This window comes from Pseudoalteromonas sp. SG44-8, assembly GCF_014164125.1.
Taxonomy (GTDB): Bacteria; Pseudomonadota; Gammaproteobacteria; order Enterobacterales; family Alteromonadaceae; genus Pseudoalteromonas; species Pseudoalteromonas rhizosphaerae.
In genome coordinates, this window is the sequence record NZ_JACJEQ010000009.1 from 115,344 (window position 1) to 173,014 (window position 57,671).

The window sequence follows — 57,671 nt, forward strand, 5'->3', positions numbered from 1 at the left end:
CTGTGGCAAGACCTACTTCACCATAACGGCCTAAACCATAGTTGTTGCTAACAACCAGCGGTTGTTCTAGTGAAACCAGCATGCCTTCATAAGCTTCTAAATCGGTTACATTATTAACAGGGAGAGTGATACTTGTTGCTGTTGGCGTTAAGCCTGTAGCACATACTTCCACTTGACTAACATCACCAATTTGGGTGGCATTAAAGTATTCTGCGACACTGCCTTTAACTCGCACGTGATCACCAACATTGACATCGGTATTAGCAAAATAAACAAAGATACCTTCAGAAGTAAGTGGGTTTGTATCAATATCTGCATCAAGTGATGTAATAAAGAAGCCACTTAATTGCTCACTACCTTGAAAATCAGCAGTTACTACGCCTTCCAGCTCAATTTCTGTGTTTAATAGAGGGCTATCACCACCTTCACCTTGTACTGCGCTGATAAGTATTTTAGCTGCGCCGCATTCTAATGGAATAACTGGTTCTGGATCTGGGGTTGGCTCAGTACTCTCACCATGAAAACCGAGCCCTGAAAAGTCATCTTTATCAAATTGTAGCCATTGTTCACTTGGATCAAATGACGCAGTAGCATCGCTGCGACCTGCAGTAATACTTAGCTTGCGACGTAAGCTTTTGTCCTTGGTGCTAACACCTCCGGCTGACCATTCGCTACCAGGGTCAACGCCTAACTGACCAAAGCTATCAACAATAGTGCCGTCTTTCGTAAGTACCAATGCATCATCACCATTGAAATAAGTAACGGTTGCTTCAATATCAGCTTTAGCTTTAAGCTCGTCTACAGAGCCTGCATTTACGATTACATAGGTGCCATTGGCGGCTAAGCTACCGGATAGAGCAAGTGTATTATTTGGAGCTGTCAGGTCGCCATTGCCATTGGCGAAAAGTGAGATGTTATAGCCATCAAGCGATAGTGTTTCGCCAGAGGTATTAAAAAGCTCAATTGCTTTATTGTTACTACCACCTTCAACATATTCTGAAATTATTAAATTAGCAGAAGCTGGTGCACTGAGGCTTGCAATTACAAGCGCCAATGGCGTTATTTTTGTTTTGAACATTATTATTTTTTCCCGTGTATTGTGTCCCGAGTGGGACAAACAGTTTAAGGAAAATTTATGACAAAGAAAATACAAAATGTTAATAATATGGAAATAAAAAGGGCGCAGAATCGCCCTTTTCTAAATTAAAAATGTATAAGGCTTACCTTTTTAGCAGTTGTGCAGCCTGCTTTGCAAAATAGGTAAGAATACCGTCAGCGCCAGCACGTTTGAAAGCAAGCAAGGACTCCATAATTGTGGCTTCTTCAGCAAGCCAGCCATTATCAATCGCCGCTTTATGCATCGCGTACTCGCCACTCACTTGATAAGCAAACGTCGGCACACCAAATTCATCTTTAACTCGGCGTACGATATCTAAATAAGGCATACCGGGTTTCACCATCACCATGTCAGCACCTTCTTGTAAATCCAGCGCTACTTCACGAATGGCTTCATCGGAATTAGCTGGGTCCATTTGGTAGGTTTTTTTGTCCGCACCTTTTAAGTTACCAGCCGAACCGACTGCATCACGAAATGGTCCATAGTAACTTGAGGCATATTTAGCTGAATAAGCCATAATGCGTGTATGAATATGGCCTTCGGCCTCTAGCGCTTCACGGATCGCGCCAATGCGGCCATCCATCATATCTGAAGGGGCAACAATATCTGCACCCGCTTGTGCATGAGATATCGCTTGTTTAACTAATATTTCTGTCGTGATGTCGTTAATTACATAGCCATCATCGTCGATAATTCCGTCTTGCCCATGCACTGTAAAGGGATCAAGTGCTACATCGGTGATTACCCCTAATTCTGGATAGGCTTCTTTGAGTGCGCGTACAGTGCGTTGTGCCAGTGCATCATCATTGTAAGCTTCTTCAGCAAGCAATGATTTTTTGTCCGCAGGGGTGACCGGAAAAATAGCGATTGCAGGAATACCTAATTCAACCAACTCTTTTGCTTCAATCAGCAGTAAGTCAATCGATAAGCGCTCTATGCCTGGCATCGATGCAATGGCTTCTCGGCGATTGTTACCTTCAAGCACAAATACTGGGTAAATTAAGTCATTCACACTGAGTTGATTTTCAGCCATCAAGCGGCGAGAGAAATCATTGCGGCGCATTCTGCGCATGCGAGTATAAGGGAAAAGGTCGAGACCTGATTGGGCCATTATTTGCTCCTAGTCTAAAATTGGAAAACTAACTACACGATTACGCCCACTTTGCTTGGCATGATAAAGTGCTTTGTCGGCGCAGTCGGTGAATAATCCCGGATTGTGAATGTCTTCAGCGATGGCGCTATATACACCAGCACTAATAGTAAACTTTATCTCATTGTTTGCTACTGTAATTGTCGCATCCATGATTGCTTGGCGGATTTGCTCCGCTATTTCTACAGCACCACCGAGGGCGGTATTTGGGAGTAAGATAACAAACTCTTCGCCACCATAACGGGCTACTTCGTCAAGTGGGCGTTTTAAATGGCTTTTTATAATGTCAGCCACAGCACGAATAGTTTGGTCGCCAATTAAGTGCCCATAGGTGTCGTTAATGCTCTTAAAGTGGTCTATGTCGAGCATTATCACGCTTAAAGATGTTTGCTCCCGACGAGAGCGACGCAAGTCCATTACTAGCTTTTTATCGAAATAGCGGCGATTTTTTATTTGTGTTAATGGATCTTCCATATTGATTTGTTCAAGTGCGCGATTCTTTTCTTCAAGCTCACGCAGAGTGACCTGAAGTTCAAACGTTCGCTCTTCTATATTTGCTTCTAAATCTAACCTAGCTTGTTCTTGCAGCTCTAAACGTTCTTGTAAGATGGCATCTTGTGCTTCACTTTGGGCTATTTTACTCTGCTGTGCAGTAACTTGGGCATCGCGTTCGATTAAAAAGTGTTTGATGGTAGCAAAGCTTAAACTGAGTGAGCAGATTAAAAAGCTAAAAAATACAAACGGTAAACCACGCGCATTAAAATCATAGAAATTAAACACAACAATAATCATGTAAAGCTGTGCGGAAAAAAACATCAACGCTCCACATAGCAGCGCACATAGTGGCTGTGTTCGCTGTTGCTTAATATCGATCCCTAACGCCGCTATGTGTAATAACATCACTAGCGCGGGCAAGAGTAGACTGTAATAAAGCATGATATTTGTTGGTAATAACCAAATAAAAAATAGGCTGATAAAAAGTAACCAGTTACTCAATCTATGTAAGGGTTGCAGCCACATTTTCGTGGACAGTCGTAATTGTTCAAATAATAGTTTGAATAAGCAAGTGGTTAATATCAACATGCTTGGAACTGCAAGCTGCTGCAGACTAGGCAAAGACGGGTGAAAATAGCGATAGCCAAAGCCATATAAGTAAATCAGTAATAACCATAAAGTCATTAAAATAGTGCCACAGAGTGCAAAGTAGCGCTTTCGTGAAAAACCAAACATAACCAAGCAAGTGATCGCTAAAGATAAAATAAACCCGACTAGCAAGCCATACATTAAATTAAACTTACTTTTATATTTTAAATATTCATCATATTGCCAAAGACTTAACGGCACTCTGACACCATCTAGACTTTTAATATGAAGTAGTAATGTTGAGTTACTTTTCGGTGGGAGTGTTAGCTTTACTAATAATGATTCTGTTTTAATTTGTCGGTTATTGAGTGGTAATGCATCACCAATTTCTTTAAACAATAATCTGTTTTGCTTAAAGTAATGGTATACAGCCACTTTATCTAATAACGGATTATCAATGGACAGTAAAATTTGTAGATCTGAATCCTCAGCGTTGACCAGTTGTAGGCGCAGCCATACGGCTTGATTGGTTAGTCCTAAATTGAGCGATTGCTCAGGAAGTTGTTGCCATTGCTGAGTAGGGGCTAGCTTAGCTTGCTCTATTGTTAAAGGTTGTTGAGAATATTCAAAAGGAATATTTAATATATGTTCAAAATGCTTATCTAAGGTGATCTGCGTTGCATTGGCTGAGAATGAAATAAGTACAAAGCTATAAAGCAGCAACCAAACACGCTTCATTATCAGCCCTTGTGGTTGAATAACTGTTGGAAGTTAAGTGTAGTTTGCTTTGCAACAGTTGCAAACTCTAGACCTTTTAAGGACGCAATTGTTTGGCATATATGTGGTAAATAGCTTGGTTCATTGCTATGCGATTTTGGTTTTGGAGTTAACGAGCGTGGGATCAAAAACGGCGCATCTGTTTCAATTAATAGACGCTCTAATGGCAGCATAGGCACCAGTTGTTGTAGTGATTTACCACGACGTTCGTCACAGACCCAACCAGTAATACCAATGTATAAACCGAGTGATAAGTATTGCTCTAAGGCGTGTTGATCACCGGTAAAACAATGTAATACTCCTCGCACTGAATACTGTTGCAGTATCGCCAGCATATCTTCGCTCGCATCTCGCTCATGTAAATATACCGGAAGATTTAACTCTACCGCTAAAGCGAGTTGTCGGTGTAACACAGAACGTTGAGTTTCACGAGGCGAAAAGTCGCGGTTGTAATCTAACCCGCATTCACCAATTGCTACAATCTCAGGATTTGCAGCAAGAGCGGACAATTGTATTTCTAGTTTTTCATCGGCTGATTTTGCGTCATGGGGGTGAACACCGGCGGTAGCAAGTAGGTGGTACTGTTGTGCTAAGTGAAGAGCTTGCTGGCTGGAGTTTATATCGCAACCAATTAACAGCATCTGGCTAACATTTTGCGCTTTTGCACGAGTAATGATAGCCGAATGTTGAGCATCAAATTGATGATTGGTAAGATTTACGCCAGCATCAATAAGTGATGTGGTCATTAATTAGTGCGCTTAACGCGGATTGAGCGATTCTGACCTGCTTTTTTCAATAAAAATGAGTTGAACATACCGCGCTCAATAATTACAGTATCATCTTGGTCGATACGCAAGCTATCTGAGCCAATTTGGCGCCATTGTTGGCCGTTATTTAAACTAATTATTAACTCACCGTAAGGTGCTTCTTTTACGTTAGTCACGACGGCAGTAATTTCATTGTCGTTTTCTTTTACTAGTTCTTTATGCTCTAAGCCAAAATCTTCATTTTTAACTTTAACTATTTGCTTACTAGCAACAGCTACATCGGCTGTTGCGGTGACTGAACTTGCAGGTGGAGTTAAGGTTTTTGTTGTTTCTGGTTTAGTTAATGACTTGCCTGCCATGGTATTGTCGTAACAAAGCAAGCGATTGAAGTCATTTTCAATAAATGTACAGGCTTGTAAAGCTTTTAAGTTAACTTCATTGGCATGAACAGTTGGAATGCTTAACAAGGCAAGTATTGGTAAAAGTTGTTTTTTCATTTATTCCTCTGATTCATCTTGTTGAGGTTTAGCCTTATAAAAGGATGCTAAGATTAAACCCAATTCAAATAACAGCAGCATTGGAAATGCTAATAAAGATTGTGATAGCACATCAGGTGGCGTTAAAAACATTGCTACAACAAAAACCCCGACTACAATATAAGGGCGTTTCTCTTTTAAACTTTGTGTTGTGGTAGCGCCACTAAAACATAACAGCATAATAGCTACCGGAATCTCAAAAGCGACCCCAAAGGCAAAAAAGAGCTTCAATGCAAAACTTAAGTAGCTACTAATGTCTGGTGCCAAGGTCATCATTTCTGGACCAACGCTAGTAAAAAAGCCAAGAATAATGGGCAGCACTACAAAGTAACAAAATGCGATACCACTATAAAAAAGAATAATGCTTGATGCCAAAACAGGCATTAACATACGTTTTTCATGTTGGTATAACCCTGGCGCAATAAAGCCCCAGATTTGGTGTAAAATTAACGGAAACGCTGCAAATAAAGCGACAAATAAGGTTAACTTAAACGGCGCAAAAAACGGTGCAGTTACATCTGTAGCGATCATGGTTGCTGTACTTGGTAAGTGCGCAACTAATGGAGCCGCTACAAAACCGTAAATATCGTTTGCAAAGTAAACCAGCGCAATAAAAAATACTAATATGGCTAATAAGGCTTTCATGAGCCTATTTCGCAATTCAATTAAATGACTTACAAAGCCTGATTTAACTTGTTCAGTCATAATTTAACTCGTTACCGATATATAGACCATAGCTAACAAAAATAATTTCATTTTTGTTCATCAACATTCACTTTATCTGCTTGCTCAGGAGGATTTCTTTTATAACTATGGGTGACCGAGTCCGCAGCCTTTTGCAATTCGCTGACTGAATCTTTTATTGCAGGACTTAAGTCCTGCATGCCTTGTTGTTCGGCTTTTTTTAAATTTTGGTGTAACTCATGCACTCTTAATTCTTCATTAACTTCAGCCTTAACCGAATTAGCCAGCGATTTTATAGTTTTTATCCAACGGCTAACAGTACGAATAGCAACTGGCAACCGCTCAGGGCCAAGTACCACTAAGCCGACGATTAACACCACAACAAGTTCCCACATACCCATGCTAATTAAGCCTTATGGTCTTCTTTACTTTTATCAACAGACTCTTTGTTTTGTATTGGGTTATTTGCTTGTTCAATTGGTTCTGCTGGTTTATTTTGCTCATCTTCAGAGACTGCTTTTTTAAACCCTTTTACAGCGTTACCTAAATCACCGCCAATACCACGCAATTTTTTCGTACCAAAAAGTAACACTATGATTGCCAAAACAATTAACAATTGCCAAATACTAATGCCGCCAAAACCCATGATGTTCTCCACTTAATTAAATACTGTGAATTAAAATTATTGTACTGATTATACTCACCGAGCACTAAATAGCACTTAGTTTATGCAGCGCTGCGCCAAGCAAGTATAAAGCCGCTTAAAGAGCATATCGCAGCAATACCTGCAGCGACAAGGTCATGCTGCAAATAACATAACCCTGATACTATCATTGCTGAGCCAGCAAAAAGACCAAGTAATAATGGCTTGTGCGATGGCTGTGGCAGTGGTGCAGGACTGTTGCGCTGTTGTTTTAAGTTGTGATAGATCAAATCAGGTAACTCAGGCATTTTTTCTGCCCAAAATGGCAAGTTTGCGTATACCTGTTTCAATACCGACCAAGGACCAACCTGTTGCTTTACCCAGTCTTCTAAAAAGGGTTTAGCTGTTTTCCATAAATCTAATTGTGGATATAGCTGACGCCCAAGGCCTTCAACATACAACAAGGTTTTTTGTAGTAGAACTAATTGGGGTTGAACTTGCATATTAAAGCGACGAGCGGTATTAAATAGATTAACTAAGACGTGGCCAAATGAAATCTCTGCTAATGGCTTATTAAAAATCGGTTCACAGACAGTGCGAATGGCAAACTCAAATTCTTCCACGCTGGTGTCTTTAGGTACCCAGCCAGAATCGACATGTAATTGTGCGACTTGACGATAATCGCGATTAAAAAAGGCAATAAAGTTTTCGGCTAAGTAACGTTTGTCTTCTTTGTTTAGCGTGCCCACGATGCCACAATCGATACCGATAAATTTGGGGTTTTCAGGGCTTTCATAGGATACAAATACATTACCAGGGTGCATATCAGCATGAAAAAAACTATCACGGAACACTTGGGTGAAAAACACCTCCACACCGCGTTCAGCCAGTAGTTTCATATTGGTGTTTTGCGCAACTAATGCCTCAGTATCAGACACTGGAATGCCGTAAATTCGCTCCATGACTAGTACATTTACGCGACTATAGTCACTGTAAACATAGGGAATATAAAGCGAATCAGAACCTTCAAAATTACGCTTTAATTGAATGGCGTTTGCGCCTTCACGCATCAGATCAAGTTCATCAAGTAAGGTTTTCTTATACTCTTTGACTACTTCAACAGGGCGTAACCTTTTCGCTTCATTGATTAACTTGGCCACTATTTTAGAAAATTGTTCCATTAATGCTAAATCAGCGTCAATTTGTTCTCTGATATCAGGGCGAATGACTTTGATAACCACCTTTTGTGGTTGATTATGCTCATCCACTAAAGTGGCTGTATGTACTTGGGCAATGGATGCTGAAGCTAAAGGGGTTTGCTCAAAATCACTAAAGTATTCACTGATATCATCGATTTCGAGTGCATTTTCAATTAGTTGTTGTGCTAACACACCATCAAATGGCTGTACTTGATCTTGCAGCAAGGCTAGCTCTAAAGCGATATCTAGTGGTAATAAATCGCGCCGAGTAGATAACATTTGGCCAAATTTGATCCATACTGGCCCCAATTGTTGTAATGCTAAACGCAGTCTTAACCCTGCTGGTTTTTCTGGGTGCTTATTGGTTAGCCAAAATAGACATGCACGGCCAACTTTGCCATACCAAGGTATTTTTTGTGATGGGATCAGTTCATCCAAACCATAGCTAAGGAGGGTTTTTGTGATGTTATAAAGCCGAGCAGCTGACACAGATAATCCTTACTGATTCATTTTGCTTGAAGTAGTTGGTTGATACGTAACTCAAGTTGCGCAACATGTGCTTTGAGTTGACGCGTGTGTTGCTTAAATTGCTCAAGCTCTAAAGGATGAATGGTCACTTTGAGCTCGTCTTGGCATAAAGTAGTTAGCGTTGTAGAGAGTTTCTTGTTGGCTTTTTGACTTTGCTGTTGAGTTTGTTTAACTAACTGCCATAGTTGCTGTGCCGCTGCGTCACCAAGATAATCAGATAAGTGTTCAGGCCAATCGATATTAAGCGCAGCGAAAGCATTACTAAACCCTTGTGCAATATTTAGATCACCTTGCAAATCGAGTTTATCTTGGCGGATTAACTGAGTCAGCATTGCAGGGTTTTTAAGTGCCATTAAAGTATTAATATCGGCGCTTATCATGCAGTCATATTGCGTTTCGGTAGTGTTGTATAAATGCAGTTGTTGGCCAGTAAACACCACTAAAAACTGCTGTTGCCAATCGCGTATATCAATTAATAAACGTTGTTGGGATATTGACGACAGTCTATCGCTAAGAGTGGGATCGAGTTTAAGCGCCGTATTTAAAACCCTTTCGACGAGTGCGACCATGAAATTATTTAACATACAATACCTTAGCAATAAACTTTACTAGCTAGTGTGACGCTTAATATTTAAAGCCACGATGTAATGCTACAATACCACCGGTGAGATTTTGATAGGTGGTTTGCTCAAATCCAGCCTCGTTCATCATTGCTTTTAGTGTTTCTTGATCTGGGTGCATACGAATTGATTCAGCTAAATATTTGTATGATTCACCGTCGTTAGCAACTAACTCACCCATTTTAGGTAGTAAGTTAAATGAGTAAAAATCATAGGCTTTACTTAATACTTGATGCTCTGGTTTGGAGAACTCCAATACCAGCAGACGACCACCAGGCTTTAAGATTCGGTACATCGAGCGAAGTGCTTTATTTTGATCTGTAACATTACGTAAACCAAAGGCAATGGTAATTAAATCAAAACTATTATCAGGGAAAGGCAGTGCTTCAGCATTCATTTGTACGTAGTCAATATTACCGACAAGACCTAGGTTATGTAGCTTTTCGCGCCCGACTTTAAGCATTGATGAGTTAATATCACCTAATACTACTTGCCCAGTATCACCAACTAGTTGACTAAACTTTGCCGTTAAGTCGCCGGTGCCACCGGCTAAATCCAGCACATGATGGCCTTTACGCACACCTGAACTAGCAATGGTTTGACGTTTCCATAAACGATGAATACCAAACGACATGAGATCATTCATTACGTCATATTTAGTAGCAACGGAATGAAATACATCGGCAACCATAGAAGCTTTTTCGGTTTCGGCAACGGTTTTATAACCAAAATGCGTGGTCTTTTCAGGATTCTCGTTCATGATTAATCTCTATCGTGGTAATAAAGACTAGTGTACTTGATTGTTACGCCATGGTGCAATTTGAATCTGGGGAAAATTGCTTGTGGATCAAGCTTTATGAGTTACGGCTCACTGTCCGGCAATAAAGCTGCTTTGGCCAAGCGATCTGGCTTTATGTGCTGCATTGGAGGCTTTACGGGCAAGATTATTAAAATCTTTTTCGTCTAAGTGCTTGGCAATCCCTAATGAAAGGTTGATTGCTGGAAGTTTAATACCGTTTTTAGAACTAACGAAACGTAATTTTTCGACTCCATTACGGACTTTTTCAGCAATTACATTCGCAGTTTCAGGGTCGATATCAGCCAGTAATACAGTAAAAGCATCTTTGCCTGTTCGCCCTGGTAGGCCACTTTCAAATACATATTTTTGAATTTGTTTAGCTACCTTGCTTAAAATTACTTCACCAATGATATCGCCGTAGTTATCAATAAAGTGATCTAGGTTATCTATTTGAATGGCAATCGCGCACACAGATTTTTTTTGGTCTAACCATAATTGTGTTTGCTGGTTTAAATAATGACGTTTAAAAAGGCCTGTTTGTTGATCGGTGATGTGTTGTTTGCGTAATTGTACGAGTTGTTGTTGAGTTTTTTCTTGTCGTCGCTTTGCTTTGATCAGCTCTTGTTTAAATTGTTTATGTTGAGTGAGCAAGTGAGCAGTTTGCTTATTTAATGTCTCAAGTGCGAGGCGAGTTTGGGCAATATTATTTTCATCTAAAGAATGTACACAGTCGCTGACTTGACTTGCAAAGCGGATAATATCTTTTTCGGTTGAGTGCGCGCTACGTGATAATGAATTAATAATACCATCAACATTACGAACCATATTGGTTTCAGCTTTATGGGCTTGATCCATGTAATCGAAATAAAGTTGTTCTACATAAACACAGTCAATTTCTTGGCCTTGGGCAATTGCACGATCGATAGTGGTATTTAAATCAGAATTAACTTGGCTAACGTAGGTGTAGACAACGTGATAATTAAGAGGAGTCGGTGGTAATATATGATGTTCTAAAAAGATACATACCTTGGTCATTTTTTCTTGAGCAATAGCCATGGAATCATGGAACATCATTGTATACACCAATTAAATACACGTAACAGCGAAATTAAATAACTCTCTCCGTGAGGTCTTGACGCAATCCTAGCGTATGGGATTGCCTTACATTAATCTGTATCGGGGATATTTAAAAGCAAAAATATGTAATTTGATAGCGAAATTTCTATTTTTATCGCTCAATAGCTGGTTTTCTCGACAATCTTATTAAGCAATAAAAAGTGCTGATTAACTACTAGTCAATAGTCGCGGTTAATTTAACCTTGTATTTATTGCCCTTGGTCGCATTTTTTTGGTTATTGTAGCAGTCTAGGTTAGGTTAACCCTCACGTTTTCAGTAGCAGATCCCTATTATTATGAAAAAATCACCTTCATCGGTTATGCGTCATTCTCTGTTAAGCATCGCCTTGGCATGTACATTAAGTGCTTGCCAAATGACCACCGTAGATAGCGATCAACAATTTACGCAGGTTGCGCAATCAATTGTTGATTATCGTAAAAGTATTAGCACGTATAGCAACCCCGAGGGTGTTGATGGTTATTTGTTAACTAATTTATCTGCTGAGTTTCTTGAAAAGAAATATCAACATAACACTGAATTATTAGCGCAGTTAGATGCAATAGATAAAGATAAACTCAGTGATGAAAACCGTATTAATCTCACTATAATTCGTGGACAAGTACAAAATAGTATCGATGAATATGTATTTAACAGCCACTACATGCCGCTTACTTCTGAATATGGCTTTCACTCTAGTTTATCTTTTATGGTGTCGAGTTCAGATTATAAAAAATTAGCTGATTACCAGCTTTATTTGCAACGTTTGCAGCAAGTTCCTCGATTTTTTCAGCAAAACATCAGCTGGATGCGCAAAGGTTTAGAAGTTGGTTTAACGCAACCGAAAGCGGTGCTTGTGGGTTATCAAGACTCTATCAGTGCATATATTGTTGATGACGCTACTGAGTCTGAGTTTTATAAACCATTTTTAAATAATACCGCTGGTTTGAGTGATGGTGAGTTTTTTGCTTTACAACAACAAGCAAAGAAAATTATTAAAGAGCAAGTGATTACTGCTTATCAAGATTATTTAACATTTTTTAATGAAGAGTATCAGCCAGGTGCGCGTACTGAAATTGGTATCTCTGCAACACCTAATGGTGCTGCGTTTTATGCCAATCGCGCCAAGTATTATACCACCACAGATATGACGCCAAAAGAAATCCATGAACTGGGGTTAAAAGAAGTGGCACGTATTCGTGCTGAAATGGATAAGATTATTGAGCAAGTTGGTTTTAAAGGCACGTTTGCTGAATTTGTGCACTTTTTACGTACTGATCCGCAATTTTATGCTAAAACACCGGAAGAGTTATTAAAAGAAGCATCGTACATAGCTAAAAAGATGGATGCACAATTACCTAAGCTATTTCATACCTTACCACGGATGCCTTATGGTGTTGCGCCGGTGCCAGCAAGCATAGCGCCTAAGTACACGACTGGCCGTTATTCTGGTTCGAGTCGTGATGATCAAGCGGGTTATTACTGGGTAAACACTTATGCACTTGATAAGCGCCCTTTATACGTATTAGAAGCTCTCACTTTTCATGAGGCTGTACCAGGGCATCATTTACAGATCTCCCTTAATGCTGAATTAGAAAACTTACCAAGCTATCGTCAGAATGCATACTTATCGGCATTTGGTGAAGGGTGGGGGTTATATTCTGAGTATTTAGGAATTGAAGCGGGTTTTTACCAAGACCCATACAGTAACTTTGGCCGTTTAACTTATGAAATGTGGCGAGCAGCTCGTTTAGTGGTTGATACTGGCATGCATATGTATGGCTGGAGCCGAGATCGCGCGATGAAGTTTATGAGTGAAAATACGGCATTGTCACTACATAACGTGAAAACCGAAACTGATCGTTATATTTCATGGCCAGCACAAGCACTATCATACAAAATTGGTGAGCTGACTATTAAGCGCTTACGTAAAGAAACCGAGCAAGCGCTTGGTCAAGATTTTGATGTACGTGAGTTTCACCATCAAATACTTCGCCACGGTTCTGTGCCAATGTCAGTATTAGAAGATCAAATCCATCAATATATTGAAACCGAGCTAGAAAAGCGCGGCTAAATTACAACGTTCAATTTATCTCGGTTCGTGCTGATTAGCGTGTAACCGAGCTTTCCTTACAAAACATTTGCTTGAAACTTGTTCTGCTTATATTCTCAAAGCTGGAAAAACAACCAGCAAGGGGCGCTGCATGAGTAATTTAATAGTTTTTAGCATTGATGTGTTTGCCAGCTTATTTATAGTGGTATTTGGGTGTTTAGTTTTAGTTGTTATTTATTTTTATATCAGTGATGTAACTCAATCTAAACAAGCGATTAGACGTAATTATCCGGTAATAGGTCGGTTTAGATACTTTTTTGAGCGCCAAGGTGAGTTTTTTCGTCAATACTTTTTCGCTATGGATCGCGAAGAAATGCCATTTAATCGCGCCGATCGTAGTTGGGTTTATAAAGCGGCTAAAAATGTTGATCGTACCACCGCCTTTGGCTCAACTCAGAGCCTAGAAGTTACCGGGACCGTGATGTTTATGAACTGCGCGTTTCCTACCTTGGACGAAGAAGCGCTTGAACCTAGTGCAGTTACGTTAGGGCCGCATTGTCGAAATCCTTATATTACTAAATCGCTATTCAATATTTCAGGTATGAGTTTTGGTGCGTTATCAAAACCTGCTGTACGTGCGTTATCGCAAGGTGCCAAACTCGCTGGTTGTTGGATGAACACTGGTGAAGGTGGTTTAAGCCCTTATCACTTAGAAGGAGGTGCCGACATTGTGTTTCAAATTGGCACAGCTAAATATGGTGTGCGCGATGAACAAGGTAAATTAAGTCATGAGAAGCTCAAGCAAATAGCTGCGCATGAACAAGTAAAAATGTTTGAAATTAAAATGAGCCAAGGTGCGAAGCCTGGTAAAGGCGGTATGTTGCCAGGCAAAAAAGTGACTGCTGAAATTGCGGCTATTCGTGGTATCCCAGAAGGTCACGATTCAATTAGCCCAAATGGTCATCCTGAAGTTAAAAACCCTGCAGATTTACTTGATATGATTGCCTCGGTGCGCGAAACGACTGGCAAGCCAACCGGCTTTAAAGCGGTTATTGGCGCTTATGCATGGCTGGAAACCTTGTTTGCTGAGATCAATCATCGTGGTATTGAATCTGCGCCCGATTTTATTACTATCGATAGTGCTGATGGCGGTACCGGTGCTGCACCACAACCGCTGATGGATTCGGTGGGTTTACCACTGAAAGAAAGTTTACCTTTGGTTGTTAATATGCTCGAAAAGCATGGCCTGCGAGAGCGAATTAAAGTTATTGCGTCAGGCAAACTGATTGTGCCGTCTAAGGTTGCATGGGCGCTCGCGCTGGGCGCAGACTTTGTTGTATCGGCACGTGGTCATATGTTTGCTTTGGGTTGTATTCAAGCGCTGCAATGTAATAAAGACACTTGCCCAACAGGGATAACCACACACAACGAGCGGTTGCAACGTGGCTTAGATGTCGCCGATAAAGCGCAGCGCGTAGCAAACTACAATAAGTACATTCATTATGGTGCGGGTTTAATTGCTCACTCATGCGGGGTATTTAGTGCCCGTGAACTTGGCCGCCAGCATGTGCGCGTTGTGCAAGAAAATGGTTTATCAGAGCCGCTTGATAAAATGTATGAAAATTACCAGTAATTTAAAAGACTAGGTAATAGAAGCTAGGTCCCGCCCAAATAGGTTGATAAAAGGCACTAAATAAAGTGCCTTTTGCTATTTTTATAAATTTAATTTAGTTGGCTTATCAATAAAGAGAAAAACTCTTCTTTGTTATTGCAAGTGTGGGCGTTGAGTACTAACTGCTCACCCAGCGCTAAAGTGTGGCGTTGTACGTCTAAACGCGCCTGCGCATCTTCAATGCCATCAATGTCAGCAACGTGTGCTAAGCCGATAGTGCGGCGTATCAGTTCTGTCCCACAGTAACCAATCGCGTCTTGTAATACTTGTTGCATAAAATACTCGCCATAACCAGCGGCTTTTAAATTGTTATCTGTGGTTTGCTCTGCAATAAATGTCAGCCACTGTTGTTCAAACAAAGAATAACTCTCTTGCAGGCAAGTCAGTAAATGGGTGTGATAGTTACGGCGTGTAACAAATTCACTAATACGAGCATTTTGCGCGCAGTAGTTTAATAATAAATTGCCGATAAATGAGCCGATATCAAAGCCAACTGGGCCAAAAAAGCCAAATTCAGGGTCGATCATCTTAGTGGTTTTTTGATCGACAAAAATACTGCCGCTATGCATATCACCATGTAATAGCGTCTGCGGGCATGATAAAAACTTAGCTTTTAGTTTTGCGATCGCTAAATGTAATGCGGTGTTATTTTGTAGTTTATTGACTGTACTTTGCAACTCGCTTGGGTAGTTATTACGCTCATGTTCACGCAAGATATCGTTGAAAAACAAATCTTCAGTAATTTGGCACAACTCTGGATTAGTAAACTGACTGACTTTGGCTTTTTTATCTTGCGCGGTTAGGTAAAAGTCTGAGTTATAAAAACCAGTATGGCTTAAGTAGTGAGCCACATGTTGACCTAATAGCGGAAATTGCTCTGCGTTTATTTGTGCGCTACGCAAAATTTGTAAGTGACCAAGATCTTCTAAAATGGTCAGTGCTTGCTCTGGATTATGATGCAATACTTTTGCTGTGTAGTCAGGGCTTAATGCGCCGTGATTGAGTAAAACCTCAGCTTCAATGCGTGCTCGGTCAAGCGTTAATGGCCATGACTCACCCACACAGCGCGCATAAGGTAAGGCTTGCTTTAAAATAACGCTATTACTTTGCTCGTCGCTTATTCTAAAAACGAGATTTAAATTGCCATCTCCAAACTCATACGCCGATAACGTTTGGTCAGGATCAAACAAATCATACCCATCTTTAGTTACAAGATTTTTAATATAATCAATCGCATGCTGTGCATTAAAGGCAACGTATTCGGCCATCGGCGTACTCTCAGAAAATGATAAACAATAGCATTCTATACCTTCAACCGTTTAGATGTCTACACTTCTGGGTTGTGCGTTTTAAAAACTACTGTAAAATAACCTCAGCCTAACGATTATTCAGGATCAATCATGCAAGACCTCATAGCGAGCAGTTTAAAATATCAAAACAATACACTAAGCGTGTTAGACCAATACCTACTGCCGCATCAGCAGGTATGGCACGAATGTGATGATGTAGCCAGTATGAGGGATTTAATTCTAAGCTTAAAAATACGCGGCGCACCGCTGATTGGTTTAGGAGCAAGTTTGCTAGTTGCCCATTTGGCAGAGCAAGGCACAGCTAAAGTAGCATTAGCGCAGGCGATTGATGATTTAGAAGCCACTCGGCCAACTGCGGTTAATTTAATGCATTGTATGGCAAAGTTACGTATTGCATTACAACAAGATGATTATGTAACGGCAATTGTAAGCGCCGCTGTAACATTGTTTAATGAAGATATCGCCTTGTGTGAAAGCATGGCAAATCATGGAGTTGCATTGGTTAACCGCGGCGATAATATTCTCACACATTGTAATACTGGTGCCTTAGCAACCGCAGGTATTGGTACTGCTCTTGGTGTTATTTATAAAGCGCAGCAACGTCATGGCGATATTCATGTATGGGTGGATGAAACGCGGCCATTATTGCAAGGCGGGCGTTTAACCGCGTTTGAACTTGAGCGCTGGCAAGTACCTTACACCTTAATTTGCGATAATATGGCAGCGAGTTTAATGGCTGCAGGCAAGGTTGATAAAATTTTTGTCGGTGCAGATCGTATTGCTGCAAATGGTGACTTTGCTAATAAAGTGGGCACTTATAACTTAGCAGTACTGGCGCATTTTCATAACATCCCATTTTATGTCGTAGCGCCGCTAACAACCCTCGATGTAAACACAGCATGCGGTGCAGACATTGAAATAGAACAACGTAACAGCGCAGAAGTGCGCGGTGTAAGCGGAAGCTTTGGTGAAGCGCTATGGGCACCTACAAATGCTAACGTATATAATCCCGCATTTGATGTAACCCCCGCTAAGCTTATTACCGGCTGGGTACTCGATACTGGCGTGTATGACCAACAACAAGTGTTAGTTGGTGAATTAAAAAGGCTGGTTTAACAGCCTTTTGCCACATACACCCATGCATTAATGCCGCTGCTAAATGACTCTTCAATACGGATGTAGTCATTAACTTCGTAGCTATCCGCGTTAGCAAGTTCCTCTAAGGTGATAGTAAAAATAGTGCCAGTTACTGTATCTGTTGGCAGGCCTGTTTTAATTAATGCTGGATGAAAACGCTGGCCGCTGCTTTTCAGCACGGCGGCGTCGGTGATCTCAACTTCGCCTACTACGTAACCTTGTAGTGTATCGGCTTGGCCTTCGAGCAAGCGGCCAAAGGTATCAAGCTGTACTTGCTCTAATTGCAGTGTGCCGTATGAAAACAACTTTTCCATTTAAACTCCATTATTAACAGATATTTAGTCCAATAAAGGAAACTGCTTAGCAATCTCAGATTCGGTGCTTTGTGCCACCCAGCCTTCGGTATTATTGAATAAACGGATCGCAGTAAATTCAGGATCGCTGCCCATATCAAACCAATGGGGAGTAAGCTCTGGTACTGAAATTAAATCACCCTGCTTGCAAAGTACTTGGTAAACCTTGTCGTTAATATGCAGGCAAAATAATCCTTGGCCTTTTACAAAAAAGCGTACTTCGTCTTCACTATGGGTGTGCTCAAATAAAAACTTAGCACGTAATTCTGCAGCGTTCGGATTGCCTTTTGCCAGCGAAATAACATCTACAGTTTGATAACCACCTTGTTGCTTTAAGCTTTCAATATCAGCGTTATAGGCGGAAATAATAGCTTCATGGCTAGTATCAGCAGTAATCATTTTTGTTGCTTGCCACTGCTCAAATCGTACATTTACTTTATTAAGCTCGGTGGCAATTTGTGCTGTATCTTGAGTGTTTAATAAAGCATTATTGCCGTTACAGTCAGCAAAAATAGTCAGTTGGCTCATGCTAAATGCTCCACAGTGAATTGGCTAAAATCGTTAATATAGTTATGCGCAGGCGAGCTTGCTTGACCATCACGGATCAGGTGCAAGGTTTTTAAACCTGCGGCTTTGGCGGCATCAAGCTCGGCTGCCACATCACTTAAAAATAACACTTCATTAGCGGCAAAAGGTAGTTGCTCAATAATATTGTGATATGAACGTTGCTCTTGTTTAGCGCCGACTTGAGTATCAAAATAATCAGTAAATAAGGAGCGAATATCACCAAAGTCAGAGTAGTTAAAAATTAAATGCTGTGCTTTTACTGACCCTGATGAATACACATACAACTGCTGGCCGGCTTGTTGCTGTGCAACTAAAAAGTGGTAGGCATCTGGGTATAAATGGCCGGTAAAATCGCCATTTTCATAGCCAGTTTGCCAAATCAAACCTTGTAACTGTTTTAATGGAGTGATTTTTTTATCGTCACGGATCCATTCAAGTAAAGTGTTAATTACGACATCAATACTGGCATCTGGCTGTTCAATAACCGCTTTTACGGCATAAATTTGTTCAGCTACAGCGCTTTGCTCTTGATGAGTTTTTACAAATTCGGGGAGCTGCTTTGCGGCATATGGAAATAGTACGTCTTTAACAAACGAAATACGGGTAATAGTGCCTTCAATATCGGTCAGCAGTGCTTTGATCATGATTCTAATCCTACTAATTTTAAGCGTTCTATCTCACATGCAAATAAAAACTCAAGGCCTTCTAATTGACGGCGTACTTCACTAATAGTGCGACCCACTACATACAAACCGTGGCCGCGAATAAGCACGCCGTGCTCAATAGGCGTGTGTAAGTGGTGATCGCTCACTAATAAACTCAAGCGATCAATATCTTGGTCGTTATCAAAGATTGGAATACTCAAGGTGTCTAAATGTGAAGTAATGCCGGTTAGTGACTTTTGCATTTCGTAGCCGTGTAAGTCTAGGCTGTGACCTTTAATAACCCGAGATAATACCGTCGCAGCAACCGAATGAGTGTGCAATACATAATTAGCAGCAGGAATAAGTTTATACATGCACAAATGCAATTCGGTTTCAGCTGAGGGTTTGGCGGCGCTAGCGCTACGATTACCGACATGATCCAGTTCAATAAAGGTATGCGACCCTAATTGACCTTTGTCAAAACCGCTGGCAGTAACCACAAAACCGGTGTTAGTTCGCGCTGAAAAATTACCACCCGTAGCTGGCACCCAACCACGTTGACTGATCCACTTTCCTGCTTCTATAAGTTCTGAAATAGCGGTATTGTTATGCATACATTCCTCATACTTTTTTAGACGGCTATACATCTGTTAACAGCAATGATAGCATCGCTTTGGGCGCAAAACCATCATTAAGGGTAACCAGTGTTTGAAAGTAAATTGCCAAATTTAGGCACCAGTATTTTTAGTCAAATGACTGCTTTAGCAAATCAATTCGAAGCGATTAATTTATCGCAGGGGTTTCCTGAGTTTGATGCGCCTGAGCTACTTAAAAAACAGCTTAATCATTATGTGCTTGAAGGAGTTAATCAATATTCACCTTCATCTGGTGTGCCGCGCCTGCAGCAACAAATTGCCCAGTTAGCAAAACGAAAATATGCAGCTGAAATAGATGCCGCGCAGCAAGTAACGGTAACCTCTGGCGCGACCGAGGCCTTGTTTGTTGCCATTCAGGCGCTGGTGCGCGAAGGTGATGAAGTCATTGTGTTTGACCCCGCTTATGATTCATACCAGCCAGCGATTGAATTGGCCGGTGGTAAGTCAGTCAATATTGCTCTGCATGCTCCGAGTTATGCAATTGACTGGCAAACGGTGGCTGCGGCTATCAATAGCAAAACGCGGGCTATTATAATCAACACCCCACATAACCCAAGTGGTAAAACGTTAAAACAGCACGATATTAATGCTCTAAAAGCCTTAGTAATTAAGCATGACTTATACCTGATAAGTGATGAAGTATACGAGCATATTACTTTTGATCAGCAACCGCATTTAAGTGTGCTGCGTGATAACGAATTGTTTGCTCGCAGCTTTGTGATCTCAAGCTTTGGCAAGACTTTTCATAGCACAGGCTGGAAAATGGGTTACTGCATCGCACCCGCTGCACTTGCGGTCGAGTTTCGTAAAATTCACCAATATGTGACTTTTTCAAGCTTTACGCCGGCACAACATGCATTAGCCGATATGTTAGAACAGCAAGGTGAGCATGTGGATGAGCTCAGTGAGTTTTATCAACAAAAGCGTGATGTACTTAGTAAAGCACTAAAAGATAGCCGCTTTACCATTTTACCAAGTGAAGGCACCTACTTTTTACTGCTTGATTACAGCGATGTATCGGATTTAAATGACGTAGAATTTTGCCAGTGGTTAGTAGAACAAGCAGGCGTTGCAGCCATTCCACTAAGCGTGTTTTATCAGCAACCAAGCAACGATAAAGTTATTCGCTTATGCTTTGCCAAAAATGACGCCACGCTATTACAAGCCGCGGAGATTTTATGTCAACTTTAACTATAGCACTGATACAAACATCGCTTAATTGGTTAGATAAAGACGCCAACTTGGCACACTTTGGCAATAAAATAGCTGATATAGATAAATCAGTAGAGCTTATTTTATTGCCAGAAACCTTTGCCACCGGCTTTGCTATTAACCTTGATTGCGCAGAGCCGGATCATCAGTTAAAGCAAGGCAAAGTGCTTGATTGGATGATCGCGTCGGCAAAATCAAGCAATGCGGTAATTGCAGGCTCGGTATTGGTAACTCAAGGCGATAAAAAAGCTAATCGCTTTTATTGGGCATGGCCCAATGGCGAAGTGAAATATTACGACAAACGGCATTTATTTTGTTTGGGCAAAGAGGGCGATTTTGTAACCGCAGGGCAGCAACGTGAAGTGTTCACCCTTAATGGCTTTAGAATTCTACCGCAAGTTTGTTACGACTTACGTTTTCCGGTCTTTCAGCGCAATCGCAATGACTACGATGTGATGGTTAATGTCGCCAACTGGCCTGCTGCAAGGCGCAAAGTATGGGACACCTTACTAATGGCGCGGGCGATGGAAAACCAGTGTTATGTGATTGGCGTTAATCGTATTGGTGATGATGCTAATGGCGTCGCGCACAATGGCGGCACGGCAGTGTATGACTTTAAAGGTGATACGTTAGCAGCCGCTACTGATAACAAAGATGATGTTGTTATTATCACTTTGGACAAACAGCCGCTTGAGCTCTTTAAGCAAAGTTTCCCAGCGCATTTAGATGCCGATGGGTTTAGTTTGGGTTATTAAGATAAAGAGACTGTTTAGCCTCTTTACCCGTTTTACGCAGAAGCATTGTAGGTGAGTTTGATCGCAGCGAAACCCGACAACATACAACAAAAAAATAATCTACAGGCTTGTATCAATACAAGGCCGTTTATCTGCGATGAATTTTTACCTGCTCACCCAATCGTTACGAGAGAATACCTAGGCTAGGTTAAAGTATTGATTTAATAGGTAGCAACCTATTGCATTACTATGATGTAACAGTTAGTTATCCGGTTTTTTATCTGCATTGTGATTATATGGTTGGCACAATATCTGAATTTCGTGATGCCCATCATATAATTTAAATAACTCATTGCCCCCAGTTTTGTTAAAAAATTGAGATAGGGTTATTTTGTCCTGCTCATACTCCATTAGTAACCAAAAGCCGTAAAAACCTTTAAACCAAAAATAATAGAATATCGCTGCGAAAAAAAATACTAGATAGGCTGCTTTACCTACTTTCTTTTTATATTTTAAACAACTAAGGAACAACCAAATACAACTCAACATTGCTAAAATTAAGAATGCTGAAAAAGGAGTAATAACTACTTCAATGTTGTCCCAGCGAGAGCTTAGACAAGAAGCATGTCGGTCTGAAACTATTGTGTAAATTAAAGTGATTTTGAAAAGGAAGTACAATAATACAGTTGTAAAAACTGCATATAAAATACCACTTTCTTTGTCCTCACTGTTATTCAACTTGTAGCCTTAGAAAATATTTTGGTGTTTTTAAAAAGAAAAGTCAGAACGATTTTTGAATTTGGTTTAAGAGCTGACTTATGTGTTCTATTTGATATTACATTACACAACTTAGCGGAAGGGATCTAGAGTTTAGTTTTCTGGCCGCACTGCGTGCGTTTAACTTTGTTCCAGACAAAGTTTGGTCGAACCCTAGTCGAGGGTTCTCACCCGCCTTCATTGGTGTAAAGGTTACGGACATAAAACAATAGGCTTTTCATTCTGAAATTTGTGTCAAACGTGGGGATGGGCTTGCTTACGTCCATGTAACTAATCGCTTCGCGACGCTTGCAGCGGCCTAAAATGTTCCTGACATTTTATCGAACCCTGGTCGAGGGTTCTCACCCGCCTTCTGCCATTTTTAACAACAAAAAAAGCCCCACAATAAATTGCGGGGCTTTTTTCGTTATTAAATGGCGGAGAAGGAGGGATTCGAACCCTCGATAGAGCTACAAACCCTATACTCCCTTAGCAGGGGAGCGCCTTCGGCCACTCGGCCACCTCTCCGGCGCATAAATTGTCATTTTGATAATCGAGTGAACCACCAAAACGTAATAATGGTGGAGAGATAGGGATTTGAACCCTAGAGGGGCTATAAACCCCTGCCGGTTTTCAAGACCGGTGCATTCGACCACTCTGCCATCTCTCCGTTGGGAAAGAATAATACGCAGGTGATTGGGGTGTGTAAATAGGAAAAAGATCGTTTGCTGTTTTTTTGTTCTAAAAAAGAGGTTTTTTTATAAAAAAGGAGTTTTTAGGGAGTTTAAAGAAGGGGTTGCAGCAAACGAGGGAGCTAAATAAGTAGTTTCATTTAGTGGTTGGGTGTTTGCTGCACCGCTAAAGTAATCATGGTTGGGTGATTACTTGTATTGAACTGCGCCGCCAAGAGCTAGCTTTTTGCCGAAACGGTTAAGTCTGGCAAGCATTTTTGCTTTGCGGTTGGTCGGTTTTACTGCAACATGGGTAGCTACATTTTCGTTTAATGTATTTACTGGGTTCATTACTTTGCTCCGGGTTATGTCTGTTTTGACAACACGGCTATTCTGAGCTTTTTTTGCACAAAAATAAAACGATAAAAATTAGGGTGGTCGGATAGAAATAACTAATCCGAATTGTTTTTATTAAGGTATGATTCAGATAGTAAGTACTGAGTATTATGCATGGTTATGAAATTTAAAGTCGCCTAAATCACTTGTTTAAAAGCAATATTACACTGCCGCTGATATTTTAATGCATTAGATAATAAATAAAGTGACTAATTATTCAGATTAATTTATTTTTTGAAAATGTCTATTTCCCTACTTTTGAATAGGCTGGTATCCAGATGCTAATAATTATTAAACCAAGTACGCAAAAAAAACATAAAAAAAATTGCACTTGGTTATTAGAGCAGTGTCAAAAACGTCAAATTAGTTACACTGTTTTTTACACCACAGGACATTTTACCAATGATTGCCAAAAAATAACGGTTTTGGCTCAGTCACAAAAGCGCGTTGTTGTGCTCGGTGGTGATGGCAGCCTGCATTTGGCTGTAAACGCATTGATGGGATTGAGTTGCTCGTTGGCGTTATTGCCTCAGGGGACGGGTAATGATTTTGCACGCGGCTTTGGCTGTTCAAACTCAGCTTGGCGTAATGCTATTTTTAGTGAGCATCAAGTAAAAATCGATATTGGCCAAATAAATAGCCGTTACTTTATTAATATTGCGGGGGTTGGCTTTGATGCGCATGTAGTACAGGCATTGCAAACCAAGCCTGCATTATCCGCTTTAAGTTATAGTTTAGCTGGCTTTAAGTGTTTATTCGTTTATCAGCCTTCTCGCTTGGCTGGGAGTTTTGCAGGGCAGCAATGCGAATATGGTAATTTGATTACTGTATTTGCAAATCATCATTATTTTGGTGGGGGGTTGATGATAGCGCCAAAAGCACAATTGAATAGTGGCTATTTAGAGTGCTATCGCGTGCCTACGCGTGGTTTGTTAGGTAACCTCTACAGTTTTGTGCGCTTATTGCTACGTAAGCACCACGGTATGAAAGAGCTCAACTACCAGCGCTTAGAAATTGCTTATATAAATACGCCTGATTTACCAATCGAAGCAGATGGTGAGTTGGTAGGCGTTACCCCAGCGGTGGTGACTATTCATCCGCTCGCGTTGCGTTTTTGTATGCCGCAATGTTAAATGACGAGTAATATGTTAGTAATAAAAAAGCGCCTAACAAGTAGGCGCTTTTGGCGTTAGTTGCGTATATACGCATTCTAACTGGGGATGGAGCGTTTATTAGCAAATGATGCTTTATTAGACTCAATAAACGCTTTAATTCTTTTTGTTGGAGTCAGTACAATAGCATTACCAAGCAGTACTAAACTAAAGCCGATAAACGTATTGGCTTGCCAACTAAAACCTTCAAATAATGTACTTAAAGTCACTGCAACTAATGGAAATAACACAATCACATAGCTGGCACGTTCTGGGCCGATATTTTTTAGTAGTGCAAAGTAACATGCAAATGCAATAACCGTCCCAAACACCGATAAATAAACTAATGAATACCAGTAGCTTGCTGGGGCCGACAGGCTAAAATCGGCACCGCTGATGATTACATATACAAATAAACCAATAGCGCTGTATAACATGCCCCATGCATTGCCCTGCATGACGCCAATACGTTGTTGAGAGTTACGTACGCTGATCATATTCCCTAATGAAGCCACAAAGGTGCCAGCTAAGGCAAGTAGCAAACCGACCAACGCCCCATTACTCAAGTCGAACTGCTGTAATTGTGGCCAAAACAGACTGATGATGCCCAATACCCCTATCAATGCACCCGTATAAATACGTTTAGCGATGGGTTTACCAAAAAATAATCGGGTATTTACAATGTTCATTAATAACAACATTGAAAAGGCGATTGATGCCATGGCTGACGTTAAATAATGTTGTGCCCAGTAAAGTACTAAGTAATTAAGGCCAAAGTTACACAGTGCTAGTAATACGAAAAAGCCATGATCGCGACGACTATAATTCATCGGTAATTTTTTAATATTCACCCATACCCACATTAGAATTGCAGCCAAACTAAAGCGATAAAATAGTGAAACTTCAACGGCGATATCGCCAAGTTGAAATTCGATTGCGAGCCAGGTAGAGCCCCAAATTAAAACGGTTAGTGCATAAAGCACGATACTTTTCATGGCCTTGGTCCATTATGTCGATTAAGTGTTTATTTTAAGATACTTCTGTATACTTAACATACACAGAAAACTATAAATGCAACATATACAGATTGTACGGCTTTAAGGTGTCTACTATGTCGCTGGTGATCAGCAAAACCAACCATGACTTTTTATATCAGCAAGTAATGCAGCTGGTGCGTGAGCTGAGTGAGCAGGGGACACTATTACCAGGCGAAAAACTCCCCTCATTACGTAAAATGGCCACTAAGCTGAATGTCAGTATTCCGACGGTGAAATTGGCTTACCAATCACTTGAGGCACAAGGTTTGGTTGAAGCACGAGAAAAGTCAGGCTATTTTTTAAAAACGGCACATACCCAGTTAGCGCGGCCAAAGCGGGTTAAACTCAATCGTGAGCCAGTTTCGGTCAACATGCAGGTATTAATTGAGCAAGTGTATGATGCAATTCATCAAGCCGATGTCGTACCGTTTGGCATTGCTAATCCTGTTGCTGCCGCTCCAACTGATAAAATGCTAAGTCGTACGATGCGCCGGGTTATGTCGATTGCCGGCAGTCGCGCCATAAATTATGGTGCGATGGATGGTTTTGCACCATTGAAAAAGCAGTTAATCCATCGTTATTTAGATTTTGGCATTGGTGTTGACTCGCAAGAACTTGTGATCACCAACGGTGCTCAAGAAGCACTGGCGATCGCGCTAAAATGTGTCACTAAAGTAGGTGATGTGGTGGCGATCGAGTCACCTTGTTATTTTGGTATCATTGAATTGATCGAAAGCCTGGGCCTCAAGGCGCTCGAGATCCCGCTGTGTCCTGATGATGGGATCTGGCTTGATGATCTGAGCCAGGCTTTACATGATCACGATATTAAAGCCTGTGTGTTCTCTACTTCGATCAATAATCCTGTGGGTAGTTTTATGCCTGATCATAAGCGTAAACAATTAGTAGAGTTATTGGAATCTCAAGATGTGGTGCTAATTGAAGATGATGTGTATGGTGATTTACATTTTACCCCGCAGCGCGGTACACCCGCTCAGGCTTACTCAACAAAAGGGTTGGTATTAACCTGTGCATCGTTTTCTAAAACTGCGGCGCCGAGTTATCGTGTTGGCTGGTTGATTGCCGGAAAGTTTGCTGCCAAAGCGCGTCGCTATAAGCGTGCATTGAGTTGTTCTACTTCATTGATCAATCAATGGACGTTATATGAATTTATAGTTAGTGGTGATTATGATCGTAATATAAAACTACTGCGACAGCGTCTACGTTCTAATAAAGAACGAATGATCTGGTGTTTACAACAGGCCTTTCCGAGTACCGCTAGGATCAGCGATCCGCAAGGCGGATGTGTGATCTGGATTGATTTAGGTGCGGCTTACGATAGTGTAAAACTATTTCAACTGGCATTAGAAAGTGGCATTAGCATTACTCCTGGCTATATTTTTTCAGCCACTAATAAATATCGCAGTTGTATTCGATTAAGTTATGGTTTGCCATGGGGTGAAAAAATTGAACAAGCTATTATAAAGCTAGGTGAGTTAGTGCATTTAGCGAAGAAATAGCATGGCATAAAAAAGCAGCACCTTTAAAAAAGAGTGCTGCTAAAGGGATATCAAACTTTTAGCGTTTAGAACCTGAGTTCAAGTTAGTTATTTTGTTTATAACTAAATAATTGGTAGTCTTTCAATTCTGGAACTAGTTTAACTAATTGTTGCTCTTGATCAGCAATGGTTGAAAAATTACCGCACAGTGCATCAGCGCGTTTTTCAAGTTGGTTAGCTTGTTGCTCAACTTTGGCTTCAATTTCAGCTCCCATATTTTCCATGCGTTGTTCAAAGGCTTGCATATCGCCACCAGAGCCCATTAGTTCTGAACCTACAGCCATTAAAATACTACCCATCGATTGCATCATCGCAGCTTGTACAGCGCTTTCTATTTGCTCATCAAATTGGCTTTCAAAGTTTTCGCCAAATTGGCTAAAGCTTTGTTGGCCCATTACAAAAGCGCCTTGTTGGTAAAAGGTGTTTTGTACTTCTACCTGAATATCAGCCATTAATTCATTAATGCTATCTAGGCCATCGATATTAAAGGCATTGGCGACTTCTTCAATGGCGACCCCGGCAATTTTAACGCCTTCAAGAGCAATGTTCGCGACTTCTGGTAATTGGCTACGCAGACTGTCTGAATAATTACTGATAGCTTGGTGTTGTTGACTGTTGAGTGTCAAAGTTTGGCCATCAATCATTAACTCGCCACTATTTATAAAAGTCATAGTGTGGTTATCAGCTGTAAAAATTTCTAATTCATTTGGCTTAATACGCACATCATTTTTAAATTCAACGTCACATGTGTCGCCGCTAAAAGAAATATTCGTCTCATTGTCATTGTGTGCCATTGCCCCTGTGGCAATGAATAAAGAACTTATTAATAGTAATTTTTTCATTTTTATTTCCTGCTAATTTGTTGATTATGACCAGTACGCATTTAACGTATTTAATACATATCAAGTTTAGTGCCAACAATTATTAGTAAATAAAAACAAAGGGTTAATTGTTTTTTACTATTTTTAAATTGTATTAGGAGGTTATAAAAAAGCCATTTTTTAGTCATTTTGACTAATTTACATTGATACATAAAATATACTTATCGTTTCGATAAAAAACTCTCACTTTCCAGAACTCAAATTTAGCGCTATTTATTCACAATATCGACATAACACTATTTTAGAATCGCGTTATGGCTTTATTTTGGTGCTTTTTCATACGGTGAAATAGTGCTGAACATTTTTAATTTACCAATGATAGTGATAAAAATCCTTAATTGGTCTCAAACACTTTATGGAGTGGGTTGTGGGTAAGACATTTAGTTACGATGCGCTAGATGACGATTTTGTTGAAGACGAGTACGAAATGGTCGGGCGTAATCAACACGACAAGAATAAGCAAAAGGTTAAGAAAAAGTTGGAAGACTACCTTGAGCAAAAACGCTTGCGTAAAAACTTGGGCGATGATGACTTAGATGAGTATTTAAACGACTAAGAGATAATTTAAATAAAGAGGCAATTTGCCTCTTTATTGCTTTTAGAGTTTAGATATTACTGCTTTTAAGGGCTTTGATAATAGCACCTTCGATTTGCTGCGGTTTGGTAAATGGTGCAAAGCGTTTAATTGCCTCGCCGTCACGGCCAACTAAAAACTTAGTAAAATTCCATTTTATTTTGCGGGTTAAAAATCCAGGTAATGCTGATTTTAAATGCCTGAATACAGGGTGGGCGTTTTCGCCATTAACATCAATTTTACTCATCATCACAAAATCAACACCGTAGTTAATCAAACAACCTTGCGCTATTTCTTTTGCGCCGCCAGGCTCTTGTTTGCCGAATTGATTGCACGGAAAACCAATAATTACTAACCCTTGATCAGCGTATTTTGCATGTAATTGTTGTAAACCTTCGTACTGTGGAGTGAAGCCACATTTACTGGCAGTGTTGACAATTAACACAACTTTGCCTGCGAAATCTGAAAAATCAATGCTTTGGCCTTGCAAATTGCTGGCTGAAAGTTGATAGAAGTCGTTCATGTTGCTCTCTAGTTATTGTTGTTTGTTAAATTCTATCCTGAGTTGTGATAGACATACAGCTTAAATTATCATCACATTGCATATACCATTTTATTTTAACTTGCATGATTAAAGCTTTTGAGTAAATGTTCAATCAATAATCGCACTCTGTATGGCATTAAATCTTTACGTGGATACACTAACCAAGAGGCATTGTCTGTTACCTGAAACTCATCAAGTAAGGTAATTAGTTGCCCGTTTTCAATATACTTATCAACAATATCAGTGGCTAAATGGGCAATGCCTAAGCCTGCTAATGTCGCAGATAATAGTGCGCGCGGATGGTTACTGCGCCAGTTGCCGGCAACTTTTACCTCTTTAATATCGCCGGCAAAATTAAATCGCCAACGTTTCCCCATGGCAATTAAGCAATTATGAGCGGTTAATTGTTGAGGCGTAGTTGGGGTTGGGTGATGTGCTAAATATTCTGGACTGGCAACGAGAGTCATGATTCGCGGGCTAAGTGGTCGTGCAATTAAGTTAGAGTCTTGCATGCGGCCAAAACGGATCGCTAAATCAAAACCTTCTTCAACTAAGTCGACATTACGATTGTTGAAGTCCATATCTACTTCAACCTCAGGGTAGCGTTTTACAAACTCAACAATTTTAGGTGCTACATGACATGCAACAAATTCACCAGCACCAGAAATTCTAATGACCCCTTTGGGTTTACGTTGCTCACCTTGCAGTTGATTATTAGCATCAATTAGCTCTTGTTTAATTGCTTTGAGCTTTACGGCATATTCGCGGCCGGCATCGGTGAGGCTTATTTTTCGGGTGGTACGTTGAAATAGCAATGAGCCTAAGCGGTTTTCAAGTTGCTGTACTTGGCGGCTGATATGGGAAGTTGATACTTCCATGACTTTGGCTGCTTTGGTAAAGCTGCCATGTTCAACCACATGTAAAAATTCATCAAGGCCATGCCACATAATTTAGTTCTCAAATATTAAGTAATTATAGTTTATACCATCTATTGTTGCAGCTGTGCAAAAGTGATTCTCTGAGCTTAGTCTTTAAATTAATGCTTAAATCCCTACAATTAGGTGGTCAGCAAATTTTAGCTCACACTAAATAATGAGCACCTCAAAGCAATGGAGCAAGCATGTTAAATTTCAGTTTTGCAAACCCAACCAAGATTCATTTTGGCGAACAGCAAATTGCCTTAATCAAAAATGAGATCCCGGCAGACGCAAAGGTACTTGTTACTTATGGCGGTGGCAGTATTAAAAGTAATGGTATTTATGATCAGGTGGCTGCGGCGTTAAGCGAACACACTTGGTTTGAATTTGCCGGTATTGAACCTAACCCAAGTTACCAAACATGTATGAAAGCCGTTGCTTTGGTTAAAGAAAAGCAAGTTGATTATATTCTTGCTGTAGGCGGTGGTTCGGTAATTGATGGTAGTAAATTTATTGCCGCAGCAGCTAATTATGACGGCGAGCCATGGGATATTCTAGCTAAAGGCGGTGAGGTAAAATCAGCAATAGCATTAGGTGTTGTATTGACTTTGCCAGCAACGGGTTCTGAATCAAATTCTTTTAGTGTGGTTTCAAACCTTGATAGCCACGATAAACTGCCTTTTGCGAGTCCATTAGTACAGCCACAATTTGCAGTACTCGACCCTGCGGTGACTTACTCATTACCAAAACGTCAAGTGGCAAACGGTATTGTTGATGCGTTTGTACATACCATGGAACAATACTTGACCTATGACGTAGGTGCAAAACTTCAAGATCGTTTCGCTGAAGGTATTTTAATGACCTTACTTGAAGAAGGACCGAAAGCGTTCAGTGAGCCAGATAATTACCAAGTACGCGCTAACATTATGTGGTCAGCAACCATGGCATTGAATGGTTTAATTGGTGCTGGTGTGCCACAAGATTGGTCAACGCATATGTTAGGCCATGAGATGACAGCGGTTTATGGTCTTGATCACGCACAAACCTTGGCAATTGTACTACCGCGCATGATGGCGGAGCAAAAAGACACTAAGCGCGGTAAAATCTTACAATACGCAGAGCGTGTTTTAGGCCTTGATATTAGCGATGAAGATACGGCTATTGAGCAAGCGATTGCAGCAACAGAAGCGTTTTTTCATAGTGTTAATATGCCAACGCGTTTAAGTGATTATAACTTAGGTGAAGAAGTCGCAGACAAAATTGTTGCGCAACTAGATCGCCATGGGATGACGGCACTCGGTGAGCGAGAGCAAGTCACGCTTGATAAGAGTCGTGCAATTTTATTAGCCAGCGTTTAAGGCTACTTTTAGCGCATTACAAATGCGCTAATTTAAGATCAAAAATAAACCCATACCAACCAGTGTTGTGTAGTAAATGTTATGCGTTTTATATGCGACAATAATAGCTGCTATTGCCGCACTGAGGTATGGGTTTTGCCAATCTAAATTTATCCCCTCGTCTGTTACAAACACAATAGGTACCCAAATCGCGGTAAGTACCGCCGGTGCGCTAAAACTTAAAAACTGCTGCATTTTCGGGCCAACTTTAAATGGTAGGTCACGATGTAAAAATAAGTAACGGGTAAAAAAGGTAATACATGCCATAAGTAAAATAGTTGTTATCATCAATTATGCTCCAATTTACCTTGGATACGGCTAATAAGGTAACCGATAGTCATCGCCGATAGTGCCGCAGCTACTAACCATAATTCAAACCCCTGGCTTTTTAAAACGGTAGCCACAACACCAGCGCTTACAACCGTTGCCAATGTAGCTAGATTTTTAATACCAGGAATTACTAATGCAATAAAAGTTGCAGCAATAGCAAAGTCTAAGCCTAAATTAGTGAGATCAGGTAGCAGACTGCCCGCTACGATGCCAATTAATGTCCACAAGTTCCAAGTAATATAAAAGCTAAAGCCGGCACTGAGCGCGTAGATCAAGCGAGTTTTAGTTCGATAAGCTTTGCGATGATGGGAAAACGCAAACAGCTCATCAGTGAGTACAAAGCTTACCGGTAAGCGCCAGCGTAGCGACTGATCAATCACTTTATGACGCACCGCTAAGCCGTATAAAAAGTGCCGTGAGCTAATTATGAAGGTGGTGAATAAAATAGTTAATAAAGGCGTATTGCCAGCCATTAGCTCTATAGCGACTAGTTGGGCGGAACCGGCAAACACTAATAATGACATGGCTTGGGTTTCAAATGCGCTAAAGCCATTTTGAATTGCCAGTGAACCACATAAAATCCCCCAAGGGATCACTGCTAAACACAGTGGTAGCATATCTAAAAAGCCTTTTAGGAGTGCGCGTTTGGTGCTAAGTGTCATTAATATTATTCATTACGGTAATTAATGCCCTTAGTCTGCCATAGATCAATTAACCCTGAACAGCAAAGATGCTAAATTAACAAAAGTTTGAAATAATAAGCTTTTACGCAAAAGAGGTTAAGCATGCATAAAATTAAAGTATGGGATGGGTTTATTCGCAGTTTCCATTGGTTGTTAGTTATTGCAATTGCGGCGCTGTATTTTAGTGCTGAAGAAGGCATGATGGAATTACACTTTGTGGCTGGCTTTTTCACCTTAGCGCTACTAGTAACACGTCTTATTTGGGGCTTGATTGGTAGCAAAACAGCTAAGTTAAGTGCATTGTTTCATTCACCTAGCGCAGCACTAAAATCATTTAAACAAACAGATAATAAACCAGGCCATGGCGCAGCGGGCAGCTACATGGTGTTGGCATTTTTTATTTTATTACTGGCGCAGTTAGTAAGCGGCTTAATGACCACCGATGACATTTTGACAGATGGCCCATTAGTGCAGTATGTATCAAGTAATGTAGTTGAATGGGCCGGCTGGGTGCATCATAAGAACTTTGATTTATTGTTGTACGCGATTATTCTCCATATTGTGGCAATTGTAATTTATCGCATGAAAGGTAAAAATTTAGTCAAAGCAATGGTTACGGGCTATGCCGCTGAAAAAAATAATGATAGTAATGAAGAGCTAACAAAATCACCGTGGACTGCGATAATTATTCTTGTCGTTGTATTTGCGGCATTACTGATGACATGGGGCGCAGAGCCTGTGGCTTACTTGTTTAGTTAAACTGTTTAACAGATCAAAAACGGCGCTAATTTAGCGCCGTTTTAGTTTTAAGATGATCGCATTAAAGATTAGTCTTTAAATGATGTGTGGCAATCTTTACAGCCTTTAGCCCATGGGCCAAATGCTTTAGCAATTACTTTTTTATCGCCTGTTTGCGCGGCAACGGCTAGTTCGTCAGCATATTGTTGAAATGCTGCTGCTTTTTTCATAAAGGTTTCGTTATCGCTCCAAATAGCAGGTAATGCAGATGTGTCACCTTTATCACTGCCTGCAACGAATGCTTCCCATGGCATTTTTGATAATGCAGCAGCATTATTTGCACGATGCTTAAACTGTTCTGCGTCAAAAGGTACTTTGCCTTTTAGCATGTCACCCATATCACCAATTTGGACACGGATCATTGAAAATGCCGCTTGGCGGTACTCAATGGCGTCACTAGGCTCTTCAAATACAGAGTTTGCTGTTGCACCAAATGTTAGTGCACAAAGTGTTGCACCTAAAAATAATTGCTTTAACTTCATTCCTTTTGCCCCTTATATGTAATTCATTGCTTGTACAGTTGCTGTTGTATATCAGCAAGTCAGATTATTCAAGTATATTGCGGTTAAACTGAACTGTTATTGAATTATAAAACTAAGATTGTATCTTAATTATTGATATCAATATCAGCAAAGATCATTCCTCTGCGCATACTACGAGTAGCTAAAAACACCTCACCCAGTAAAGACATAAATGCACAAATAAGTAGTGCCATTGCGCCAACAAAACAACTGCCGATGGAAACACCTAAATTAACTGATTGAATATGAGACAAAAATAACAGCATGACCACGGCGCAAACAAGTACCGCACTTAATACACTTAAACTAAAGGCAATATGGATACAGCGAGAGCGTTTCAGCAGTGCTCGTAGCTCGGTTGTTAGCGATGAATTAAATTCTTCATCGGTACTTACCTTTAATTTTCGTTCAAGTTGACGAGCACGGTCGGTAATTCGAGCTAAGCGATTAGATAAAACCCCCAGCGTAGCAGCAATACCAGTAATTAAAAAAACTGGCGCAACGGCTGTTTGGATTACTTTTGCCATTGTTAGAATATTTATAACATCAGAGTTCATTGCTTTCCTTTTAGGTACATTGGTAGATTTTAATTATTCCGTTTACAAAGATTTACATTTATTTTTTTGATTGTTTTTTTATTTAAAACAGTCACTTAGTGTTAATTTGTTAATTTTCACATTGCTTTTTGTAATTTACATGTAATCGAATTGTTGTCATTTTGGGTGTTGAAGTTCTATATTAGTCTCGCACTTAATTTATGATCATCAATAAGTACAATAATACATAACATATCCCAGGGGAAATCATGTCTAAGAATCTAATAAAAAGAACGGCGGTTGCAACCGCTGTAACAAGCATCTTAGTTGCAGGTGCTGTAAATGCAAATACTATAAATAACAGCGCACTTAAGAATACTAGCTACACACCAGTATCACAGACCGATATTGTTAATAAAAATCAACCTTCAGCATACCTTGTTGTTTTAAAGGCAAAAACAGCAGCTGATATGATGGAGCAAGGCGCCTATAATGTTTCTGATGCTCGTCAAAGTTATGACCAAGTAGCAACGTTACAAAGCCAAGTTCAAGATAAGTTATTTACTCTTGATAGTAATGTAAAAGTACTTGGTTCTACTAAAATTTTGGCACCGACGTTAATTGTTCAAGCAAGTCAAGGTGCGCTAGATCGAATTGCAAAAGACTCACGCGTAGAGCGTGTTTTACCTATGTTTGATTACGACCTTCATGTTGCAGCAACCGCTGACTACATCAAAGCGTCGCCATTAGTAGTAAATGGTACAGTTACAGGTGCAACGCAAACTGTTGCAGTATTAGATACGGGTATTGATTATACTCACAAAATTTTTGGTGGTGAAGGAACCGTTGAAGCTTATGAGGCAGCTCAAGCAGATCCTACCACAGTAAATTGGCCACAAGGCCAAGTTATGGGTGGTTATGACTTCATACGTAATGATGCTGATCCAATTGAAAATGATCCAGCCGCTCCTACAGAAGAAGATGCACCAACAAGCCATGGTACATCTGTATCTCACTCAGTAACAGGTATTGCACCAGCGGTGGAGCTATACGTGTATTCAGTGTGTGGCGGCGGTTGTCCAAGTGCAGCACAGGTTTCGGCATTAGAAGCCGCTATGGATCCAAATGGTGATGGTGATTCAGAAGATCGTGTTGATGTAATCAATATGTCTTTAGGTGGAGAGTTTGGTGACACATACATCGGTGGCGGTGCGCAGTTCTTAATTCAAAAAGCGGTTGAGGCTGGTGTAAACGTTGTTATTTCTGCTGGTAATGATGGCGATAACCCATTCCGTATTGGTGGCCCTTCTACAACTCCTAACGCATTATCTGTTGGCGCGATGACGCATCCTACAAATGATGTTGGCGTTGCAACAGGCACAATTGAAGGCGCAGAGACCACAATTCAGCCGTCAGGTTTTGGTCCACAAACTGCGTTTGTAATGACAGATGCCGATGCTGAAGTTGTTTACCCTGAAGAAAACCAAAATGGCTGCGAGGCATTCTCTGCTGAAACTGACTTTACTGGTAAAGCGGTAATTATTGACCGTGGTGCATGTAATTTCACGGCAAAAGTATTAAATGCTCAAGACCGTGGTGCTAAGTTTGTATTTATAGCAAACAATACTGATGATGGCACGCCTGCTCCAATGGGTGGCTTTGATGCTGCAGTAACAATTCCTAATGTTGGCATTAACTTTGCTGCAGGTGCAGCAATGAAAGCTGCTTTAGCGGCCGGTGAAATGCCAACATATACCATAACGATTGAGCGTAAAGTGACTGCGGGTGCAGTTGCATCATTCTCATCTCGTGGTCCATCAATGGATGGTTTATTAAAACCTGAAATTACAGCGCCAGGTACTGATATTATGGTAGCGGCAACTGGTACACAAGATCAGCTAGCTCCAGCAACAGGTACTTCGTTCTCAGGTCCGATTACTGCCGGTGCTGTTGCATTAGTTCGTGAAGCGCATCCAGAGCGTAATGCGTTTGAAATAAAAGCGACAATCATGAATGCGGCTGATTTAAACGTAACCGTAGATCCTATTAGTATTAACCCAGATTCACCACTTGCACCAATTAGTTTAATCGGTGCAGGCTTAGTGGATGTTGAAAAGGCGGTTAATTTACCTGTCGCAGCATGGGTTGAAGATGATGAGTATGAAACTAAACAGGCTGCGTTATCATTCGGTTTAGAACGCATGACAGAAACAACCAGCTTTACAAAAACAGTGACGCTGAAAAACTTCTCTGATGCAGACAAAACATATGACCTTCGTATTGAAGAGCGTTATATGAATGATGTGGATACAGGTGCTGTTAGCTTTGATATTCCACGTAGTGTAACTGTTGCGGCAAATACGGTAACAACATTCGAAGTAACCATGACAGTTGATCCATCTAAACTTCATGAGTGGACATTAGAAAACCCATTTAGCCAAGATGATCTAGCTGCTCGTAGTCCGTCACTGACAATGGCTGAATTTGATGGCGCATTGGTATTTGATGATACTTCAACAGCCGATACGGATCACGACTTACACATTGTTTATCATGCATTACCTAAGGCCGGTGCTGAGTTAGAATTCTCTTTTGAAGATATCGATGGTTCTACGCAGTTAGTTGTTGAGAACGTTGGTGCGCTGGCTGTAGAGCCAACATCTGAGCAGGTCGTTGCATCTAGCCCTGAAAATGCTGAGATAGATTTTGACATTCTTAGCACTACATTTGCTGCTTATGCATCTGAAACATGTGATTCTGGAGTGTTTATTACCTCTTCAATTCAATTACGAGATGAAATTACCCATATGCGTCAAGTCGGTGTTCGTATGAATCTCGATATTGATAATGACGGTGTTTATGATCACTTTATGATGAATCTTAATGATGTTGGCCGTGATGCTGCAATACCTGGACGCAGCCGTACATTAATTGGTGAAATCGATGCGGCGGGTGAGGATGTATGGCAATGGGGTACACCTATGTATCATGCTGCTGGCGAAGATACAGTGACCTTCTCTGGATGTAGTAATCTGTTAGGATTAGATGCAAACATGCTGGGAGGAACAATTAATATTGCAGCTTCAGTTGGTTACCCAAGTTATCAGGCTGGTGTATTCTTCGAAACAGATAGTGCAGCTGGTTCTACTGTGTTTACAGCGAACCCTGCAGTAACAATGTATGCGACTGATAGCGTAGATAATGCAATCACTAAACTAGAGCCAGGTCAAAAAGCTGTTGTTAAATCTAGCGGTGCGTTTGCTCTTACATCACCTGCAGGAACGAAAGTTTATTTATCTGCGCCACGAGATATTCCTGGTGCACCTAAAGTACCTAACTTAGTAATTGAAGATTTTGCAATCGACGAAACAATGCTTACTGGTTTAACCATTGGCACAATCAAACTCGATGCTGAGGCAGCACTTGATATTGCTTATTTTGAAACTTTGAGTATGTCTGCTCCGGGTCTTATTGTTGATGCTGATACTGGTGATATCATTGTTGATAACACTGATTTAATTGACTCAGAAGCTGGTCTTAAAGAAATTACAATCACAGTAAAAGCTGTTGACGTTATTGGTACTGAGTCTGCACCAGTAACATTTACAGTAACAATCAATAACGTAGCTGATGAACTTCCGGTTGTTGCTGAAGGTCAAAAATTCAACGTGATTGAATCTGCAGCTGAAGGTACTGTTATTGGTAAACTAGCAGCGGAGCTTTTCGAAAGTTCAGCAACGATGATTGTTTCAGGCAGTGTTAAAGGTTCTGACGTAATTGCAATTAATGAAATGGGTGAATTAGTCGTTACTGGTAGCCTAAATCATTATGCAATGCCAACACTTGAGTTAGAAGTTACGCTAACTGATGATAGCGGTTTAGAGTCTGCACCTGTTACTGTAATGCTTAACGTGGAAATTGATCCTAATTCACATGCACCGATGATTGAGATGAATCAACGTTTCAGAATTGATGAAAATGTTGCTTTAGGAACAACTATTGGTACTCTTGCATTCTCTGACCCTGATTCTGATGTGTCACCAGTTGAACGCTTTATTGTATCAGGTAGCCATTTAGTTTCAGTAAATCCAGATGGAACAATTGTTACTGCTGGCGAAATTGATTACGAATTTGACCGTGAAATCGTATTCAGTGTTCAAGCTGAAGATAGCAAAGGTTATGTGTCTAAAGCCGTGAGTGTTGTTGTTGGTGTTAACAATCTACGTGCGAACGATGATGACGACAATGACAACTCTGGTTCTCTAGCATGGTTAACGCTGCTTGTAGCACCGTTTGCATTTATGCGTCGCCGTAAACAAAAGTAGTAATATAGCCTCTAAAGGCATATAGCTTTAGTTAAAATACCGCCATTGGGCGGTATTTTTTTTGTTTTAAATTTATTGTGATTACCTAAAACGGTTACACTTTTTGTTTCAATGTTGTTTTTTTGTTTCTTGCTGGTGTAGTATTCGGGACTTAATGTTTCTTTTTGGGGACATTTAATAACAATAATCTCATCAGAGGAATTTATGTCTAACAAGTTAATAACAAAAACAGCCTTATCAATTGCAGTATCATCAGCGCTAATGGCGGCATCGGTAAATGCACAAACAGTGCAAACAGCACACAGTATTACCGCTCTCAATAATTTCTCTACAGCTACATTTAATGAAACCGAAGTTAAAGAACAGTTACCATCAGCTCATATGATTGTGCTAAGAGCGACAACCGCCGCCGATCTAATGGCGCAAGGTATTTATCAAATAGGTGACAGCCGTGCAACCATTGCACAAATTGAGCAAGTGCAAAGTGAAGTGACAATTGAACTAAGTAGTCTAGATTTTGGTACAAAAGTAATCGGCCAAACTAAAGTGCTGGCGCCTACTTTGATTGTACAAGCAAGCCCTGAGGCGTTAGAAAAAATTGCCCGTGACTACCGAGTTGAGAAAGTGCTGCCAATGTATGATTATGAATTACATGTCGCCGCATCTGCAGATTATTTAAAAGCTTCACCATTGGTTGCAAATGGGGTTGTAACAGGTAAAGGTCAAACGGTAGCGGTACTGGATACAGGTGTTGACTACACGCACAACGTTTTTGGTGGTGCGGGTACCGTAGAGGCGTATGACGCAGCTCAAGCTGATCCTACTTCTGTAGCTTGGCCGCAAGGCATCGTACATGGTGGCTACGACTTTATTCGTGACGATGCTGATCCAATTGAACATGATCCTGTAGTCGTGATCCCCGATGTTGATGAACCGACCAGTCATGGTACGTCTGTTTCTCACTCTGTTACTGGAATTGCTCCTGAAGTAGAGTTATATGTGTACTCAGTGTGTGGTGGTGGTTGTCCAAGTGCAGCACAAGCATCAGCATTAGAAGCGGCAATGGATCCTAATGGTGATGGCGATATCTCTGACCGCGTAGATGTTATTAATATGTCTTTAGGTGGCGAGTTTGGTGGCACTGAAACTGACGGAGGTACTCAATACTTAATTCAAAAAGCGGTTGATTTAGGTGTAAATGTTGTTATCTCAGCAGGCAATGATGGCGATCATCCTTTTCGTATTGGGGGACCAAGTACCACGCCAAACGCACTTGCAGTTGGTGCGATGACGCATCCAACATTAGATATTGGGATTGCTTCAGGTACCGTACTTGGAGAAGAGGTTGTTTTTCAAGTTTCAGGTTTTGGTCCGCAAACCGCATTTGCTATGGCAGATACCGATGCTGAACTTGTTTACCCAACCGCAAATCAAAATGGCTGTGAAGTATTTTCAGAAGACACCGATTTTAATAATAAAGCGGTGCTTATAGATCGTGGTGTATGTAATTTCACGAAAAAAGTACTGCATGCACAGCAGCGCGGCGCATCGTTTGTATTTATTGCAAATAACGAAGATGACGGTACTCCTGCTTCAATGGGTGGATTTGATGCCACGGTTACTATCCCAAATATTGGCATTACTTATGCTGCCGGGGCAGCGATAAAAGCGGAGCTTAAAGCATCAGGCAAAGCTGCATATAGCTTAGTTGTTGAGCGTAAAGTAACATCAGGTGCTGTGGCAACCTTTTCATCGCGCGGTCCATCAATGGATGGTTTATTAAAACCTGAAATCACAGCGCCAGGTACAAGCATTATGGTTGCAGCAACTGGTACGCAAGATCAACTAGCTCCAGCCTCAGGTACATCCTTTTCAGGACCGATTACTGCCGGTGCGGTTGCGTTAGTACGCGCAGCACACCCACAGCGTAATGCCTTTGAAATTAAAGCAACATTAATGAATACGGCAGATCTAAATGTGACTAATGAGCCGCTTAGCACAAATCCAGATTCTGAATTAGCACCAATTAGTATGATTGGTGCTGGTTTAGTTAACGTTGAAAAAGCGGTTAATCTGCCTGTTGTAGCATGGGTTGATAATACCGAGTTTAAAACTAAACAAGCGGCATTATCGTTTGGCTTAGAAAACTTTACTGGCGTTAGGTCAATCAGCAAAACAGTCACCGTGAAAAATTTCTCGACACAAGAAAAAACCTACAAATTACGGACTGAAGCACGTTACGCAAATGATAAAAACAGTGGCGCAATCAGTTGGGATATTCCAGCCAGCGTAACAATTCCCGCAGGTCAAACTACAGAGTTTGATGTAACGCTAACTGTTGATCCCAGTAAATTGCATCAGTGGAAACTGGAAAACCCATTTGATGCCGAATCGGTAGCTGCACGAAGCGCCGCATTAACGCTCGCAGAGTTTGACGGCGCCTTAGTGTTTGACGATGTGGATGACACTGATTCAGATTATGCGCTACATGTTGTTTACCATGCGCTACCAAAAGCGGCTAGTGAATTAAGTATTGCTCCTGAAGTGGTTGGTAATGAGATGCAACTTATCGTTGAGAATACTGGGGCAACAACAGTTTCAACAATGACAGAAAATATTGTTGCAACTGGTAAAGTTAAGTCAGCAGCAGAGGCACCGTTCAATATTCTTGCAACTACATTCAATGCAATAGCAGCTGAAGGATGTGAATCTGGTGTATTAGTTACAGCATCGATTCAGTTACGTGATGAGATCACTCATGTATTCCAAGCAGGTTATCGTTTAGATATAGACACCAACAACGATGGTGCCTATGACTTCCTTATGCAGAACTACAATGACCGAGGTCGTAAAACGACTTCGCCAGGGCGTTCACGTACTGTTATTGGTACTATCGATGACGCTGGCGCAGAAACGCTTCGGTTTTTGACACCGTTATATCAATCAGCCGGTGCAGATACTATTACCTTCTCGGTATGTAGCAGCACACTTGGGTTAACACGTGATAATTTAGGTGATCCGTTAAATATTAAGGCATCTGTAGGCTATCCATCTTATGGTGGCGGCGTGTACTTTGAAACAGATAGTCTAGTTGGCGCTACGACCTTTAGTTCTTCAGCGTCAGTGAGTTTAACTGCGGTGGATGGCAGTGATACAGTCGTAAATCAACTTGCGCCAGGTGAAAAAGCGATTGTGAATGCTAGTGCGCCATTTGCTTTTACAGCATCGTCATTACAAGATGTACTGAAACTAGTGACTGCTGAAGACTTAGTGTTACCAAAAACGCAGGCTCCTAAGCTTGCAAATGCATCATTTGATGTTGTTGAAAATGCGGAAAACGGCCATCTCGTTGGCACCTTGAGTGTTGTGGAATCAGATAGAGATTTAGCGATTGCTGAGTTTTATGTGCAATCGCAAACTCATCAAGGCTTTAGTGTTGATAATAAAGGGCAAATTCTTGTATCAAACAGCGAGTTAGTTGATTTTGAAGTTGGTAAGCACATCGCTGAACTAGTCGTTGTTGCCATCGATACTTTGGGAAATACATCAGAGCCAGCTGTTATTACTATTAACATTACCAATGTTGCAGATGAAGCGAGCGAAGTAACCCCAATTATAAATTCTGGCCAAGTATTCTCTGTTGCAGAAAACACCCCAGTAGCTACCGCATTTGCTCAATTAGCTTTCACAGATCCAGATAACAGTTCAATCACTATGTTTACTGTAGCGGGAAGTGATGCAATTACGATTGATAATACGGGGATGCTAACCGTTGCTCAACTACTTAATTTTGAAGAGCAAAGTACTATTACGTTAGAGATAGTCGCAATTGATGAAGATGGTCATCAGTCAGCTGCTGAAATTGTGACGATTAACGTGTTAAATGTCGCTGATGAAGGAGCAGAAGTTGCGCCAATTATCGAAGCTGGGCAAACTTTTAAAGTGCAAGAAAATGCCGTGGTAGGCACTGTGATTGGTCAAATACGTGCTATTGATCCAGATACAGCAGTAACACCAATTGTAAGCTACACAGTTGCAGGTCATAACGGTATTGCAATTGATGAACTTGGCCAAATCACAGTGGCGGGTGACGTTGATTATGATGCAACACCTGAGATAAAGCTGATGGTTAGCGCAACGGATAGTGCTGGTAATCAATCTGCACCAGTTGAAGTAACAATCACTGTAGCGCAAGACGCACTAGAAAACACGCCATTTATTGTTGATAATCAACGCTTTAGTGTTGATGAAAATACAGCGCTTGGCACAGTGATTGGTAAACTTAACTTTAGTGATCCAGATGCTGATGTAAGTCCTGTTACTAAGTTTATTGTGTCAGGCACTGACTTAGTCATTGTTAATGCTGCGGGTGAAATTGTTGTTGCAGGTAGTATTGATTATGAATATGAGCGTAACTTTACATTTAGTGTTATCGCTGTTGATAGTGCGGGTAATAACTCTAAAGCTGTTGCTGTTGAAGTACGAGTAAAGAATATTGTGGGCAAAGATGACGATAATAATGACGGTGACAGCGGTTCACTAGCATGGTTAACATTGCTTATTGCACCATTTGCATTTATGCGCCGCCGTAAATAAAAGTAATTGTTTAGTTAGTCATTTTAATTATCAGTGACTAACTAGCAAAGTTAATCAAACAAAGGGAGCTTAGGCTCCCTTTTTACATTGCTTTACAAACTAATATAGGTAATCAACAGCTAGTTAGATATATTGCTAGTAGTGGAATAATAATAACTCTAGGGAATACTATGAAAACACGTCAATCATTTGCGTTAGCGGCTTTGTCGTTAGCTATTTTAGCGGGCTGTAATAAAGCCCCAGAACAAAATAATATAAAATCCGAGGCTGTACAGAGTGAAGCTGCAGTGGTTAATGTAACTGCACCGGTAGCCAATAAGATCCCTTTCGAAATGACTATTCATGGTGATACGCGCACCGATAATTACTATTGGATGCGTGACGATGAACGAAAAGATGCAGCTGTCATAGCACACCTTAATGCAGAAAATACCTATACTGATGCGATGCTAAAGCATACTAAAGCTTTACAAACTACTTTGTTTGAAGAGTTAAAAGGGCGCATTCAAAAAGATGATGACTCCGTGCCAACTAAAAGTGGCGATTATTATTATTCATCGCAAACGCGAGGGGATAATGAATACCCGACTTATGTTCGCAGTAGCGATGATAAGGGCACTGATCAACACGTTATATTAGATGTAAATGAGTTGGCAAAAGGCCATGACTATTTCGCGGCAACAGGTTTATCTGTCAGCCCAAATGGTCACTTATTAGCATATGGTGAAGACACGGTAAGTCGACGAATCTACTCTATTTTAGTGAAAGATTTAAAGACCGGTAAATTACTAGAAGATAAGCTCGAAGGGACAGATGGTGATATCGTCTGGGCGAATGATAATAAAACTTTTTATTACATTAAAAAAGACTTACAGACATTGCTAGGTTATCAGGTTTATCGCCATACCTTAGGTACGTCACAAGCACAAGATGAGTTAGTGTACGAAGAGACTAACACAAGTTATTACACTGGCCTTGGTAAGAGTAAAGACAAACAAGAAATTTATATTTGGCATGGCAGTACTAACGCTTCAGGTGTGTCGGTAATTGATGCTAATGACGTCAAGGCACAGCCAAAGCGCTTAATTGAACGTGAAGAAAACCTAGAATATGATATTGCTAAACTCGGTGATACTTATTACATAGTCACTAACCTTAACGCAGTAAACTTTCAGCTAATGACGGTGGATAAAGATAAAGCGCACGACAAAGCGAATTGGCAAACACTGATCGCCGCGCGTGATGATATTAAGCTTGAAGGCATCGATTTGTTCATTGACCATTTAGTGTATAAAGAGCGTGAAATGGGGCAATCTCGTTTAACGATACGCAACTTAAAGTCGGGTGATGAACAGCAGCTGAGCTTTAATGACAGCAGTTATATGGTCAGTACATATGGTAATAATGAATTAGATAGCGAAAGCTTACGAGTATATTATGCCAGTATGACGACGCCTGGTTCATCGTATGATATCGATTTGAATAGCACAACGAAAACACTGTTAAAACAGCAACAAGTGATCGGTGATTTTAATGCCGATAATTATGCATCGGAGCGACTATTTATTACTGCGCGAGATGGCGTAAAAGTACCGGTGAGTTTAGTTTATCGCAAAGATAAATTCAAAAAAGATGGCACTAATCCATTGTTACAATATGGCTATGGGTCGTATGGGGCAACCATGGATCCAAGTTTTTCTAGTAGCCGTTTGAGTTTACTTGATCGAGGCTTTGTATTTGCTATCGCGCATATTCGTGGCTCGCAGATGCTCGGTCGTCCTTGGTATGAAGATGGCAAGCTACTCAATAAAAAGAATACTTTTAATGACTTTGTTGATGTAACCAAAGGCTTAGTTACCCAGCAGTATGGTGCGCAAGATAAAATATTCGCGATGGGCGGCAGTGCGGGCGGCTTATTAATGGGCGCCGTGGCAAACCAAGCACCAGAGCTTTATCAGGGGATGGTTGCGGCTGTGCCATTTGTTGATGTAGTGACCACTATGTTAGATGCGAGCTTACCATTAACGACCAACGAGTACGGCGAGTGGGGCAACCCAGATGACAAACTATATTATGATTATATGCTGTCTTACTCACCGTACGATCAAGTGAGTAAACAAGCGTATCCAAATATGTTGGTCACCACAGGTTTGCATGATTCTCAAGTGCAATATTTTGAACCAGCAAAATGGGTTGCAAAATTACGTGAGTTTAAAACCGATGATAATAAATTACTGTTTAAAATTGATATGGAAGCAGGCCATGGTGGCGCATCTGGGCGTTTTAAAAGCCTTCAAGATACAGCTCTAAATTATGCATTTATCTTAGATTTAGCTGGTATTAAAAAGTAATAACTGATTTTAGTGTTTTACAATTAAGGCGTGACTTAGGTTACGCCTTAATTTTTTGTCTAAATTAAGTGTTGTGGTTTTGCACACTTGCTCGAGCTTAGCAGTATCGACGACGCTGATTAAAATCTAGACATTAAGACTGAAAAAGGTCAGCATATAGGTATTAACGAAATAAGGAGATGGTAATGGAAGATAATCAACAGGTTGAACCAGTTATAACGAGTAAAGATGAGCGTATGTGGGCGATGTTATGTCATTTAAGCGCATTAGCCGGATTTATTATACCTATGGGTAGTATCATCGGTCCGCTGATTGTCTGGTTAATAAAAAAAGACGAAATGCCATTAGTGGCTGAACATGGGCGTAAATCGCTTAACTTTCAAATCACTATGTTCATAGCATATATAGTGTGTTTGATTTTGATGTTTGCAGTTATCGGGGTAATTCTATTACCTATAGTCGCTATTTTCTCGTTTATTATGGTGGTGATTGGCGCAATCAAAACTAATGACGGTAAAGAGTTTAACTACCCATTTAGCTTACAATTGATAAAATAAACTACTCTTCATTTTTATCAAACCCAGCAAATGCTGGGTTTTTTATATGTATTAATAAAGGCTTAGATGGCTTATTTAACTCTGTTCTTTACTGCGTTTATTTCGGCAACATTATTGCCAAGCTCATCAGAAGTGGTACTCACAGCAATGGTGACCAAAGGAGAATATTTACTTTGGTTGTTATGGCTCAGTGCCACAGTTGGTAACGTACTAGGTAGTTGCGTTAATTACTGGTTAGGCACGCAAGTCATACGTTTTAAGGATCGGAAATGGTTTCCCGTGTCACAGGCAAGTATCGATAAGGCTGCAGAGCGCTTTGAAAAGTATGGTGTTTATAGCCTGTTGTTGGCATGGCTACCAATTATTGGTGATCCGCTAACAGTTGTAGGAGGCATTTTTAAAGTGCGCTGGTGGACATTTTTATGGCTGGTTACCCTTGGCAAAGGCGCACGTTACTTGCTTGTACTAGCCTTTGCCGTTGGGCTGGATAAGTTGCTTTAAGCTTTACTCCAATCGAGTGTTAGCGATACTGAATCTGCAAAACGCAAAGCGTGAGGTTTATCAACTCGCACTTTTGCATAATTCACGCTGCTATGGCTATGGCAAACACTGAGTATTTCTGCCACTAGTTTTTCAAGCAATAAAAAGTGACCTTGCTCAACAATACTAATCACTTCTTTGGTGATCACTTTATAATTAAGTGCTTGTTCAACTTGATCCGTTTCACAGGCTTGCTCAGCAGGATAGTGAATTTCTAAATTGATCACTACATCCTGCTTTTTCTCACGTTCATCGGGATTAAAGCCAATAAAAGTGCGCAGCCGTAAGTTAGTTACATGGATAATTGCATTGGCCATAGGATTAGCCTTTTACAAGTTGTAAAAACTCATTGCGGGTTTTTGGATCGGCTCTGAAGTTACCTAGCATTACCGACGTACGCATACTTGAGTTTTGTTTTTCAACCCCACGCATCATCATACACATATGTTTTGCTTCCACTATTACACCAACGCCTTTAGCACCGGTGACTTCTTCAACCGCTTTAGCGATTTGATGAGTCAGTTGTTCTTGAATTTGAAAGCGGCGTGCAAACATATCAACAATACGCGCAAATTTCGATAAACCCAGCACTTTGCCGTTAGGAATATAAGCAATATGACAGCGCCCTACAAATGGTAATAAATGATGTTCACACATCGAATAAAGCTCTATATCTTGAATTAAAACCATGTCATCTGCATCAGAAGTAAATACCGCATTATTGGTAATTTCTTCTAATGTTTGACGATAGCCTTTGGTCAAATATTCCATCGCTTTGGCGGCGCGTTTTGGCGTGTCTAATAGGCCTTCACGTTGTGGATCTTCACCTACAGCAGTAATAATTTCGTGGTAACTATTTTTTAATTGATCGTGCATAAATTTCTCGATTAATCCGTTATTTTAAATGTCTGCCACCATCTACGGGTAAAGAACGTCCCGTGATGTAATGGCTGCTAAGCAATAAATCGACGCTGTTTATAATTTCGCGACAACCGGGCTCGATGCCCATTAATGATTTTTTAAGGGTTTTTTCTCGGTACTCATCGCTATCGTGATCATTAAAAATAATTAATGAAGGGGCGATAGCGTTCACTTTAATATTCGGGGCAAACTTAGCTGCAAATGATTTTGTCATATTTTCTAAGGCGGCTTTACTTGCGGCATATGCGATATGCTTTGGACTTCCTTTTTCAACAACATAATCAGTTAAATGAATGATATCAGCAGGGTGTTGCTGCTGTTGCTGAAAATTTAACAGTAACTCGCTAAGCGCTAAGTTAATTAAGTAAGGTGCTTTTGCATGGATCCGCATCATGTTATCAAATAGCGTACTGCTATCTGGATTATTCGCTTCGCAGTCCCAACTCGATGCATTGTGGATCACCGCCTTTAAGCTATTTGTGTGCAGCTTTAATTGACTGACAAACTCATTAATGCCGTTGTCAGTGCTAAAGTCTGCGTAAACACATACAGCACCATGGTCAGATAATTCATCAATAGCGGGATGGCGAGTTCGGTAAGTAACGATAATAGCTTGCCCTTGGGCTATAAAATGTTTTGCCAGTGCTAAACCAATACGTTGGCCGGCACCTGTTATTAAAATGGGCGATGTCATAACTAAATACAAATCCTTAGGTTTTTTTAATGCGATGAGCTTGATTACCATGTGTTTACTAACAACTATAAACTAAATTACAGAACTATTTCATCTTTACTGCAAAGATATTGCACCAATATAACAATCTGTTTGTACGCCGTAACGAACAGTTGCGATCATTTGCTCTGCGATGATTGTCAGGCATAATAATAAAACTTCAATTTATGATCTGTAACTATGCAATCACCACCTAAACCGATCCATAAACTGCGTATGATCCCCTGGTTATTTGTTGCTGGCGTGTATTGTTTATTAATTGCTTGGCAAGGCGCAAATGCCGCGCTACAAAGTGTTATCGCAGAGTTTAGCATTGCTGTGACTATGGCTTTTGGGTCTTTTGTTGCTGGTGGCACTGCACTTGGTGGTGGCGCAGTAGCATTTCCTGTGATGACTAAGTTACTGGCAATAGATCCTGTAACGGCAAAAGTATTCTCGTTAGCGATTCAAAGTTTTGGTATGAGTGCGGCCGCATTAACCATTATTTTTACCGGTATTCCATATTATCGCCAAGTGGTATTAATCGCAGCTCCTGCTGCATTAGTTGGCGTATTACTAAGCCTTACTTTTATTGCCGATCAATTACCAAGACTGGTGGTTAAAGGAGTATTCAGCGTACTTTTAATATGCTTCGCATTAACTCTTTTATGGCGTATTTACTGCAGGGTGCAACATGTATGTAGTCAAACCGATATACACGTTAGTACATTTACAGTTGCATTAGTTGCTGTTATTGGAGGAGTTGCATCTGGCTTAGTTGGTTCGGGAGCTGACATTGCTATTTTTGCGTTATTGATTATCGCCTGCAACGCTAATATTCAAAAAGCGACTGCAACCTCGGTGATTATCATGGCAATAACGTCTGTAGTGGCAAGCATTGCTAACGTATGGTTCTTCAATAGCTTAAGTAGCGAAATACAGTCGTATTTATTAGCGGCTATTCCAGTGGTTGTGGTCGGAGCACCGTTAGGGGCTTATGTTTGTGCTAAAGTGAAAAGCGGGCAATTAATCACATTTTTCTTATTGTTAATTGCCCTAGAAGTGTCATTTACGGTTTATGAACTTATGACAGCCTAAAGATCGTCGTAAATGGTTGGAATAGCTTGGCGTTTATGTTGAGTGCGTAGATAAATTGCGATGAGTTTTTCACTTACCTCGTCACTGACTTCTTTGCCTTCTAAAAAGTCATCAATTTGTTCATAGCTTAAACCAAGGGCTTCTTCATCAGTAAGGCCAGGGCGATCACACTCTAGGTCGGCGGTTGGCGCTTTATTAACGAGTAAATCGGGTGCACCTAACTGCTTGGCTAATGCGCGTACTTGGCGTTTTGATAAGCCAAATAATGGCGCTAAGTCGCATGCGCCATCACCAAATTTAGTATAAAAGCCAGTAATGTTCTCGGCGCTATGATCAGTACCAACAACTAGGCCTTGGCACAGTCCGGCAATTTCATATTGTGCGACCATGCGTTGGCGGGCTTTCACATTACCTTTTATAAAATCAATTTGTGCTTGTTCCGGCAGTGCATCACCGCAACCGACCACCGCCGCTAATGCTTGCTCATGCATGCCGTCTGCTGCGGGTTTAATATTCACTGTTAGGCGTTTATTTGGTTGAATAAAATCAACAGCCAATTGCGCTTCAGCTTCATCAGCTTGCACACCATACGGTAAGCGAACCGCAATAAATTGATACTTGTCGGTTTGCTGCTGCGCATTTAATTCGTTAACGGCGAGCTGGCATAAGCGACCACAGGTAGATGAATCTACACCGCCACTAATCCCTAGCACTAAAGAGCTTGAATGTGCAGCCACTAAACGGTTTTTTATAAAGTTTACGCGGCGTGTGATCTCGTTGTTGACGTCTATATTTGGCTGGACTTTCATTTCTGCCACTATTTCAGCGCGCATGCTGAGCTCTCCTAATAATATTACTGGTTGTCATGGTTATACCAATTAGCTTAAAAGCATGATCTCTATTTAATGCAATTGGAATTATTATCTAATTCAAAGGGTTTAATTTAAAGCCCTAAATGTAGTTTAATTTTTTGTAATTCAGCTTTTAGCTCATCAATTTCAGCAAGTAATTCATTCAGCTCGTCAGCTTTGAGTGCTGGCAATTCAGATGGTTCTACTGCAACAGCACTTTGTGGATCAGCAAATAAATGGCTGTAACGGCTTTCACGTTTGCCGGGTTCTCGCGGGTGTTTAGTCACATGTTCGGCAGTCATCAAGGCATTTAATGCCGACTCAACTTCAGCAACATTATTAAACTCAGCGAGCCGATTACTGCGGGTTCTTAATTCACCAGGGGTTTGTGGGCCACGTAGCAGCATTAAACAAATAATAGCGCGCTGTTGCTCAGTTAACTGTAAATTACCAAATTCAGTATTGCAAAAGCGATGTGCGAACTTAGTTACGCGTCCAGATAACCCTTCGTCTAATGTAACTAACCGCTGGGCAACTAGCGAGTCTATCGCCTCTTGTACTTCAGTTTCGCTGAGCGTGAGCACTGGCTCTCGGTTCGATTTTTGATTGCACGCATTGGTCAATGCATTTAGTGACAGCGGGTAATGTTCTGGTGTGGTGCTTTGTTTTTCAAGTAGGCAGCCGATCACACGTTGTTCAATAGCAGTGAGTTGCATAATAAATCCTTCTTTTTGTTATGCCTTAGCTTACACCTTTATTGTTTACCAAGCCATTGTTGCAGTTTCGGATTAAGCGCATCAAAATTGAGTGGTTTGGTTAGGTAATCAGTCATTCCTGCTCTGAGGCATTTATCTCTATCGCCTTGCATAGCATTTGCGGTTAACGCAATAATAGTTACGTTTTTGTAGTATTCACCCGCATCCCCATTACGGATAGCCTTAGTTGCTTGGTAACCATCCATTTCTGGCATCTGGCAGTCCATTAACAATAGCTTGTATGGTTCTGTGGTTTTGTTTTTTAGTTTTTCAATAGCTTCCAGACCATTTTCAGCGATATCAAAACTTATGCCTGCTTGTTTTAGTAATGCACAGGCAACGACTTGATTTACTTTATTGTCTTCTACCAGCAGGATTTTGTCTTGATTTACAAAGTGTGTATTGTTGATTGCAATACTTGCTGGTAGTGCATTGTTATTTTGTTGTTGCTCGATAAATTTTTCATTCGCCAAAGAATCAAACAAGTCCGAAGGCGTCAGTGGTTTAAAAATCATGCAATCGGCTTCGATTGGCAAGTTTGCATGTGCTTCTTGTGAGAAACTCATTGGTGCCATAAGGATCAGTTTTACGTGATGCTCGCTTAGGTAAGTTTTCAATGCATTAATTGCAGCGGCGCCGGCTTGCTGAAAAAAGCTATAATCAAGCAGCACAGCATCAATCAATTCATCGCTCGAATTGAGATAGTAACTCAAGGCTAGGTAGTTTTTGAGGATATGCGCACGTGCCCCCCACACATTCAGTTGTTTTTGCGCAATTGAGCTATTTAACGGACAAGTATCGACAATTAAAATATGTTTGTTTGTAATTAAATGACTCGGTAAGTCTTGTTCTTTACCCAGAAGCGGCTGTACTTTAATGGAAAAAGTAAAGGTACTGCCTTGGCCATAAACACTCGTGACGTTGATTTCCCCATCCATCAAATTACAAAGCTGCTTAACAATCGCCAGGCCCAAGCCTGTGCCGCCATATTGGCGAGTAGTTGAGGTATCGGCTTGAGTGAAAGAATCAAATAACGAAGCTTGTTTGTCGGCTTTAATACCAATACCGGTATCAATAATTGAGCAATCTAAAAAAGTCCCGTTAGTGGTATTTTTTAAATTTGCGCTCACGATAATTTCACCATTATGAGTAAATTTAACGGCATTGCCGAGTAAATTATTAATAATTTGGCGAAGCCTATTTGGGTCACTAACAATCTTATTTACATTAATTTTAGTGGCATCTAAAATCAGTTTAGTATTATGTTGCTCTACTTTAAGGGCAAATGACTCGACCACTTCACCTAGTAATTTAGGTAAATTAAAGGCAATCTCTTCGATATCTAATTTACCAGCTTCAATTTTTGAGAAATCCAGAATATCGTTAATTATATTAAGCAGCGATTGTGCTGATGATTGTGCTAATTCAATATGATGCGTTTGCTGAGGATCTAACTTAGTTTGTTGCACAATATTAAGCATCCCGAGCACACCGTTCATCGGAGTGCGAATTTCGTGGCTCATGCTCGCTAAAAACTCTCCTTTAGCGGTTACAGCTTGTTCCGCTGCTTCTTTTGCTGTGACTAATTGTTGCTCGGTCTCTATACGTTGCTCGCTAGAATATAAACTGCCAATTAAAGCGGCAACGGCAATTAAAAAGCTTTCTTCGTTACGCGACCATGCCCGCGGATACTGACAATGCTCAGCACAAACAATACCAATCGCCCCGCTTCCAGTAGGAATAGATACACAAAGCATTGATTTTATGTCGAAAGGAGCTAAATAGTGTGCTGTAAGAGGGGCTGTAAATTTATTGCTCAGTGCATTTGAGGCGCGGATCACAGCTTGATTATCAATGGCTGTAAAAAAATCATTTAACTCAGTTTGCTGCCATGCTGGTAACGCAGTGTTATTTGCTGTGTGTTTACCATGATGGGCAAATGATTGCAGTTGATCTCTTGCATCATTGAACAGCCATATACTGGCACGTTCAACATTAAATGCATCGCAAATTGATTGTGTAATAATATCTTTTGCTTGTTTTAAATTACCAGTCAGCACTGCGTTATTAACGGTAAGTGAGGCGAGTACCTCATTGTGCAAAGCGGTTTTACTGCTTTCTAATTCAATGCATTTACGGACGTTTATATCTTGTAAAGAGCCAAAAATCTTAATACAACGGCCATTACGGATTTCTGCTTCACCATGCACTAATACCCATAAAGCATTACCTTTAGAATCGATAACCTCGAGCTCAACTTCATAACTTTCACCATATTTAATCGCTCGCTCAACGAGCTTTTTTATCGTGTCACGGCTTTCGCCTTCTTTAAAGTAAGAAAAGTTCGTTGGCCAATCAGGTTGTTCGTCTAGCGGATATTTGAAAATGTTTTTGGTCATATCTGACCAATATACTTGTTGTGTTTCAAGGTTAAATGACCAAGCACCAATTTTTGCAAGACTACTCATTGTCACTAGCATTTTTTCATTTCTTAGCTGGCGATTGAGCATTTTTAAGAATAATAAGAAAGCTAAAATTAGTAACCCGCAAATAGTAAATATTGCTAATCTCAGCGGCCAAATCGCAGAGTTTGGAGGTGCCCAACCAACTTTAGGAGTAACAAAAATTTCCCACTCGCCACCTTGAAAGGTTAAAGTAAATTCCAGAGGGTTACGCTCTAAAATATCCGCTTTACCACGGAAAAACTCTCCTTTTAGACCCAAGCCATTGCGTCCTTGGATGGCGACATCATAGTCTTCTTCTAGTTCGTAGATACCCGCTTTTTTATATATTTTGTCTATGTCGAGTACCACCGAGAGCAGCCCCCAAAAATGCTTGTCAGGGGCAAGGTAAACAGGGACTCGGGCAATTAATGCTTCGCCACCTTGCACTAATGTAAGAGGGCCTGCCATAACTATTTCATTGTTATCACGCGCACGAATTGCATCTGCACGTTGTGCTTTGTTATCTAAAAAGTTTAGCCCTATGGCTTTTTCATTGCCTGCCAATGGGTAAGTCATGCGGATCACCATATTAGGTGCACCACCGATATTGCGTAATTCAGATGAGGTGTCGAATAATGGCGCGGCAATTTGGGCAAAACGTTGTTGATCTAAATTAGGCTCTGCAGCAACTGCAACAGCTAAACCACGCACCAATTGAATATTCGATACTAATGTTGATTCAAGTTGAGTACGGTAGCTACTCACTTCAGATAAAATTAATAGTCGATGAGATTCTTGGGCACGTTTATAACTGATCTGATCAAGCACTAAACTGATTAATAAAATAAAAACGAGCGAGCACCAAAATATCAGTTTAAATTTGTAGACTTGTTTGTGATCATCTGTTTTTAACAATGGCATTAGCGACTTGTGCTTTTAATATTTGGCTGTTCAACTATAGTCAATTTATCACGGAAATAAAAATAGTCCGATCAATTGAGCTATTTGTTTTTTATTTAAATAACCGCACGTTATGTGGGGAAAGTATTAAGAATAACTTCATATAAGCTGGTTGTTGCTACAGTGATTTATTTTATCTAAAAACGAACTAAGCGCATTATTTTTCATAAAACTATGGTTATGATAGAGCTAATCAAGAGTAAAAGGACTGGTTCATGTTTAAAATTATCAAGTGGTTGGTGTTAGCAATCGTAATTTTAGGATTAGCTGTAACAGCAGTTATTTATGGTGTACTGTCAATTAGCTTACCGGCGCTTGATGGTAATGGGCGTAGTAACCACGTCAGCCAAGCGGTAAAAATCTCCCGAGACCAACTGGGTCAAGCAGTTATTTCAGCTGAGAACCGCCTTGATGCTGCGTATGGTTTAGGTTTCGCACATGGTCAAGACCGATTTTTTCAAATGGATTTGTTGCGCCGTAATGCTGCAGGTGAATTGAGTGAACTGTTTGGTAAAGCAGCATTAGGTTTGGATAAAAAAATGCGCTTCCACCAGTTACGAAAACGCAGCGCTGCGATAGTTGAGCAATTGCCTCAAGCAGATCAAGCATTATTAACAAGTTATGCCGCTGGCGTTAACGAAGGCTTAGCACAGGTAGGTTTTAGCAGTTTTGAATATTTACTAACAGGCGCTGAGCAAAAGCCTTGGCGCAGTGAAGACAGTTTGTTAGTGATTTACAGTATGTACTTAGATTTACAAACGGCGACCTTTGAACGTGACCAAGCGTTAATTCAAATTGCCGATATTTATGGCCCAGAAATGGTCAGTTTTTTAACTCAACCCAGTCAATATCAAGCGGCTTTAGATGGCAGCACACTCGCACCTTATAATTTAACTATTCCTGAATTTCCTAAGCAAACCTTACAAGCTTTACTCAGGATTGATGCAAATCAAGAACTTGGTAGTAATAACTGGGCGGTGACTGGGCAGTTAACTACCACAGGTGCTGGGATGCTGTCGGATGATATGCACTTGTCGATGGCAGTGCCGGTTATTTGGTATCGTGCGCAACTTAACTATGCAATGTCAGGAAAAGTGAGCCAAGTGACAGGGGTTTCCTTGCCTGGCGCACCAGCAATTGTGGTGGGAACTAATAACAATATTGCGTGGGGATTTACTAATGGTTACCTCGATACCGCCGATTGGGTAGCATTAACTGATAACAGTAAAACATGGCAAGAAGTTGAGCAAATAGCACTACCCGATGGGTCAATTGAAGAATATAAGCTGACATTGAGTGAGTATGGTCCAGTGCGAGAAATAAATGGCAAGCCTTATGCGCTTAGCTGGGTTGGCCATCAACCTTATGCAGTCGATATGGATTTATTGAAATTAGAACAAGCAACCACTGTCGATGACGCGCTGCTGATTGCCAGTGAAGTGGGTATTCCAGTACAAAACTTAATGGTGGTAGATAGCCAAGGCAATGCGGGTTGGAAAAATATGGGAGCCATTCCAGGGCGTATTAAGCCCAGTGAACTAGCTGTTCAGGAAAATGACTACTCAACACTTTGGCAGCATAATGAACAGCAAAGGCCGGAAGTTAAAAATCCTGTTGATGGCCGTTTATGGACTGGGAACTCTCGCGTTGTATCGGCTTTGGATGACCAGCGTTTTGGTAATGGTGGTTATGCCTTGGGAGCACGATCTAGTCAAATTCGTGATAGATTGTATGAAAAGCAACATTTTAATGAAGCTAATTTTAACCAGTTGCAGCATGATAATCAGGCGCGCTTTTTACAACCGTGGCATAGCTTATTGCTGCAACAGCTTAATAGAAATAGTTCGGCTAATCAGCAGTACATAAAAGAGTTAGAGAACTGGCAAGGTTGCGCCTGTGCAACGTCAATAGGCTACACGCTGGTTAGGCGTTATCGTGATGAAGTTATCAATAGTGTATTTACGGCTATGCAAGCAAATTTACAGGCTCAGGGCGGTTCATTAAAGTATGTTAAACGTGATTTAGAGCCGGCAATATGGCAGCTTATTGAACAGCAACCAGATAGCTGGTTAAATCCACAGTTTGCTGATTGGGATGCACAATTAACTGATTCATTTAGTCAAGTTGTCAGTAATTTAAGTAAAGAGTTTGGCAGTAACTTAAAAGGTTGGCAGTGGGGGACAGTTAATGAATTGGTTATTGAGCATCCATTCGCACAGCAAATACCACAACTAAGTAAATTATTAAATATGCCGACAGCGCCAGGATTTGGCGACAGTTATATGCCAGCAGTGCAGGGGCGTAGTTTTGGTGCGTCACAGCGATTTATTGCTCAACCTGGGCATTTAGAAAACGCCATAATGGCCATTCCCGGTGGCCAGTCAGGTCATCCACTATCGCCATTTTATCGCGCAGGATTTGATGACTACGTAGCTGCAAAACCAACGCCGCTATTACCGCAAACACTAATGCATGAGATCACAATATTACCTGCAAATGAGCTTTAAATGAGTAAAGCCACCTTGTTTTGAGGTAGTGGCCGTTTGATTTCGGCCATTACTTTTACTCTTATAAAGTGCAATTAACCTAAGCTTTAGGTCGAAAACCGCTAAACCAGCGTTAATGTTAGCTGAGCAAAGAGGTGTAAAAATAAAAATTTATACCTACTTATACTTACTTCAACACTGTTGTTGGTGCTATCTTAAAAATAAACCAGCGCTAGGTATGCTGCACTAAGCAAGCGTTCAGAGCTGATCACGTATTATGCGCGTATTGAACTATCAAATTTAATGTCCTACGCCTAAAGGAGTTGTGTATGTCGGCAGAAAAAACCCATCTTGAGATTTGTAATTTAACTAAAGAGCAGTATCCACAAGTAAAAACTTTGATGGATCAGGCTTATCCAGATTTAGGTGGTGCATGGCCAAGCCATACTATATTTAGACTGATTGACCAGTTCCCTGAAGGGCAGTTGGGCATGGTGGATGATGGCGTGCTGGTAGGGATTGCGTTGAGTGTGCAAGTTGATTACACGCGCTTTTCTAATCCGCACACCTATGAAGATATTGTTGACGGCCATGACCGGGTATTTAGTGACCCCGATGGTGATGCGCTGTATGGCTTAGATGTGGTTATTTCGCCTACTCATCGTGGTATGCGTTTAGGGCGCAGGCTTTATGATGCGCGTAAAGAATTATGTCGTCAGTATAATCTGCGGGCTATTTTGGCTGGCGGACGTATTCCGCGTTATTACAATCATAGCAGTGACATGAGTCCAACAGAATATATTGCCAAAGTCGATCATAAAGAGCTGTATGATCCAATTTTAAGTTTTCAATTGTCGAATGATTTCCAGGTTAAACGCTTACTTAAAAAGTATTTACCGGAAGATCAAAATTCGGTGGGTTATGCCACGCTACTTGAGTGGAATAACATTATGTTTGAACCGACCGACACGG

General features: G+C 40.7%; 51 protein-coding genes and 2 tRNA genes (2 of these 53 cut by a window edge). 18 read left to right on the plus strand and 35 right to left on the minus strand.

The annotated features are described in order from the left end of the window. From H5163_RS09770 to H5163_RS09825, 12 genes are all read right to left on the minus strand, one after another. A protein-coding gene (locus H5163_RS09770) for an ExeM/NucH family extracellular endonuclease (protein WP_182735024.1) crosses the window boundary here: on the minus strand, positions 1–1,078 show its start. Its footprint begins 1,661 nt before the window's first position; 1,078 of the gene's 2,739 nt are visible here — the first part of the coding sequence; the start codon lies at positions 1,076–1,078; its stop codon lies beyond the left edge, outside the window. Positions 1,079–1,220: 142 nt separating this feature from the next. Continuing rightward, entirely contained in the window at positions 1,221–2,228 is a 1,008-nt protein-coding gene (gene hemB, locus H5163_RS09775; RefSeq protein ID WP_145240066.1) for a porphobilinogen synthase, read from the minus strand. A gap of 9 nt (positions 2,229–2,237) precedes the next feature. Next, entirely contained in the window at positions 2,238–4,088 is a 1,851-nt protein-coding gene (locus H5163_RS09780; RefSeq protein ID WP_145240064.1) for a diguanylate cyclase, read from the minus strand. A 2-nt stretch (positions 4,089–4,090) separates the two neighbouring features. Further along, positions 4,091–4,873, minus strand: a complete 783-nt coding sequence (locus H5163_RS09785; RefSeq protein WP_182735025.1) for a TatD family hydrolase — start codon at positions 4,871–4,873, stop codon at positions 4,091–4,093. Further along, the gene (locus H5163_RS09790; RefSeq protein WP_182735026.1) at positions 4,873–5,391 is read right to left on the minus strand and encodes a hypothetical protein; all 519 of its coding nucleotides are present in this window, start codon (positions 5,389–5,391) and stop codon (positions 4,873–4,875) included. Before H5163_RS09790 ends, H5163_RS09785 begins: the two co-directional genes overlap by 1 nt. After that, positions 5,392–6,135 carry a twin-arginine translocase subunit TatC gene (gene tatC, locus H5163_RS09795; RefSeq protein WP_145240059.1) on the minus strand — a complete coding sequence of 248 codons (744 nt, stop codon included), beginning with the start codon at positions 6,133–6,135 and terminating at the stop codon, positions 5,392–5,394. It lies immediately after the preceding gene. Between the two features lie 47 nt (positions 6,136–6,182). After that, the gene (gene tatB / locus H5163_RS09800) at positions 6,183–6,515 is read right to left on the minus strand and encodes a Sec-independent protein translocase protein TatB (protein ID WP_145240057.1); all 333 of its coding nucleotides are present in this window, start codon (positions 6,513–6,515) and stop codon (positions 6,183–6,185) included. A gap of 5 nt (positions 6,516–6,520) precedes the next feature. Continuing rightward, on the minus strand, positions 6,521–6,760 hold the full coding sequence (gene tatA / locus H5163_RS09805) for a Sec-independent protein translocase subunit TatA (RefSeq protein ID WP_064666784.1): 240 nt from the start codon (positions 6,758–6,760) through the stop codon (positions 6,521–6,523). Positions 6,761–6,840: 80 nt separating this feature from the next. Then, positions 6,841–8,445 (minus strand): ubiquinone biosynthesis regulatory protein kinase UbiB, encoded by a 1,605-nt coding sequence (ubiB, locus tag H5163_RS09810; protein ID WP_182735027.1) that lies wholly within the window; start codon positions 8,443–8,445, stop codon positions 6,841–6,843. Between the two features lie 17 nt (positions 8,446–8,462). Continuing rightward, positions 8,463–9,068 (minus strand): SCP2 domain-containing protein, encoded by a 606-nt coding sequence (locus H5163_RS09815; RefSeq protein WP_145240053.1) that lies wholly within the window; start codon positions 9,066–9,068, stop codon positions 8,463–8,465. Positions 9,069–9,108: 40 nt separating this feature from the next. After that, on the minus strand, positions 9,109–9,864 hold the full coding sequence (ubiE, locus tag H5163_RS09820; protein ID WP_145240051.1) for a bifunctional demethylmenaquinone methyltransferase/2-methoxy-6-polyprenyl-1,4-benzoquinol methylase UbiE: 756 nt from the start codon (positions 9,862–9,864) through the stop codon (positions 9,109–9,111). A gap of 108 nt (positions 9,865–9,972) precedes the next feature. After that, positions 9,973–10,959: a diguanylate cyclase domain-containing protein gene (locus tag H5163_RS09825; protein ID WP_145240114.1), complete on the minus strand. Its 987-nt coding sequence runs from the start codon at positions 10,957–10,959 to the stop codon at positions 9,973–9,975. A gap of 356 nt (positions 10,960–11,315) precedes the next feature. Here H5163_RS09825 and H5163_RS09830 point away from each other — a divergent pair, with 356 nt between their 5' ends. Further along, positions 11,316–13,091 carry a DUF885 family protein gene (locus H5163_RS09830; RefSeq protein WP_182730727.1) on the plus strand — a complete coding sequence of 592 codons (1,776 nt, stop codon included), beginning with the start codon at positions 11,316–11,318 and terminating at the stop codon, positions 13,089–13,091. Between the two features lie 130 nt (positions 13,092–13,221). Continuing rightward, complete coding sequence (locus H5163_RS09835; protein ID WP_145240047.1) at positions 13,222–14,703, plus strand: FMN-binding glutamate synthase family protein; 1,482 nt, start codon at positions 13,222–13,224, stop codon at positions 14,701–14,703. 89 nt (positions 14,704–14,792) lie between these two features. On the opposite strand, the gene mtnK is transcribed toward H5163_RS09835, so the two are convergent. Further along, entirely contained in the window at positions 14,793–16,010 is a 1,218-nt protein-coding gene (mtnK, locus tag H5163_RS09840; RefSeq protein ID WP_145240045.1) for an S-methyl-5-thioribose kinase, read from the minus strand. Between the two features lie 132 nt (positions 16,011–16,142). Between mtnK and mtnA the strand changes: the two genes are divergently transcribed. Further along, entirely contained in the window at positions 16,143–17,168 is a 1,026-nt protein-coding gene (mtnA, locus tag H5163_RS09845; RefSeq protein ID WP_182735028.1) for an S-methyl-5-thioribose-1-phosphate isomerase, read from the plus strand. Here mtnA and H5163_RS09850 read toward each other — a convergent pair. The 4 genes from H5163_RS09850 to H5163_RS09865 are packed head-to-tail and all read right to left on the minus strand — an operon-like array spanning position 17,165 to position 19,367. Further along, positions 17,165–17,503: a gamma-glutamylcyclotransferase family protein gene (locus tag H5163_RS09850; RefSeq protein ID WP_149982210.1), complete on the minus strand. Its 339-nt coding sequence runs from the start codon at positions 17,501–17,503 to the stop codon at positions 17,165–17,167. The genes mtnA and H5163_RS09850 overlap by 4 nt on opposite strands. Positions 17,504–17,527: 24 nt before the next feature. Continuing rightward, on the minus strand, positions 17,528–18,070 hold the full coding sequence (locus H5163_RS09855; RefSeq protein ID WP_145240039.1) for an acireductone dioxygenase: 543 nt from the start codon (positions 18,068–18,070) through the stop codon (positions 17,528–17,530). Further along, complete coding sequence (gene mtnC / locus H5163_RS09860) at positions 18,067–18,753, minus strand: acireductone synthase (protein WP_145240037.1); 687 nt, start codon at positions 18,751–18,753, stop codon at positions 18,067–18,069. The genes H5163_RS09855 and mtnC overlap by 4 nt, the downstream gene beginning before the upstream one ends. Next, entirely contained in the window at positions 18,750–19,367 is a 618-nt protein-coding gene (locus tag H5163_RS09865; RefSeq protein ID WP_182735029.1) for a methylthioribulose 1-phosphate dehydratase, read from the minus strand. The genes mtnC and H5163_RS09865 overlap by 4 nt, the downstream gene beginning before the upstream one ends. Positions 19,368–19,457: 90 nt before the next feature. On the opposite strand from H5163_RS09865, the gene H5163_RS09870 reads away from it, so the two are divergent. Both H5163_RS09870 and H5163_RS09875 read left to right on the plus strand, forming a co-directional pair. Beyond that, positions 19,458–20,600: a methionine aminotransferase gene (locus tag H5163_RS09870; RefSeq protein ID WP_145240033.1), complete on the plus strand. Its 1,143-nt coding sequence runs from the start codon at positions 19,458–19,460 to the stop codon at positions 20,598–20,600. Then, positions 20,588–21,376, plus strand: a complete 789-nt coding sequence (locus H5163_RS09875) for an amidohydrolase (RefSeq protein ID WP_149982208.1) — start codon at positions 20,588–20,590, stop codon at positions 21,374–21,376. The genes H5163_RS09870 and H5163_RS09875 overlap by 13 nt, the downstream gene beginning before the upstream one ends. A 240-nt stretch (positions 21,377–21,616) precedes the next feature. Here H5163_RS09875 and H5163_RS09880 read toward each other — a convergent pair whose 3' ends face one another. The 4 genes from H5163_RS09880 to H5163_RS09895 form a co-directional block, all read right to left on the minus strand. Beyond that, entirely contained in the window at positions 21,617–22,093 is a 477-nt protein-coding gene (locus H5163_RS09880; RefSeq protein ID WP_182735030.1) for a hypothetical protein, read from the minus strand. 453 nt (positions 22,094–22,546) lie between these two features. Further along, positions 22,547–22,639 (minus strand) — tRNA-Ser (locus H5163_RS09885). A gap of 51 nt (positions 22,640–22,690) precedes the next feature. Continuing rightward, positions 22,691–22,781 (minus strand) — tRNA-Ser (locus tag H5163_RS09890). Between the two features lie 211 nt (positions 22,782–22,992). Beyond that, the gene (locus H5163_RS09895; protein WP_182735031.1) at positions 22,993–23,133 is read right to left on the minus strand and encodes a hypothetical protein; all 141 of its coding nucleotides are present in this window, start codon (positions 23,131–23,133) and stop codon (positions 22,993–22,995) included. Positions 23,134–23,456: 323 nt separating this feature from the next. Here H5163_RS09895 and H5163_RS09900 point away from each other — a divergent pair, with 323 nt between their 5' ends. Continuing rightward, a complete protein-coding gene (locus tag H5163_RS09900) occupies positions 23,457–24,311 on the plus strand; it encodes a diacylglycerol kinase family protein (RefSeq protein WP_220494565.1) in 855 nt (284 codons plus the stop codon). A 77-nt stretch (positions 24,312–24,388) separates the two neighbouring features. On the opposite strand, the gene H5163_RS09905 is transcribed toward H5163_RS09900, so the two are convergent. Next, positions 24,389–25,324, minus strand: a complete 936-nt coding sequence (locus tag H5163_RS09905; protein ID WP_145240025.1) for a DMT family transporter — start codon at positions 25,322–25,324, stop codon at positions 24,389–24,391. Between the two features lie 116 nt (positions 25,325–25,440). Here H5163_RS09905 and H5163_RS09910 point away from each other — a divergent pair, with 116 nt between their 5' ends. Then, positions 25,441–26,883, plus strand: coding sequence for a PLP-dependent aminotransferase family protein (locus tag H5163_RS09910; protein ID WP_145240023.1), 1,443 nt, complete (start codon positions 25,441–25,443; stop codon positions 26,881–26,883). An 83-nt stretch (positions 26,884–26,966) separates the two neighbouring features. On the opposite strand, the gene H5163_RS09915 is transcribed toward H5163_RS09910, so the two are convergent. Continuing rightward, on the minus strand, positions 26,967–27,764 hold the full coding sequence (locus H5163_RS09915; RefSeq protein WP_145240021.1) for a YggN family protein: 798 nt from the start codon (positions 27,762–27,764) through the stop codon (positions 26,967–26,969). 406 nt (positions 27,765–28,170) lie between these two features. On the opposite strand from H5163_RS09915, the gene H5163_RS09920 reads away from it, so the two are divergent. Continuing rightward, the gene (locus tag H5163_RS09920) at positions 28,171–28,359 is read left to right on the plus strand and encodes a PA3496 family putative envelope integrity protein (RefSeq protein ID WP_145240019.1); all 189 of its coding nucleotides are present in this window, start codon (positions 28,171–28,173) and stop codon (positions 28,357–28,359) included. A 49-nt stretch (positions 28,360–28,408) separates the two neighbouring features. On the opposite strand, the gene H5163_RS09925 is transcribed toward H5163_RS09920, so the two are convergent. Further along, the gene (locus H5163_RS09925; protein WP_145240017.1) at positions 28,409–28,900 is read right to left on the minus strand and encodes a glutathione peroxidase; all 492 of its coding nucleotides are present in this window, start codon (positions 28,898–28,900) and stop codon (positions 28,409–28,411) included. A 95-nt stretch (positions 28,901–28,995) separates the two neighbouring features. Then, on the minus strand, positions 28,996–29,868 hold the full coding sequence (locus H5163_RS09930) for a LysR family transcriptional regulator (RefSeq protein ID WP_182730733.1): 873 nt from the start codon (positions 29,866–29,868) through the stop codon (positions 28,996–28,998). Positions 29,869–30,041: 173 nt separating this feature from the next. On the opposite strand from H5163_RS09930, the gene H5163_RS09935 reads away from it, so the two are divergent. Beyond that, entirely contained in the window at positions 30,042–31,196 is a 1,155-nt protein-coding gene (locus tag H5163_RS09935) for an iron-containing alcohol dehydrogenase (RefSeq protein ID WP_182735032.1), read from the plus strand. Between the two features lie 27 nt (positions 31,197–31,223). Here the strand turns inward: H5163_RS09935 and H5163_RS09940 are convergent, their stop codons facing one another. After that, positions 31,224–31,523, minus strand: coding sequence for an AzlD domain-containing protein (locus tag H5163_RS09940; protein ID WP_145240011.1), 300 nt, complete (start codon positions 31,521–31,523; stop codon positions 31,224–31,226). Then, positions 31,523–32,227 (minus strand): AzlC family ABC transporter permease, encoded by a 705-nt coding sequence (locus tag H5163_RS09945; RefSeq protein WP_145240009.1) that lies wholly within the window; start codon positions 32,225–32,227, stop codon positions 31,523–31,525. Before H5163_RS09945 ends, H5163_RS09940 begins: the two co-directional genes overlap by 1 nt. Before the next feature lie 123 nt (positions 32,228–32,350). Between H5163_RS09945 and H5163_RS09950 the strand changes: the two genes are divergently transcribed. Continuing rightward, on the plus strand, positions 32,351–33,007 hold the full coding sequence (locus tag H5163_RS09950) for a cytochrome b/b6 domain-containing protein (RefSeq protein ID WP_182730734.1): 657 nt from the start codon (positions 32,351–32,353) through the stop codon (positions 33,005–33,007). Between the two features lie 68 nt (positions 33,008–33,075). On the opposite strand, the gene H5163_RS09955 is transcribed toward H5163_RS09950, so the two are convergent. Both H5163_RS09955 and H5163_RS09960 read right to left on the minus strand, forming a co-directional pair. Further along, positions 33,076–33,528 carry a cytochrome c gene (locus H5163_RS09955; RefSeq protein WP_182730735.1) on the minus strand — a complete coding sequence of 151 codons (453 nt, stop codon included), beginning with the start codon at positions 33,526–33,528 and terminating at the stop codon, positions 33,076–33,078. A 125-nt stretch (positions 33,529–33,653) separates the two neighbouring features. Continuing rightward, on the minus strand, positions 33,654–34,124 hold the full coding sequence (locus H5163_RS09960) for a DUF2721 domain-containing protein (RefSeq protein ID WP_145240002.1): 471 nt from the start codon (positions 34,122–34,124) through the stop codon (positions 33,654–33,656). A gap of 248 nt (positions 34,125–34,372) precedes the next feature. Between H5163_RS09960 and H5163_RS09965 the strand changes: the two genes are divergently transcribed. The 5 genes from H5163_RS09965 (at position 34,373) to H5163_RS09985 (ending at position 46,433) form a co-directional block, all read left to right on the plus strand. Beyond that, positions 34,373–38,428 (plus strand): S8 family serine peptidase, encoded by a 4,056-nt coding sequence (locus tag H5163_RS09965; RefSeq protein ID WP_145240000.1) that lies wholly within the window; start codon positions 34,373–34,375, stop codon positions 38,426–38,428. 204 nt (positions 38,429–38,632) lie between these two features. Beyond that, positions 38,633–43,024: a S8 family serine peptidase gene (locus tag H5163_RS09970; protein WP_182735033.1), complete on the plus strand. Its 4,392-nt coding sequence runs from the start codon at positions 38,633–38,635 to the stop codon at positions 43,022–43,024. A 170-nt stretch (positions 43,025–43,194) separates the two neighbouring features. Beyond that, complete coding sequence (locus H5163_RS09975) at positions 43,195–45,375, plus strand: S9 family peptidase (protein WP_182735034.1); 2,181 nt, start codon at positions 43,195–43,197, stop codon at positions 45,373–45,375. Between the two features lie 185 nt (positions 45,376–45,560). Continuing rightward, entirely contained in the window at positions 45,561–45,932 is a 372-nt protein-coding gene (locus tag H5163_RS09980; RefSeq protein ID WP_145239994.1) for a DUF4870 domain-containing protein, read from the plus strand. A gap of 66 nt (positions 45,933–45,998) precedes the next feature. After that, on the plus strand, positions 45,999–46,433 hold the full coding sequence (locus H5163_RS09985) for a YqaA family protein (protein WP_145239992.1): 435 nt from the start codon (positions 45,999–46,001) through the stop codon (positions 46,431–46,433). On the opposite strand, the gene folX is transcribed toward H5163_RS09985, so the two are convergent. From folX to folM, 3 genes are read right to left on the minus strand one after another with little or no spacing between them, the layout of a single operon-like run. Then, positions 46,430–46,789 carry a dihydroneopterin triphosphate 2'-epimerase gene (gene folX, locus H5163_RS09990; protein ID WP_145239990.1) on the minus strand — a complete coding sequence of 120 codons (360 nt, stop codon included), beginning with the start codon at positions 46,787–46,789 and terminating at the stop codon, positions 46,430–46,432. The two genes, H5163_RS09985 and folX, sit on opposite strands and share 4 nt — an antisense overlap. 4 nt (positions 46,790–46,793) lie before the next feature. Then, positions 46,794–47,348: a GTP cyclohydrolase I FolE gene (gene folE / locus H5163_RS09995; RefSeq protein WP_145239988.1), complete on the minus strand. Its 555-nt coding sequence runs from the start codon at positions 47,346–47,348 to the stop codon at positions 46,794–46,796. Positions 47,349–47,367: 19 nt separating this feature from the next. Then, entirely contained in the window at positions 47,368–48,087 is a 720-nt protein-coding gene (folM, locus tag H5163_RS10000; protein ID WP_182735035.1) for a dihydromonapterin reductase, read from the minus strand. Between the two features lie 219 nt (positions 48,088–48,306). Between folM and H5163_RS10005 the strand changes: the two genes are divergently transcribed. After that, positions 48,307–49,203: a sulfite exporter TauE/SafE family protein gene (locus H5163_RS10005; RefSeq protein WP_182735036.1), complete on the plus strand. Its 897-nt coding sequence runs from the start codon at positions 48,307–48,309 to the stop codon at positions 49,201–49,203. On the opposite strand, the gene nadE is transcribed toward H5163_RS10005, so the two are convergent. The 3 genes from nadE to H5163_RS10020 all read right to left on the minus strand — a co-directional run bounded on the left by nadE (position 49,200) and on the right by H5163_RS10020 (position 54,174). After that, positions 49,200–50,036, minus strand: coding sequence for an ammonia-dependent NAD(+) synthetase (nadE, locus tag H5163_RS10010; RefSeq protein ID WP_182735037.1), 837 nt, complete (start codon positions 50,034–50,036; stop codon positions 49,200–49,202). The two genes, H5163_RS10005 and nadE, sit on opposite strands and share 4 nt — an antisense overlap. A 110-nt stretch (positions 50,037–50,146) precedes the next feature. After that, positions 50,147–50,770 carry a YceH family protein gene (locus H5163_RS10015; protein ID WP_182735038.1) on the minus strand — a complete coding sequence of 208 codons (624 nt, stop codon included), beginning with the start codon at positions 50,768–50,770 and terminating at the stop codon, positions 50,147–50,149. Positions 50,771–50,808: 38 nt separating this feature from the next. Further along, on the minus strand, positions 50,809–54,174 hold the full coding sequence (locus H5163_RS10020) for a response regulator (protein WP_182735039.1): 3,366 nt from the start codon (positions 54,172–54,174) through the stop codon (positions 50,809–50,811). A 254-nt stretch (positions 54,175–54,428) separates the two neighbouring features. On the opposite strand from H5163_RS10020, the gene H5163_RS10025 reads away from it, so the two are divergent. Together H5163_RS10025 and H5163_RS10030 are read left to right on the plus strand one after the other, a co-directional pair. Next, positions 54,429–56,720, plus strand: a complete 2,292-nt coding sequence (locus H5163_RS10025; protein ID WP_182735040.1) for a penicillin acylase family protein — start codon at positions 54,429–54,431, stop codon at positions 56,718–56,720. A gap of 308 nt (positions 56,721–57,028) precedes the next feature. Next, positions 57,029–57,671: the start of a bifunctional GNAT family N-acetyltransferase/carbon-nitrogen hydrolase family protein gene (locus tag H5163_RS10030; protein WP_145239976.1), read on the plus strand. The gene runs 890 nt beyond the window's last position; 643 of the gene's 1,533 nt are visible here — the first part of the coding sequence; it begins with the start codon at positions 57,029–57,031; the stop codon falls past the right edge of the window.

Bases quoted from the DNA above. Each gene is read 5' to 3' on its own strand.
- hemB (WP_145240066.1), bottom strand. From the start codon at position 2,228: ATGGCCCAATCAGGTCTCGACCTTTTCCCTTATACTCGCATGCGCAGA.
- H5163_RS09780 (WP_145240064.1), bottom strand. From the start codon at position 4,088: ATGAAGCGTGTTTGGTTGCTGCTTTATAGCTTTGTACTTATTTCATTC.
- H5163_RS09785 (WP_182735025.1), bottom strand. From the start codon at position 4,873: ATGACCACATCACTTATTGATGCTGGCGTAAATCTTACCAATCATCAA.
- H5163_RS09790 (WP_182735026.1), bottom strand. From the start codon at position 5,391: ATGAAAAAACAACTTTTACCAATACTTGCCTTGTTAAGCATTCCAACT.
- tatC (WP_145240059.1), bottom strand. From the start codon at position 6,135: ATGACTGAACAAGTTAAATCAGGCTTTGTAAGTCATTTAATTGAATTG.
- tatB (WP_145240057.1), bottom strand. From the start codon at position 6,515: ATGGGTATGTGGGAACTTGTTGTGGTGTTAATCGTCGGCTTAGTGGTA.
- tatA (WP_064666784.1), bottom strand. From the start codon at position 6,760: ATGGGTTTTGGCGGCATTAGTATTTGGCAATTGTTAATTGTTTTGGCA.
- H5163_RS09815 (WP_145240053.1), bottom strand. From the start codon at position 9,068: ATGTTAAATAATTTCATGGTCGCACTCGTCGAAAGGGTTTTAAATACG.
- ubiE (WP_145240051.1), bottom strand. From the start codon at position 9,864: ATGAACGAGAATCCTGAAAAGACCACGCATTTTGGTTATAAAACCGTT.
- H5163_RS09825 (WP_145240114.1), bottom strand. From the start codon at position 10,959: ATGGCTATTGCTCAAGAAAAAATGACCAAGGTATGTATCTTTTTAGAA.
- H5163_RS09830 (WP_182730727.1), top strand. From the start codon at position 11,316: ATGAAAAAATCACCTTCATCGGTTATGCGTCATTCTCTGTTAAGCATC.
- H5163_RS09835 (WP_145240047.1), top strand. From the start codon at position 13,222: ATGAGTAATTTAATAGTTTTTAGCATTGATGTGTTTGCCAGCTTATTT.
- mtnK (WP_145240045.1), bottom strand. From the start codon at position 16,010: ATGGCCGAATACGTTGCCTTTAATGCACAGCATGCGATTGATTATATT.
- mtnA (WP_182735028.1), top strand. From the start codon at position 16,143: ATGCAAGACCTCATAGCGAGCAGTTTAAAATATCAAAACAATACACTA.
- H5163_RS09850 (WP_149982210.1), bottom strand. From the start codon at position 17,503: ATGGAAAAGTTGTTTTCATACGGCACACTGCAATTAGAGCAAGTACAG.
- H5163_RS09855 (WP_145240039.1), bottom strand. From the start codon at position 18,070: ATGAGCCAACTGACTATTTTTGCTGACTGTAACGGCAATAATGCTTTA.
- mtnC (WP_145240037.1), bottom strand. From the start codon at position 18,753: ATGATCAAAGCACTGCTGACCGATATTGAAGGCACTATTACCCGTATT.
- H5163_RS09865 (WP_182735029.1), bottom strand. From the start codon at position 19,367: ATGCATAACAATACCGCTATTTCAGAACTTATAGAAGCAGGAAAGTGG.
- H5163_RS09875 (WP_149982208.1), top strand. From the start codon at position 20,588: ATGTCAACTTTAACTATAGCACTGATACAAACATCGCTTAATTGGTTA.
- H5163_RS09895 (WP_182735031.1), bottom strand. From the start codon at position 23,133: ATGAACCCAGTAAATACATTAAACGAAAATGTAGCTACCCATGTTGCA.
- H5163_RS09900 (WP_220494565.1), top strand. From the start codon at position 23,457: ATGCTAATAATTATTAAACCAAGTACGCAAAAAAAACATAAAAAAAAT.
- H5163_RS09905 (WP_145240025.1), bottom strand. From the start codon at position 25,324: ATGAAAAGTATCGTGCTTTATGCACTAACCGTTTTAATTTGGGGCTCT.
- H5163_RS09910 (WP_145240023.1), top strand. From the start codon at position 25,441: ATGTCGCTGGTGATCAGCAAAACCAACCATGACTTTTTATATCAGCAA.
- H5163_RS09915 (WP_145240021.1), bottom strand. From the start codon at position 27,764: ATGAAAAAATTACTATTAATAAGTTCTTTATTCATTGCCACAGGGGCA.
- H5163_RS09925 (WP_145240017.1), bottom strand. From the start codon at position 28,900: ATGAACGACTTCTATCAACTTTCAGCCAGCAATTTGCAAGGCCAAAGC.
- H5163_RS09930 (WP_182730733.1), bottom strand. From the start codon at position 29,868: ATGTGGCATGGCCTTGATGAATTTTTACATGTGGTTGAACATGGCAGC.
- H5163_RS09935 (WP_182735032.1), top strand. From the start codon at position 30,042: ATGTTAAATTTCAGTTTTGCAAACCCAACCAAGATTCATTTTGGCGAA.
- H5163_RS09940 (WP_145240011.1), bottom strand. From the start codon at position 31,523: ATGATAACAACTATTTTACTTATGGCATGTATTACCTTTTTTACCCGT.
- H5163_RS09945 (WP_145240009.1), bottom strand. From the start codon at position 32,227: ATGACACTTAGCACCAAACGCGCACTCCTAAAAGGCTTTTTAGATATG.
- H5163_RS09950 (WP_182730734.1), top strand. From the start codon at position 32,351: ATGCATAAAATTAAAGTATGGGATGGGTTTATTCGCAGTTTCCATTGG.
- H5163_RS09955 (WP_182730735.1), bottom strand. From the start codon at position 33,528: ATGAAGTTAAAGCAATTATTTTTAGGTGCAACACTTTGTGCACTAACA.
- H5163_RS09960 (WP_145240002.1), bottom strand. From the start codon at position 34,124: ATGAACTCTGATGTTATAAATATTCTAACAATGGCAAAAGTAATCCAA.
- H5163_RS09965 (WP_145240000.1), top strand. From the start codon at position 34,373: ATGTCTAAGAATCTAATAAAAAGAACGGCGGTTGCAACCGCTGTAACA.
- H5163_RS09970 (WP_182735033.1), top strand. From the start codon at position 38,633: ATGTCTAACAAGTTAATAACAAAAACAGCCTTATCAATTGCAGTATCA.
- H5163_RS09975 (WP_182735034.1), top strand. From the start codon at position 43,195: ATGAAAACACGTCAATCATTTGCGTTAGCGGCTTTGTCGTTAGCTATT.
- H5163_RS09980 (WP_145239994.1), top strand. From the start codon at position 45,561: ATGGAAGATAATCAACAGGTTGAACCAGTTATAACGAGTAAAGATGAG.
- H5163_RS09985 (WP_145239992.1), top strand. From the start codon at position 45,999: ATGGCTTATTTAACTCTGTTCTTTACTGCGTTTATTTCGGCAACATTA.
- folX (WP_145239990.1), bottom strand. From the start codon at position 46,789: ATGGCCAATGCAATTATCCATGTAACTAACTTACGGCTGCGCACTTTT.
- folE (WP_145239988.1), bottom strand. From the start codon at position 47,348: ATGCACGATCAATTAAAAAATAGTTACCACGAAATTATTACTGCTGTA.
- folM (WP_182735035.1), bottom strand. From the start codon at position 48,087: ATGACATCGCCCATTTTAATAACAGGTGCCGGCCAACGTATTGGTTTA.
- H5163_RS10005 (WP_182735036.1), top strand. From the start codon at position 48,307: ATGCAATCACCACCTAAACCGATCCATAAACTGCGTATGATCCCCTGG.
- nadE (WP_182735037.1), bottom strand. From the start codon at position 50,036: ATGCGCGCTGAAATAGTGGCAGAAATGAAAGTCCAGCCAAATATAGAC.
- H5163_RS10015 (WP_182735038.1), bottom strand. From the start codon at position 50,770: ATGCAACTCACTGCTATTGAACAACGTGTGATCGGCTGCCTACTTGAA.
- H5163_RS10020 (WP_182735039.1), bottom strand. From the start codon at position 54,174: ATGCCATTGTTAAAAACAGATGATCACAAACAAGTCTACAAATTTAAA.
- H5163_RS10025 (WP_182735040.1), top strand. From the start codon at position 54,429: ATGTTTAAAATTATCAAGTGGTTGGTGTTAGCAATCGTAATTTTAGGA.